General features: G+C 72.5%; 54 protein-coding genes (1 of these 54 only partly in view). 10 read left to right on the top strand and 44 right to left on the bottom strand.

The window, feature by feature from the left end; genetic code table 11:
• Both ABFY03_RS26960 and ABFY03_RS26955 read right to left on the bottom strand, forming a co-directional pair.
• On the bottom strand, window positions 1-204 hold the beginning of the coding sequence (locus ABFY03_RS26960; RefSeq protein ID WP_346172310.1) for a polyamine ABC transporter substrate-binding protein. It extends 909 nt beyond the left edge of the window; the window shows 204 of its 1113 coding nt (coding positions 1-204); the start codon lies at window positions 202-204; the stop codon falls past the left edge of the window.
• A gap of 195 nt (window positions 205-399) precedes the next feature.
• The gene (locus ABFY03_RS26955; RefSeq protein ID WP_319011272.1) at window positions 400-1836 is read right to left on the bottom strand and encodes a gamma-aminobutyraldehyde dehydrogenase; all 1437 of its coding nucleotides are present in this window, start codon (window positions 1834-1836) and stop codon (window positions 400-402) included.
• 205 nt (window positions 1837-2041) lie between these two features.
• Here ABFY03_RS26955 and ABFY03_RS26950 point away from each other — a divergent pair, with 205 nt between their 5' ends.
• The 4 genes from ABFY03_RS26950 to ABFY03_RS26935 all read left to right on the top strand — a co-directional run bounded on the left by ABFY03_RS26950 (window position 2042) and on the right by ABFY03_RS26935 (window position 5966).
• The gene (locus ABFY03_RS26950; RefSeq protein WP_234338256.1) at window positions 2042-2533 is read left to right on the top strand and encodes an Lrp/AsnC family transcriptional regulator; all 492 of its coding nucleotides are present in this window, start codon (window positions 2042-2044) and stop codon (window positions 2531-2533) included.
• Window positions 2518-3906, top strand: a complete 1389-nt coding sequence (locus tag ABFY03_RS26945) for an aspartate aminotransferase family protein (RefSeq protein WP_031008598.1) — start codon at window positions 2518-2520, stop codon at window positions 3904-3906. Before ABFY03_RS26950 ends, ABFY03_RS26945 begins: the two co-directional genes overlap by 16 nt.
• Window positions 3907-4107: 201 nt before the next feature.
• The gene (locus ABFY03_RS26940) at window positions 4108-4836 is read left to right on the top strand and encodes an ABC transporter ATP-binding protein (protein WP_319011273.1); all 729 of its coding nucleotides are present in this window, start codon (window positions 4108-4110) and stop codon (window positions 4834-4836) included.
• A complete protein-coding gene (locus ABFY03_RS26935; protein ID WP_319011274.1) occupies window positions 4818-5966 on the top strand; it encodes a hypothetical protein in 1149 nt (382 codons plus the stop codon). The genes ABFY03_RS26940 and ABFY03_RS26935 overlap by 19 nt, the downstream gene beginning before the upstream one ends.
• Before the next feature lie 100 nt (window positions 5967-6066).
• On the opposite strand, the gene ABFY03_RS26930 is transcribed toward ABFY03_RS26935, so the two are convergent.
• The 9 genes from ABFY03_RS26930 to rpsB all read right to left on the bottom strand — a co-directional run bounded on the left by ABFY03_RS26930 (window position 6067) and on the right by rpsB (window position 15872).
• Window positions 6067-7086, bottom strand: coding sequence for an ABC transporter ATP-binding protein (locus ABFY03_RS26930; protein ID WP_319011275.1), 1020 nt, complete (start codon window positions 7084-7086; stop codon window positions 6067-6069).
• Window positions 7086-8699, bottom strand: coding sequence for an ABC transporter permease (locus ABFY03_RS26925; protein WP_346172309.1), 1614 nt, complete (start codon window positions 8697-8699; stop codon window positions 7086-7088). The genes ABFY03_RS26930 and ABFY03_RS26925 overlap by 1 nt, the downstream gene beginning before the upstream one ends.
• Window positions 8700-8737: 38 nt before the next feature.
• Complete coding sequence (locus ABFY03_RS26920; RefSeq protein ID WP_319011276.1) at window positions 8738-9823, bottom strand: thiamine ABC transporter substrate-binding protein; 1086 nt, start codon at window positions 9821-9823, stop codon at window positions 8738-8740.
• 222 nt (window positions 9824-10045) lie between these two features.
• Window positions 10046-11158 carry a dual-specificity RNA methyltransferase RlmN gene (rlmN, locus tag ABFY03_RS26915; protein WP_319011277.1) on the bottom strand — a complete coding sequence of 371 codons (1113 nt, stop codon included), beginning with the start codon at window positions 11156-11158 and terminating at the stop codon, window positions 10046-10048.
• A gap of 201 nt (window positions 11159-11359) precedes the next feature.
• Complete coding sequence (locus ABFY03_RS26910; protein ID WP_319011278.1) at window positions 11360-12469, bottom strand: phosphatidate cytidylyltransferase; 1110 nt, start codon at window positions 12467-12469, stop codon at window positions 11360-11362.
• Window positions 12469-13026, bottom strand: a complete 558-nt coding sequence (frr, locus tag ABFY03_RS26905) for a ribosome recycling factor (protein ID WP_031008629.1) — start codon at window positions 13024-13026, stop codon at window positions 12469-12471. Before frr ends, ABFY03_RS26910 begins: the two co-directional genes overlap by 1 nt.
• A gap of 101 nt (window positions 13027-13127) precedes the next feature.
• Window positions 13128-13895: a UMP kinase gene (gene pyrH, locus ABFY03_RS26900; RefSeq protein ID WP_319011279.1), complete on the bottom strand. Its 768-nt coding sequence runs from the start codon at window positions 13893-13895 to the stop codon at window positions 13128-13130.
• Window positions 13896-14059: 164 nt separating this feature from the next.
• The gene (gene tsf, locus ABFY03_RS26895) at window positions 14060-14896 is read right to left on the bottom strand and encodes a translation elongation factor Ts (protein WP_031008633.1); all 837 of its coding nucleotides are present in this window, start codon (window positions 14894-14896) and stop codon (window positions 14060-14062) included.
• Window positions 14897-15008: 112 nt separating this feature from the next.
• Entirely contained in the window at window positions 15009-15872 is an 864-nt protein-coding gene (rpsB, locus tag ABFY03_RS26890) for a 30S ribosomal protein S2 (protein ID WP_031008636.1), read from the bottom strand.
• Between the two features lie 257 nt (window positions 15873-16129).
• Between rpsB and ABFY03_RS26885 the strand changes: the two genes are divergently transcribed.
• A complete protein-coding gene (locus tag ABFY03_RS26885) occupies window positions 16130-16591 on the top strand; it encodes a murein hydrolase activator EnvC family protein (protein WP_346171003.1) in 462 nt (153 codons plus the stop codon).
• Here ABFY03_RS26885 and ABFY03_RS26880 read toward each other — a convergent pair.
• The 17 genes from ABFY03_RS26880 to ABFY03_RS26800 form a co-directional block, all read right to left on the bottom strand.
• The gene (locus tag ABFY03_RS26880) at window positions 16572-17138 is read right to left on the bottom strand and encodes a TetR/AcrR family transcriptional regulator (RefSeq protein ID WP_346172308.1); all 567 of its coding nucleotides are present in this window, start codon (window positions 17136-17138) and stop codon (window positions 16572-16574) included. The two genes, ABFY03_RS26885 and ABFY03_RS26880, sit on opposite strands and share 20 nt — an antisense overlap.
• A 53-nt stretch (window positions 17139-17191) precedes the next feature.
• Complete coding sequence (gene whiG, locus ABFY03_RS26875) at window positions 17192-18025, bottom strand: RNA polymerase sigma factor WhiG (RefSeq protein WP_319011282.1); 834 nt, start codon at window positions 18023-18025, stop codon at window positions 17192-17194.
• 239 nt (window positions 18026-18264) lie between these two features.
• Window positions 18265-19425 carry a DNA-processing protein DprA gene (gene dprA, locus ABFY03_RS26870; RefSeq protein WP_346171002.1) on the bottom strand — a complete coding sequence of 387 codons (1161 nt, stop codon included), beginning with the start codon at window positions 19423-19425 and terminating at the stop codon, window positions 18265-18267.
• Window positions 19422-21035, bottom strand: coding sequence for a YifB family Mg chelatase-like AAA ATPase (locus ABFY03_RS26865; protein ID WP_346171001.1), 1614 nt, complete (start codon window positions 21033-21035; stop codon window positions 19422-19424). The genes dprA and ABFY03_RS26865 overlap by 4 nt, the downstream gene beginning before the upstream one ends.
• Window positions 21035-21400, bottom strand: coding sequence for a YraN family protein (locus tag ABFY03_RS26860; protein WP_319011285.1), 366 nt, complete (start codon window positions 21398-21400; stop codon window positions 21035-21037). Before ABFY03_RS26860 ends, ABFY03_RS26865 begins: the two co-directional genes overlap by 1 nt.
• A gap of 114 nt (window positions 21401-21514) precedes the next feature.
• Complete coding sequence (locus tag ABFY03_RS26855) at window positions 21515-21823, bottom strand: DUF2469 domain-containing protein (protein ID WP_005311352.1); 309 nt, start codon at window positions 21821-21823, stop codon at window positions 21515-21517.
• 29 nt (window positions 21824-21852) lie between these two features.
• Complete coding sequence (locus tag ABFY03_RS26850; protein WP_319011286.1) at window positions 21853-22380, bottom strand: NUDIX hydrolase; 528 nt, start codon at window positions 22378-22380, stop codon at window positions 21853-21855.
• Window positions 22377-23132 (bottom strand): signal peptidase I, encoded by a 756-nt coding sequence (gene lepB, locus ABFY03_RS26845; protein ID WP_346171000.1) that lies wholly within the window; start codon window positions 23130-23132, stop codon window positions 22377-22379. Before lepB (ABFY03_RS26845) ends, ABFY03_RS26850 begins: the two co-directional genes overlap by 4 nt.
• 53 nt (window positions 23133-23185) lie before the next feature.
• Entirely contained in the window at window positions 23186-24130 is a 945-nt protein-coding gene (lepB, locus tag ABFY03_RS26840) for a signal peptidase I (RefSeq protein WP_346172307.1), read from the bottom strand.
• Window positions 24066-25073, bottom strand: a complete 1008-nt coding sequence (lepB, locus tag ABFY03_RS26835) for a signal peptidase I (protein WP_319011288.1) — start codon at window positions 25071-25073, stop codon at window positions 24066-24068. The genes lepB (ABFY03_RS26840) and lepB (ABFY03_RS26835) overlap by 65 nt, the downstream gene beginning before the upstream one ends.
• Complete coding sequence (gene lepB, locus ABFY03_RS26830; RefSeq protein ID WP_319011289.1) at window positions 25066-25929, bottom strand: signal peptidase I; 864 nt, start codon at window positions 25927-25929, stop codon at window positions 25066-25068. Before lepB (ABFY03_RS26830) ends, lepB (ABFY03_RS26835) begins: the two co-directional genes overlap by 8 nt.
• Before the next feature lie 69 nt (window positions 25930-25998).
• The gene (gene rplS / locus ABFY03_RS26825) at window positions 25999-26349 is read right to left on the bottom strand and encodes a 50S ribosomal protein L19 (RefSeq protein WP_030496989.1); all 351 of its coding nucleotides are present in this window, start codon (window positions 26347-26349) and stop codon (window positions 25999-26001) included.
• A gap of 127 nt (window positions 26350-26476) precedes the next feature.
• Complete coding sequence (gene trmD / locus ABFY03_RS26820) at window positions 26477-27298, bottom strand: tRNA (guanosine(37)-N1)-methyltransferase TrmD (RefSeq protein ID WP_319011290.1); 822 nt, start codon at window positions 27296-27298, stop codon at window positions 26477-26479.
• Entirely contained in the window at window positions 27295-27897 is a 603-nt protein-coding gene (gene rimM / locus ABFY03_RS26815) for a ribosome maturation factor RimM (protein ID WP_319011291.1), read from the bottom strand. Before rimM ends, trmD begins: the two co-directional genes overlap by 4 nt.
• A 77-nt stretch (window positions 27898-27974) precedes the next feature.
• A complete protein-coding gene (locus tag ABFY03_RS26810) occupies window positions 27975-28214 on the bottom strand; it encodes an RNA-binding protein (protein WP_005311361.1) in 240 nt (79 codons plus the stop codon).
• A 2-nt stretch (window positions 28215-28216) separates the two neighbouring features.
• Window positions 28217-28648 (bottom strand): 30S ribosomal protein S16, encoded by a 432-nt coding sequence (gene rpsP / locus ABFY03_RS26805; RefSeq protein ID WP_030496986.1) that lies wholly within the window; start codon window positions 28646-28648, stop codon window positions 28217-28219.
• A 154-nt stretch (window positions 28649-28802) separates the two neighbouring features.
• Complete coding sequence (locus ABFY03_RS26800; protein WP_031013958.1) at window positions 28803-29396, bottom strand: hypothetical protein; 594 nt, start codon at window positions 29394-29396, stop codon at window positions 28803-28805.
• 341 nt (window positions 29397-29737) lie between these two features.
• Here ABFY03_RS26800 and ABFY03_RS26795 point away from each other — a divergent pair, with 341 nt between their 5' ends.
• The gene (locus ABFY03_RS26795; protein WP_346170999.1) at window positions 29738-30463 is read left to right on the top strand and encodes a methyltransferase type 11; all 726 of its coding nucleotides are present in this window, start codon (window positions 29738-29740) and stop codon (window positions 30461-30463) included.
• A 10-nt stretch (window positions 30464-30473) separates the two neighbouring features.
• Here ABFY03_RS26795 and ftsH read toward each other — a convergent pair whose 3' ends face one another.
• The 6 genes from ftsH to nsdA all read right to left on the bottom strand — a co-directional run bounded on the left by ftsH (window position 30474) and on the right by nsdA (window position 40396).
• Window positions 30474-32432: an ATP-dependent zinc metalloprotease FtsH gene (gene ftsH / locus ABFY03_RS26790; RefSeq protein WP_346170998.1), complete on the bottom strand. Its 1959-nt coding sequence runs from the start codon at window positions 32430-32432 to the stop codon at window positions 30474-30476.
• A gap of 143 nt (window positions 32433-32575) precedes the next feature.
• A complete protein-coding gene (ffh, locus tag ABFY03_RS26785; RefSeq protein WP_319011294.1) occupies window positions 32576-34129 on the bottom strand; it encodes a signal recognition particle protein in 1554 nt (517 codons plus the stop codon).
• 117 nt (window positions 34130-34246) lie between these two features.
• A complete protein-coding gene (locus ABFY03_RS26780) occupies window positions 34247-36700 on the bottom strand; it encodes a [protein-PII] uridylyltransferase (RefSeq protein WP_346170997.1) in 2454 nt (817 codons plus the stop codon).
• A gap of 183 nt (window positions 36701-36883) precedes the next feature.
• Window positions 36884-37222, bottom strand: coding sequence for a P-II family nitrogen regulator (locus ABFY03_RS26775; RefSeq protein ID WP_015036464.1), 339 nt, complete (start codon window positions 37220-37222; stop codon window positions 36884-36886).
• Entirely contained in the window at window positions 37219-38565 is a 1347-nt protein-coding gene (locus ABFY03_RS26770) for an ammonium transporter (protein ID WP_319007905.1), read from the bottom strand. Before ABFY03_RS26770 ends, ABFY03_RS26775 begins: the two co-directional genes overlap by 4 nt.
• Window positions 38566-38920: 355 nt before the next feature.
• On the bottom strand, window positions 38921-40396 hold the full coding sequence (gene nsdA, locus ABFY03_RS26765) for a transcriptional repressor NsdA (protein WP_319007906.1): 1476 nt from the start codon (window positions 40394-40396) through the stop codon (window positions 38921-38923).
• Window positions 40397-40834: 438 nt separating this feature from the next.
• Here nsdA and ABFY03_RS26760 point away from each other — a divergent pair, with 438 nt between their 5' ends.
• Window positions 40835-41488 carry a bifunctional DNA primase/polymerase gene (locus ABFY03_RS26760; protein ID WP_319007907.1) on the top strand — a complete coding sequence of 218 codons (654 nt, stop codon included), beginning with the start codon at window positions 40835-40837 and terminating at the stop codon, window positions 41486-41488.
• A gap of 61 nt (window positions 41489-41549) precedes the next feature.
• On the opposite strand, the gene ftsY is transcribed toward ABFY03_RS26760, so the two are convergent.
• The gene (ftsY, locus tag ABFY03_RS26755; protein WP_346170996.1) at window positions 41550-42776 is read right to left on the bottom strand and encodes a signal recognition particle-docking protein FtsY; all 1227 of its coding nucleotides are present in this window, start codon (window positions 42774-42776) and stop codon (window positions 41550-41552) included.
• Between the two features lie 149 nt (window positions 42777-42925).
• Between ftsY and ABFY03_RS26750 the strand changes: the two genes are divergently transcribed.
• Window positions 42926-43897: an LLM class flavin-dependent oxidoreductase gene (locus ABFY03_RS26750; RefSeq protein ID WP_319007909.1), complete on the top strand. Its 972-nt coding sequence runs from the start codon at window positions 42926-42928 to the stop codon at window positions 43895-43897.
• 44 nt (window positions 43898-43941) lie between these two features.
• On the opposite strand, the gene ABFY03_RS26745 is transcribed toward ABFY03_RS26750, so the two are convergent.
• From ABFY03_RS26745 to ABFY03_RS26730, 4 genes are all read right to left on the bottom strand, one after another.
• Entirely contained in the window at window positions 43942-45375 is a 1434-nt protein-coding gene (locus ABFY03_RS26745) for a sugar porter family MFS transporter (protein WP_319007910.1), read from the bottom strand.
• A gap of 203 nt (window positions 45376-45578) precedes the next feature.
• Window positions 45579-49145: a chromosome segregation protein SMC gene (smc, locus tag ABFY03_RS26740; RefSeq protein ID WP_346170995.1), complete on the bottom strand. Its 3567-nt coding sequence runs from the start codon at window positions 49143-49145 to the stop codon at window positions 45579-45581.
• 176 nt (window positions 49146-49321) lie between these two features.
• The gene (locus ABFY03_RS26735) at window positions 49322-49540 is read right to left on the bottom strand and encodes a hypothetical protein (RefSeq protein ID WP_031013946.1); all 219 of its coding nucleotides are present in this window, start codon (window positions 49538-49540) and stop codon (window positions 49322-49324) included.
• A 419-nt stretch (window positions 49541-49959) separates the two neighbouring features.
• Window positions 49960-50241 carry an acylphosphatase gene (locus ABFY03_RS26730; RefSeq protein ID WP_319007912.1) on the bottom strand — a complete coding sequence of 94 codons (282 nt, stop codon included), beginning with the start codon at window positions 50239-50241 and terminating at the stop codon, window positions 49960-49962.
• Window positions 50242-50443: 202 nt separating this feature from the next.
• Here ABFY03_RS26730 and ABFY03_RS26725 point away from each other — a divergent pair, with 202 nt between their 5' ends.
• Window positions 50444-51397 (top strand): CAP domain-containing protein, encoded by a 954-nt coding sequence (locus tag ABFY03_RS26725; RefSeq protein WP_346170994.1) that lies wholly within the window; start codon window positions 50444-50446, stop codon window positions 51395-51397.
• A 10-nt stretch (window positions 51398-51407) separates the two neighbouring features.
• Here ABFY03_RS26725 and ABFY03_RS26720 read toward each other — a convergent pair whose 3' ends face one another.
• A complete protein-coding gene (locus ABFY03_RS26720; RefSeq protein ID WP_346170993.1) occupies window positions 51408-52763 on the bottom strand; it encodes a TerD family protein in 1356 nt (451 codons plus the stop codon).
• A 161-nt stretch (window positions 52764-52924) separates the two neighbouring features.
• Here ABFY03_RS26720 and ABFY03_RS26715 point away from each other — a divergent pair, with 161 nt between their 5' ends.
• Window positions 52925-53308, top strand: a complete 384-nt coding sequence (locus ABFY03_RS26715) for a winged helix-turn-helix transcriptional regulator (protein ID WP_319007915.1) — start codon at window positions 52925-52927, stop codon at window positions 53306-53308.
• On the opposite strand, the gene mutM is transcribed toward ABFY03_RS26715, so the two are convergent.
• From mutM to ABFY03_RS26695, 4 genes are all read right to left on the bottom strand, one after another.
• The gene (mutM, locus tag ABFY03_RS26710; RefSeq protein WP_319007916.1) at window positions 53298-54167 is read right to left on the bottom strand and encodes a bifunctional DNA-formamidopyrimidine glycosylase/DNA-(apurinic or apyrimidinic site) lyase; all 870 of its coding nucleotides are present in this window, start codon (window positions 54165-54167) and stop codon (window positions 53298-53300) included. The genes ABFY03_RS26715 and mutM overlap by 11 nt on opposite strands.
• A 152-nt stretch (window positions 54168-54319) precedes the next feature.
• Entirely contained in the window at window positions 54320-55114 is a 795-nt protein-coding gene (gene rnc / locus ABFY03_RS26705; RefSeq protein WP_319007917.1) for a ribonuclease III, read from the bottom strand.
• Window positions 55115-55134: 20 nt separating this feature from the next.
• Window positions 55135-55308, bottom strand: a complete 174-nt coding sequence (gene rpmF / locus ABFY03_RS26700) for a 50S ribosomal protein L32 (protein ID WP_015036448.1) — start codon at window positions 55306-55308, stop codon at window positions 55135-55137.
• Between the two features lie 2 nt (window positions 55309-55310).
• Window positions 55311-55916 carry a YceD family protein gene (locus ABFY03_RS26695; protein WP_319007918.1) on the bottom strand — a complete coding sequence of 202 codons (606 nt, stop codon included), beginning with the start codon at window positions 55914-55916 and terminating at the stop codon, window positions 55311-55313.
• Window positions 55917-55972 lie beyond the last annotated feature (56 nt).

Genomic DNA, 55972 nt, shown 5'->3' with positions numbered 1-55972 from the left:
GATCTCCTCGGTGTAGCGGACGGAGATCCCGGTCCGCTTCCGGAAGGCGTCGAGGGTGGGCCGCCGCCCCGGATCGGCGTCGTCGGTGTCGATGTAGAGCGGCCAGTTGGCGAAGGTGAGGCTCGGCTCGCGGCCGGACAGGTCACGGCCGGACCGCTCGCCCTCGGGGACGTAGGCGGGCCGCACGCCGCAGGCGGCGAGCATGCCGCCGGCTCCTGCGGCGCCGAGGCCGCGGAGGAGGGACCGGCGAGGGAGGGGCTTCCTGGCGATGGCTCTCACCCGACGAAGCCTCCCGTCCGGCTCAGGGCCCCCGCAATGGACGCTCCGTCGAGCGACGGAGCGCGGCCCCGACACCTTGTCGATCAAGGTGTCGGGGCCGCGCGGGGGTCCGGGGAGGGATCAGCCCAGGGAGGTCATCACGTGCTTGATGCGGGTGTAGTCCTCGAAGCCGTACGCGGAGAGGTCCTTGCCGTAGCCGGACTTCTTGAAGCCGCCGTGCGGCATCTCGGCGACCAGCGGGATGTGGGTGTTGATCCACACGCAGCCGAAGTCGAGCGAGCGGGACATGCGCATGGCGCGCTGGTGGTCCTTGGTCCAGACGGAGGAGGCGAGGGCGTACTCGACGCCGTTGGCGAACTCCAGGGCCTGGGCCTCGTCCGTGAAGGACTGGACGGTGATGACCGGGCCGAAGACCTCGTTCTGGACGATCTCGTCGTCCTGCTTCAGGCCGGAGACGACGGTCGGGGCGTAGAAGTAGCCCTTGTCGCCGACGCGGTGGCCGCCGGCCTCGACCTTGGCGTGGGCCGGGAGGCGGTCGATGAAGCCGGCGACCTGCTTCAGCTGGTTGGCGTTGTTCAGCGGGCCGTAGAGCACGTCCTCGTCGTCCGGCTGCCCCGTCTTGGTGTCGGTGGCGGCCTTGGCGAGGGCGGCGACGAACTCGTCGTGGATGGACTCGTGGACGAGCACGCGGGTGGCGGCGGTGCAGTCCTGGCCGGCGTTGAAGAAGCCGGCGACGGAGATGTCCTCGACGGCCTTCTCGATGTCGGTGTCCTCGAAGACCACGACCGGGGCCTTGCCGCCCAGCTCCAGGTGGACGCGCTTGACGTCCTTGGCCGCCGACTCGGCGACCTGCATGCCGGCGCGGACGGAGCCGGTGATGGAGGCCATCGCCGGGGTCGGGTGCTCGACCATGGCGCGGCCGGTCTCGCGGTCGCCGCAGATGACGTTGAAGACGCCCTTGGGGACGATGGAACCGATGATCTCGGCCATCAGGACCGTGGAGGCCGGGGTGGTGTCCGAGGGCTTGAGGACGACCGTGTTGCCCGCGGCGAGGGCCGGGGCGAACTTCCACACGGCCATCATCATCGGGTAGTTCCACGGCGCGACCTGCGCGCAGACGCCGACCGGCTCGCGGCGGATGATGGAGGTCATGCCCTCCATGTACTCGCCGGCCGAACGGCCCTCGAGCAGCCGGGCGGCACCCGCGAAGAAGCGGATCTGGTCCACCATCGGCGGGATCTCCTCGCTCGCGGTGAGGGCGACCGGCTTGCCGGTGTTCTCGACCTCGGCGGCGATGAGCTCCTCTGCGCGCTCCTCGAAGGCGTCGGCGATCTTGAGGAGCACCTTCTGGCGCTCGGACGGCGTGGTGTCGCGCCAGGCGGGGAAGGCGGCCGCGGCGGCCTCCATGGCGGCGTCGACGTCGGCCTGGCCCGAGAGCGGGGAGGTCGCGTAGGCCTCGCCGGTGGCCGGGTTGATCACCTCGATGGTGCGGCCGTCGGCCGCGTCGCGGAACTCTCCGTCGATGTAGTTACGCAGCCGGCGCAGCTCGGTGGTCACTTGCCACCCCTCCTGTCACGTTCTGTCTTCGCACGACCTTGTGCGACGTCCCGATGGGTGAGACACCCCAGCCTACTTGTTCGGCTGACGCTTTCAACAGCCCCAGGCCCCCTCGACTTCGGATTCAGTGCCTTCAAGGGTTCACGACAACGAATTACATCGCTCCGGGGTTGCGCGACTGCGCATCTCGGTGCACAGTGAAGTCGTGGCCAGTCGAAGCACAGACTCCAGAACCGGAACCGGTTCGTCCCCGACGATCGACGCCGTCTCCCTGGCGATCATCGAGCAGCTGCAGGAGGACGGCCGCCGTCCCTACGCCGCGATCGGCAAGGCCGTCGGCCTCTCCGAAGCGGCCGTGCGGCAGCGCGTCCAGAAGCTCCTCGACCAGGGCGTCATGCAGATCGTCGCCGTCACCGACCCGCTCACCGTGGGCCTCCGGCGACAGGCGATGGTCGGCATCCACGTCGAGGGTGACCTGGATCCGGTCGCGGAAGCGCTGACGGACATGCCCGAGTGCGAGTACGTGGTGATGACCGCGGGCTCGTTCGACCTGATGGTGGAGATCGTCTGCGAGGACGACGACCACCTTCTGGAAGTGATCAACAAGCGGATCCGCACGCTCCCCGGCGTGCGCTCCACCGAGAGCTTCGTTTACCTGAAGCTCAAGAAGCAGACCTATATGTGGGGAACCCGATAACCGTGACCCAGTCCCGCAGCGACCTGTCAAAGTCCGCCTACGACCACCTGTGGATGCACTTCACCCGCATGTCGTCGTACGAGAACAGCCCCGTCCCCACCATCGTCCGCGGTGAGGGCACCTACATCTTCGACGACAAGGGCAAGCGCTACCTCGACGGTCTCGCGGGCCTCTTCGTGGTCAACGCCGGCCACGGCCGCCAGGAGCTGGCCGAGGTCGCGTACAAGCAGGCCCAGGAGCTCGCCTTCTTCCCGGTGTGGTCCTACGCCCACCCGAAGGCCGTCGAGCTCGCCGAGCGCCTCGCGGACTACGCCCCGGGCGACCTCAACAAGGTCTTCTTCACCACCGGTGGCGGCGAGGCCGTCGAGACCGCGTGGAAGCTCGCCAAGCAGTACTTCAAGCTGCAGGGCAAGCACACCAAGTACAAGGTCATCTCGCGTGCGGTCGCCTACCACGGCACCCCGCAGGGCGCCCTCTCCATCACCGGCCTGCCGGCCCTGAAGGCCCCCTTCGAGCCGCTGGTCCCCGGCGCGCACAAGGTGCCGAACACCAACATCTACCGCGCCCCGATCTTCGGCGACGACCCGGAGGCCTTCGGCCGCTGGGCCGCCGACCAGATCGAGGCCCAGATCCTCTTCGAGGGCCCCGACACCGTCGCGGCCGTCTTCCTGGAGCCGGTGCAGAACGCCGGTGGCTGCTTCCCGCCGCCGCCCGGGTACTTCCAGCGGGTCCGCGAGATCTGCGACCAGTACGACGTGCTCCTCGTCTCCGACGAGACGATCTGCGCCTTCGGCCGCCTCGGCACGATGTTCGCCTGTGACAAGTTCGGCTACGTGCCCGACATGATCACCTGCGCCAAGGGCATGACCTCGGGCTACTCCCCGATCGGCGCCTGCATCATCTCGGACCGCATCGCGGAGCCGTTCTACAAGGGCGACAACACCTTCCTGCACGGCTACACCTTCGGTGGCCACCCGGTGTCCTCGGCGGTCGCGCTCGCCAACCTGGACATCTTCGACAAGGAAGGCCTGAACCAGCACGTCCTCGACCAGGAGGGCAACTTCTTCGACACCCTGAAGAAGCTGCACGACCTCCCGATCGTCGGCGACGTCCGCGGCAACGGCTTCTTCTACGGCATCGAGCTCGTCAAGGACAAGGCCACCAAGGAGTCCTTCAACGACGAGGAGGTGGAGCGCGTCCTGTACGGCTTCCTCTCCAAGGCGCTGTACGACGCCGGCCTGTACTGCCGCGCCGACGACCGCGGCGACCCGGTCATCCAGCTGGCCCCGCCGCTCATCGCCGACCAGGGCACCTTCGACGAGATCGAGGGCATCCTGCGCAACGTGCTCACCGAGGCGTGGACCAAGCTCTGACCCCCCAGCGCCACGCCGCCCTCACGGCGTGACCCCCGCGGCCCGGGCATGCCGCCATCCGAGTGGATGGCGGCGGCCCGGGCCGTGTGCTGTCCGTACAAACGGATCCGAATACTTACGGTGCCCAGTGACCGACAGGCCCGCCCGTCGTTCCCCCGGACGGGGGACGCAAGAATCGGATCCGACATCGAGGTGTACGCGATGGCCCCACCGGACAACGACGTGCTCTGGGCGCGTTCCCTGCACTGCTCCCTCGGCGGCACGGAGGCCCTCAGCGGCGTCTCCGTCGGCGTCCGCGAGGGCGAGATCCTCGCCGTCACCGGCCCCCGCGGCAGCGGCAAGACCACCCTGCTGCGCTGCCTCTCCGGCGAGCTCCGGGCCCAGAAGGGCGAGGTCTGGTTCAACAGCTCCCCCGTCCACACCCTCTCCCCCGCCGGCCGCGAACGGCTCCGCCGCGAACGCTTCGGCTGGATCGGCCCCGAGCCCGGCCTCGTCCCCGAGCTGACCGCCTGGGAGAACACCGCCCTCCCGCTGCTGCTCCGCGGCGTCCCCCACAAGGCCGCGAAGACCGCCGCCGGCGAATGGCTGGACCGCCTCGACATCGGCGCCTGCGCCCGCACCCGCCCGCACGGCCTCACCCGCTCCCAGCGCCAGCGCACCGCCATCGCCCGGGCGCTCGCCGCCGGCCCCACCGTCCTCTTCGCCGACGAACCCACCGCCGCCCTGCACCGGGCCGACGGCGCGCAGGTGCTCCGCACCCTCACCGCCGCCGCCCGCTCGCACGGCATCACCGTGCTCCTCGCCACCCACGACGGCGAGGTCGCGGCGCTCGCCGACCGGGCGATCACCCTGCTCGACGGACGCCGGGCCGGCAGCGTGCCGCCCGCCTCGGGGGCGGAGGGCGTCACCGCGTGCTCGCTCTCCGTCTAGTCCGCGGCTCCCACCCGCTGGTCCAGCTGCGGCGGCTCCTCGTCGCCGCGGCCGCCGCCGGCGTGGGCTTCCTGCTGCTGTGCACGCTCGGCTACGCCGTCGGCCACCCCGAGCACTCCTCCGCCTCCGTGCTGCGGCTGCTCTGGTGCGCGCTGCCGGTCGCCGCCACCGTCCAGTTCGCCGTCGCCGTCGCCCGGACCGACCCGGCCACCCGGCCCCGCCCCGGACTCTCGTCGATCGGCCTCGGCCCGGCCCGGCTCACCGCCATCGCCGCCACCTCGACCGCCGTCGCCTGCACCCTCGGCTCCATGGTGGCCCTCCTGGTCTACCTCCACCTGCGCGGCGACATCACCGGCCTCCCCTTCGACGGGGCGGCCGCCGACCTGCTCGCCGCCGGGCAGCCGCTGCCGCTGGCCGCCGCCCTCACCCTCCTGGCGATCGTGCCGGTCGCCGGCGCCACCGCCGCCGGCCTCGCGCTCCGCCCCCGCACCGGCGCCCCCGCCGCCGAGGGCGCCGCCCGGCCGGTACCGGGCGGCCTCCCCTGGGGTGTCGCGCTGGTCGCCGTCGGCCTCGCCGTGGAGACCTACGCGGGGCGCGGCGGCGGCGCGGGCGTCGCGCTGCCCGGCCGCTTCGACGGCTCCCCCGCCGGCGTCCTGGCCGGCTGGATCCTCACCGCCGCCGGGCTCGCGCTCGCCGGCCCCGGCCTCACCCACCTGTGCGGCCGGCTGCTCCAGACCGCCCGGCCCGGAGCCGTACGCCTGCTCGCCGGCCGGGTCCTCATGGACGAGGCCACCCGCATCGGCCGCCCCCTCGGCGTGGTCTGCGCGGTGCTCTCCGGCACCCTCGCCGCCGCCACCGTGTACGGCGCCGGGGACGGCGGACCCGCGTTCGGACCGCTCACCGGACTCGGCGCCGGCGTCGTCCTGGCGTGCACCACGGCGACCCTGCTCACCGCCGCCCTGGAGTCCCGCCAGTGCCGGGCCCACACCGCCGAGGCGCTGGCCCGGCTCGGCGCCCCGCCGACCGTGCTCCGCACCGCCGCGCTGCTCCGGGCCGGGGCGCTGCTCGCCGTGTTCCTCCCGCTCACCTGGCTGATCGGCGAACTCGCGGCCCTGCCGCTGACCGCCTGACCGGCCCGCACCCCGAAGGGCCGGATCGCCACGGGCCGCCTGCGGTGGCCCCTGGCGACTGCCCCGCCTCCGCGCTCACGGCGGGGCCACCGGCGGGGTCCTACACGTCACCGTCCAGCACCACGACCTCCTCGGCGCGGAAGACCACCGCCACCTCCGCGCCCTCCTCGGGCACGTCCCGCAGCGGGAACTCCGCCTCCAGCGGCGGACCGTCCGCCGGCCGCAGCACGACCGTCACGTGATGGCCCCGGAAGGTGCGGGACTCGACCCGGCAGAGCAGGCCCTCGGCCGCCACCCGGACGCCCGCCGGGCGGACCAGCAGCCGCCGCTCCCCCCGCGGCGCGCCGGCCGGGACCGGGATCCGGCCCCACGGGGTCTCCGCCACCGCCCCGGACACGGTCGCCGGGACCACGTTCTCGAAGCCGAGGAAGCGGGCGGTGAACTCCGAGCCCGGCCGCTGCCACACCTCCACCGGCGTGCCCGACCGCACGATCCGCCCGTCCCGCATGACCACCACCCGGTCCGCCAGCGCGAACGCCTCCCCCTGGTCGTGGGTGACCGCGAGGACCGTCGTGCCGAGCCGCCCGAACAACGACCGCAGCTCCACCACGAGCCGCTCCCGCAGCCCGCGGTCCAGCTGCCCCAGCGGCTCGTCCAGCATCAGCAGCCGTGGCCGCGGGGCCAGCGCCCGCGCCAGCGCCACCCGCTGCTGCTCGCCGCCGGACAGCGCGGCCACCGACCGGCGCCCGGCCCCCGGCAGACCCACCAGGTCGAGCAGCTCCGCCACCCGCCCGGCCCGCTCGTCCTTCGCCACCCCGTGCATCCGGAGCCCGAACGCCACGTTCCCGGCGACATCCCGCTGCGGGAAGAGCTGGTGGTCCTGGAACATCAGCCCCACCCCGCGCCGGTGCACCGGCACCCCCGCCTGGTCGGCGCCGCCGAGCAGCACCCGGCCCGCGTCCAGCGCCTGGAGCCCGGCGACCGCCCGCAGCAGCGTCGACTTCCCGGAGCCGCTCGGCCCGAGCACGCACACGATCTCGTGCTCGGCGACCGCCAGGTCCACCGCGTCGAGGACCGCCCGCGCCCCGAACCGTACGGTCGCTCCCTCAAGGGTCAGCATCAGAACTCCCCGGTGGTCCCGTCGGTGCGCAGCCGCTCCAGCAGCAGCAGGGAGACCGCGCACACCACCATCAGAATCGTCGACAGGGCCATCGCCTGCCCGTAGTTGAGTGCGCCCGGCCGGCCGAGCAGCCGCGCCACCGCGACCGGCAGGGTCGGGCTGTCGGGCCGGGCGATGAAGACGGTCGCGCCGAACTCGCCGAGCGACACCGCGAAGGCGAACCCGGCGGCGATCAGCAGCGCCCGCCGCACCAGCGGGAGGTCGACCTCGCGCCAGGCCCGCCACGGCGAGGCGCCGAGCACCGCCGCCGCCTCCCGCAGCCGCTGGTCCACCGCCCGCAGCACCGGCAGCATGGTCCGCACCACGAACGGCACCCCGACCAGCGCCTGCGCGAGCGGGACGAGGATCCAACTGGCCCGCAGGTCGAACGGCGGCTCGTCGAGCGTGATGAGGAACCCGAAGCCGACGGTCACCGCCGACACCCCGAGCGGCAGCATCAGCAGCGCGTCGAAGCCCCGCACGAGCCGCCCGGCACGCCTGGTGAGCGCCGCCGCCGCGAGCCCGCCGATCACCACGGCGATGGCGGTGGCCGCGACCGCGTACCGCAGCGAGTTCCCGACCGCCTCCAGCGGCGGCACCAGGAACGTCCCGGCCTCGTCGAGCGAGCCGAGCGCCCGGTAGGAGCGGAGCCCGTACCCCTCCGGGGTGGCGAAGGAACGCTCCACCAGCACGCCCAGCGGCAGCAGGATCAGCACCGCCACCGAGGCCAGCACCCCGCCGAGCAGCGCCCACTGCCCGACGCCGCGCGGCCTGCGGGCGGTCAGCTCCGGGGAGACCAGCCGCAGCGCGGTCTCCCGCCGCCGCACCGTCCGCGCGTGCACGGCGAGGATCGCGCCCACCGCCACGAACTGCGCGAGCGTCAGGACGGCCGCCGTCCGCAGGTCGAGCAGCCGGGCCGTCTGCCGGTAGATCTCCGCCTCCAGCGTCGTGTACGCGTCCCCGCCGAGGATCTGCACGACGCCGAAGGAGGTGAAGGTGAAGAGGAAGACCATCAGCGCCGCCGCCGACACGGCCGGCACCAGGGCGGGCAGCGTCACCGTCCGCCAGGCCGTCCACCGGGACGCGCCGAGCACCCGGGCCGCCTCCTCCTGGCGCGGATCGAGCTGCGCCCACAGCCCGCCGACGGTCCGGACGACGACCGCGTAGTTGAAGAAGACGTGCGCGAGGAGGATCGCCCACACGCTGGTGTCGAGCCGCAGCCCCCACAGCTCGTCGGTGAACCCGCCCCGCCCGACCAAAGCCAGGAAGGCGGTGCCGACCAGCACCGTGGGCAGCACGAACGGCACGGTGACGACCGCCCGCAGCGCGTTCTTGCCGGGGAAGGCGAAGCGGGCGAAGACGTACGCCCCCGGCAGCGCCACGAGCAGCGTCAGCCCGGTGGAGGCGGCCGCCTGCCACACGGTGAAGCCGAGCACGTCGAGGATGTCGGACCGGCCCAGGGTCGTCCCGATCGCGCCGAGGTCCCAGGCACCGTCCGGCCGCAGCCCGCGCTCCACGATCGAGACGACGGGCCACGCGAAGAAGACCGCGAAGAACGCGACGGGCAGGGCCATCAGGCCCAGCCGCGCCGCGCTCCCCCGGCGGTCACGCCTCACTTGAGGAGCGACGACCACTGCTGGATCCACGCCTCGCGCTTCTCGGCGATCTTCTCCGGCGCCATCGTCTCGGGCTTCTCGATGACCACGCCGTGCCGGGTGAACAGCTCGGGCAGGGCGGCGTCCTTCGCCACCGGGTTCACGAACATCTGGAGCGGCATGTCGTCCTGGAACGTCTTCGAGACCAGGAAGTCGATCAGCGCCTTGCCGCCCTCGGGGTTCTTCGCCCCGTTCAGCAGGCCCGCGAACTCGATCTGCCGGAAGCAGGTGCCGGTGGACACCCCGGTGGGGGCCTCCTTCGGCTGCGGCTCCGCGTACAGCACCTCGACCGGCGGGCTGGAGGCGTAGGAGACGACCAGCGGGCGGTCGCCCTTGGCCTCCTTGCCGCCGGCCGAGCCGGAGAACTCCTGGTTGTAGGCGAGCTCCCAGCTGTCGACGGTCTTCACGCCGTTCGCCTTCAGCTTCGACCAGTAGTCCTGCCAGCCCTCGTCGCCGTACTTCGCGACGGTGCCGAGCAGGAAGCCGAGGCCCGGGGAGGACCGCTCCGGGTTCTCCACCACGAGCAGGTCCTTGTACTCCGGCTTCGCCAGGTCGTCGAAGGTCTGCGGCGGCGCCAGCTTCTTGTCCGCGAAGTACTTCTTGTCGTAGTTGACGCAGATGTCGCCGGTGTCGATCGGCGTGACCCGCTCGTCGAGCTTGAAGGTGTCCGGGATCCGGTCGGCGCCCTTCGCCTCGTACGCGACGAAGATGCCGTTGTCGACGGCGCGGGAGAGCAGGGTGTTGTCGACGCCGAAGAAGACGTCGCCCTGCGGGGAGCCCTTGGTCAGGATCTCCTTGTTGACGGCCTCGCCCGCGTCCCCGGCCTTCAGCACCTTCACGGTGAAGCCGGTCCGCTTCGTGAACTCCGCCAGCACCTCCTTGGAGGCGTTGAAGGAGTCGTGGCTGACGAGGGTCACGGTCTTCGGCGCCGGCGTCCCGGTCTTGCCCGCGGCCCCGCGGACGTCCTCGGTCGAGCAGGCGGCCAGGCTCGTGACGCCGAGCGCCGCGGCCAGCGCGACGGCGGCGGCCTTCTTGGTGTGCATCGTGGTTCTTCCTCCTGGGTGGGACCAGGAAGAGACGCGGCCCTGCCCGCGGCCGGGGACCGGACGCGGGCAGGGCGCAACAGCTCGAGTTACGACCGAACTTCCTACCCGGAATGACCCGGGCGAGGTTCAGAGGGTCTGCGGTCTACGGTTACCGCACTCTCAGCGCTGTGGCGCTCCCCTGTCGGAATATGCAGATGTGTTCGAGCACAGAGTACAAGGTCAGCGTTCGGCGGCCGCCAGCTGTCCACAGGCGCCGTCGATCTCCTGCCCCCGGGTGTCGCGGACGGTCACCGGCACGCCGTGCCGGGCGATGGCCTCGACGAAGGCCTTCTCGTCCTCCGGGCGGGACGCGGTCCACTTCGACCCCGGCGTCGGGTTCAGCGGGATCAGGTTGACGTGCACCCGCTTGCCCTTGAGCAGCCTGCCCAGCAGGTCGCCCCGCCAGGCCTGGTCGTTGATGTCCCGGATGAGGGCGTACTCGATGGAGATCCGGCGCCCGGACTTCTCGGCGTACTCCCAGGCCGCGTCCAGCACCTCCCGGACCTTCCAGCGGGTGTTCACCGGCACCAGGGTGTCCCGCAGCTCGTCGTCGGGCGCGTGCAGCGACACCGCGAGCCGGCACTTGAAGCCCTCGTCGGCGAAGCGCAGCATGGCCGGCACCAGGCCGACCGTGGACACGGTGATGCCGCGCTGGGAGAGGCCCAGGCCGTCCGGCTCCGGGTCGGTCAGCCGGCGGATGGCGCCGACGACCCGCTTGTAGTTGGCGAGCGGCTCGCCCATGCCCATGAAGACGATGTTCGACAGCCGCGCCGGGCCGCCGGGCACCTCGCCGTCACGCAGCGCGCGCATGCCGTCGACGATCTGGTGCACGATCTCGGCGGTCGACAGGTTCCGGTCCAGGCCGGCCTGCCCGGTCGCGCAGAACGGGCAGTTCATGCCGCAGCCCGCCTGCGAGGAGATGCACATGGTCACCCGGTCCGGGTAGCGCATGAGCACCGACTCGACGAGCGTGCCGTCGTGCAGCCGCCAGAGCGTCTTGCGGGTGGTGTCGTCGTCGCACGAGATGTGCCGCACCACCGACATCAGGTCGGGCAGCAGCTCCCCGGCGAGCTTCTCCCGCGCGGCGGCCGGGATGTCGGTCCACGCGGCGGGGTCGTGCGCGTACCGCGAGAAGTAGTGCGTCGACAGCTGCTTGGCGCGGAAGGGCTTCTCGCCGATCGCGGCGACGGCCTCCTTCCGCTCGGCGGGCGTCAGGTCGGCGAGGTGCCGCGGCGGCTTCTTGGCTCCGCGCGGGGCGACGAAAGTGAGTTCTCCGGGCAGCGGACGAGCCACGACGGCGTCTCTCCTCAAACAGGCACGAGGTCGGACGTCCCGCGACGGCGGGGAGCACGGCACTGCTGCCGGAGCGACCTCACTGGACCGTCCCCGCGGCGGCGAGGACGACGAAAGGGCCCGGACCGCACGGCCCGAGCCCTTCCAGAGTACCCGCTGTCCGTCAACCCGTTCCGACGAAGAGCGCGAGCGGCAACCCGCTCAGCCCGTTCCCACGAACAGCGCCAGCAGCAGCCACACCACCGGCGCCGTCGGCAGGAGCGAGTCCAGGCGGTCCATGATGCCGCCGTGACCGGGGAGCAGCGTCCCCATGTCCTTGATGCCGAGGTCCCGCTTGATCATCGACTCGCCGAGGTCGCCGAGCGTCGCGCTCGCCGCCACCGCCAGGCCGAGGATCAGGCCCTGCCACCAGGTGCCGTCGTCGATCAGGAACTGCATGCACAGCGCGCCGGCCGCCATCGCGAAGGCCACCGCGCCGAACAGTCCCTCACGGGTCTTGCCGGGGCTGATCCGCGGCGCCAGCTTGTGCTTCCCGAAGCGCCAGCCGACCGCGTACGCCCCGGTGTCGCTGACCACCGTGAGCAGCAGGAAGGTCAGCACCCGCCACGGCCCGTCGTCGGCGGTGAGCAGCAGCGCCACGAAGGTCGCCAGGAACGGCACGTAGAACGCGGCGAAGACGCCCGCCGTGACGTCCTTCAGATACCCCTCGGGGGGCTCCGTCATCCGCCAGACGAGCACCGCGAGCGCCGTCAGGGCCATCGCGACCCAGGCGCCCTCGGGGCCCCGTACGTACCCGGCGACGACCATGGCCGCGCCGCCGACCGCGAGCGGCACCAGCGGCGCCTTGATCGCCTTGCGCTCCTGGAGCCGGGAGGTCAGCTCCCACAGACCGACGACCACGGCGACCGCTATCACGCCGACGAACGCCGGCTTCCAGATGAACAGCGACGCGATGATCACGGCCCCGAGACCGACGCCGACCCCTATGGCCGCGCCCAGGTCGCGTCCCGCGCTCTTCTTCTGCCGCGGCGCGGGGGCCGTGGCCGGCGGAGGCGGCGGGACGGGGCTGGGCATGGGCTCCTGCGGGTGCTCGTGCGGTGTCTCGTCACGGAACAGGGGACCGCCCGGGTGAGCGGCCCCCCGTCCGTGTCCGTCCTGGAATCCGCCGGCGGGTACGTCGGGCACGATGGGCATGGGGCGAGTCTGCGCCGCCTGGTGCCGATCGTGGGCGGGACCCGCCGGGGCAGGCCCCTGGTCGGGTCCGCCGAGACCTGAACCGGCCGCCGGCGCCCCCCAGGATGAGTCGTTCATCAGACCTCGAGGAGCTCGGCTTCCTTGTGCTTCAGCAGCTCGTCCACCTGCGCGACGTACTTCGCGGTGGTGTCGTCGAGCTCCTTCTCCGCGCGGCGGCCCTCGTCCTCACCGACCTCGCCGTCCTTGACGAGCTTGTCGATGGTCTCCTTGGCCTTGCGGCGCACCGAGCGGATCGAGATCTTGGAGTCCTCGGCCTTGCCCTTGGCGACCTTGATGTAGTCGCGGCGGCGCTCCTCGGTGAGCTCGGGGAACGTCACCCGGATGATGTTGCCGTCGTTGCTCGGGTTGACGCCGAGGTCCGAGTCGCGGATGGCCTGCTCGATGTTGCGCAGCGCGCTCTTGTCGAACGGGGTCACCACGGCCATGCGCGGCTCCGGCACCGAGAACGAGGCCAGCTGGTTGATGGGGGTGAGGGCGCCGTAGTAGTCGGCCACGATCTTGTTGAACATCGCCGGGTGCGCACGGCCGGTGCGGATCGCGGCGAAGTCCTCCTTGGCGACCACGACGGCCTTCTCCATCTTCTCCTCGGCCTCGAGGAGGGTCTCTTCGATCACCACTTGCTCCTGCGTGTCGTCGCGTTGTGTCCTGCACGGTGTACGACCGGCAGGGCTGTCGTCCAGCCCCGTGCGGGGCGGTTCCCGGTTGCGGTCGGGCTTCAGGCCCGGGTGCCCTGGTCGCTCACGAGTGTGCCGATCTTCTCACCCGTCACGGCGCGCGCGATATTGCCCTCGGCGAGCAGTTCGAACACGAGGATCGGGAGCTTGTTGTCACGGCACAGGGTGATGGCGGTGGCATCGGCGACCTTGAGGTCGCGGGTGATGACCTCGCTGTACTCCAGGGCGTCGAACTTGACCGCGGCGGGGTTGGTCCTCGGGTCGGAGTCGTAGACGCCGTCCACGCCGTTCTTGCCCATGAGGAGGGCCTCGGCGTCGATCTCCAGGGCCCGCTGGGCGGCGGTCGTGTCGGTGGAGAAGTACGGCATGCCCATGCCGGCGCCGAAGATGACCACGCGGCCCTTCTCCAGGTGGCGCACGGCGCGCAGCGGGATGTACGGCTCGGCGACCTGGCCCATGGTGATGGCCGTCTGGACGCGCGAGTCGATGCCCTCCTTCTCCAGGAAGTCCTGGAGGGCGAGGCAGTTCATCACGGTGCCGAGCATGCCCATGTAGTCGGAGCGGGCCCGGTCCATGCCGCGCTGCTGGAGCTCGGCGCCGCGGAAGAAGTTGCCGCCGCCGATCACGATCGCGATCTGAGCGCCGTCTCGGACGACGGCCGCGATCTCACGCGCGATGGCGTGCACGACGTCGGGGTCGACACCGAGACCGGTACCGCCGGAGAAGGCCTCCCCGGACAGCTTCAGCATGTAGCGGCCGAGCTTCTTGCCGCTCTTGTCGTCGTCGCCCTGTACGGCGCCCTGATTCATGGAGATCTCCTCGTGCACATACGAAGAAGGCCATTGCCTTGGGTCCTCGTGGGTTTCCCGTACGGCAATGGCCTCCTCGTCACATCTGCGGTCGTCCCGCGCGGGGCGGTACGACTGTCTCAGACCCTACCCGGGTCCGGTGTCCGTCGCGTGGCGCGAAGGACTCAGATGCCGACCTTGATGCGGGTGAAGCGCTTCAGGGTGACACCGGCCTCGTCCAGGATCTGCTGGACGGACTTCTTGTTGTCCAGGGCGTACGGCTGGCCGAGCAGCGTGGCGTCCTTGAAGAAGCCGTTGACGCGACCCTCGACGATCTTGGCGATCGCGGCCTCGGGCTTGCCCTCGGCGCGGGTGGTCTCCTCGGCGATGCGACGCTCGGACTCGACGACCTCGGCCGGGACGTCCTCACGGGTGAGGTACTTCGGCGCGAAGGCGGCGATGTGCTGCGCGACACCCTTGGCGACCTCGGCGTTCTCCTTGTCGAACTCGACGAGGACACCGATCTGCGGCGGGAGGTCGGGCATGGTGCGGTGCATGTACGCGGAGACGTAGCCGTCGGCGTACGCGGCGAAGCGGTCGAGGACGATCTTCTCGCCGAGGTTGGCGTTGGCCTCGTCCACGAAGGCCTGCACGGTCTTGCCGGCCTCGATCTCGGAGGCGAGCAGGGCCTCGATGTCGGCCGGCTTGGTGGCGGCGACGTGGGCGGCGAGGGCGTCGGCGACGGCGAGGAACTTGTCACCCTTGGCGACGAAGTCCGTCTCGCACTTCAGCTCGACGAGGACGCCGGAGGTGTTGTCGTCGGCGATGAGGGAGACCACGGCGCCGTTCTCGGCGGAGCGGCCCTCGCGCTTGGCGACACCCTTCTGGCCCTTGATGCGCAGGGCCTCTACGGCCTTGTCGACGTCGCCGTCGGCCTCTTCGAGGGCCTTCTTGCAGTCCATCATGCCGGCGCCGGTGAGCTCACGGAGCTTCTTGACGTCAGCGGCGGTGTAGTTCGCCATGAGTCTGTTTCTCTCTCGAAGTCAGAAAGATCTACGAAGATCTACGGCGGGACGGCGGGGGCTTCTTGGGCCCCCGCCGTCACCTCCGTGGTGTTCCGGAGTGCGGAAGGGGTCAGGCCTGCTCGGCCGGAGCCTCGGCCTCGGCCTCGGGGGCCTTCTCGGCCTCGGCGGCCGGGGCCTCGGCGGCCTCGTCCTTCTTCTCGCCCTCGAGCAGGTCGCGCTCCCACTCGGCGAGCGGCTCGCCGGCGGCCTTCTCGCCCGGCTTCGAGTCGCCGGTCGCGGCGCCGGAGCGGGCGATGAGGCCCTCGGCGACGGCGTCGGCGATCACGCGGGTGAGCAGGGTGACGGAGCGGATCGCGTCGTCGTTGCCCGGGATCTTGTAGTCGACCTCGTCGGGGTCGCAGTTGGTGTCGAGGATCGCGACGACCGGGATGTTGAGCTTCCGAGCCTCGCCGACGGCGATGTGCTCCTTCTTGGTGTCGACGATCCAGACGGCGCTCGGCACCTTCTGCATCTCGCGGATACCACCGAGGGTCTTCTCCAGCTTGGCCTTCTCGCGCGAGAGGACCAGGAGCTCCTTCTTGGTGAGACCCGAGGCCGCGACGTCCTCGAAGTCGATCTGCTCGAGCTCCTTGAGGCGCTGCAGACGCTTGTAGACGGTCGAGAAGTTGGTGAGCATGCCACCGAGCCAACGCTGGTTGACGTACGGCATGCCGACACGCGTCGCCTGCTCGGCGATGGCCTCCTGGGCCTGCTTCTTCGTACCGACGAACATGACGGAACCGCCGTGGGCGACGGTCTCCTTGACGAACTCGTAGGCGCGGTCGATGTACGACAGCGACTGGAGCAGGTCGATGATGTAGATGCCGTTGCGCTCGGTGAAGATGAAGCGCTTCATCTTCGGGTTCCAGCGACGGGTCTGGTGACCGAAGTGGACGCCGCTCTCCAGCAGCTCCCGCATCGTGACGACGGCCATGGCCGTATCTCCTTGGATTTCTCGGTTGTGTTCCTGACGCCCCGGCGCGCCGTGCCACGAAGGACCGAAAGGCGCTGCCACCGCGCTCTGGGAGTCGAGTGGCGGGGCGTGCGAAGTCGACCCGGTGACCCGGGTCGCCATAGGAAGTGTACGGGACCCCGGGAGCGCCGGGTGACGGCGCTGTCCACAGGGCGCCGCCTGTCCACAGAAATCGGCTCCGCCCGCCGGGCGGAGCGCTGCCCGGGGAGGCTCTCCCCATGCAGCTCACGCCCGTCTTCCTCGTCCTCGCCCTGCTCTGGCCGGTGGGCCCGCCGGCGCCGGAGATCCTGCGCGGCTGGCGACCGCCGCCGGGGCCGTACGCCGCCGGTCACCGCGGTGTCGACCTCGCCGCCCCGCCGGGGGCGCCCGTCCGCGCGCCGGCCGCGGGGACGGTCACCTTCGCCGGTCCGGTGGGCGGCCGCGGGGTCGTCACGCTCACCCTCGCGGGGACGGGGAGTCCCCCGCTGCGGACCACCTTCTCCCCGGTGACCCCGCTCGTCGGCCGGGGCGCCCGGGTCACCGCGGGGACGCCGATCGCCGAGGTCGCCGCCGGCGGGCACTGCGCCGTGTCCTGCCTGCACTGGGGGCTGCTGCGCGGCCGGGTCTACCTGGATCCGCTGCTGCTGACGGCCCGGCCCCGGTCCCGCCTGCTGCCGCCGGTCAGGGACGGGGGCCGGTGACGCCGTGGAGGGCCAGCGCGACCGCGGCCTCGGCGATGCCGTCGGGGTCCTCGGCCGCGCCGAGCTCGATGCGCCGGACGGCGGCGTCGACGACGCCCTGGAGGAGCATGGCGCCGAGCCGGGGCTCGGTCATGCCGAGCTGGGCGAGGGCGTCGACGACCATGGCGACGAGGCCGCCGTGGGCGGCGCGGATCTTCTCGCGGGCGCCGTCGTCGAGCTCGCCGGCGGAGATGGCGACGACGGCGCGGTGGCGGCGGTCGCCGACGAGCTCGAGCTGCTTGCGGACGTAGGCGGCGACCTTGTCCTCGGGGGTGTCGGCGCCGGCCATGGCGAACTCGACCTCGGCGGCCCAGACGGGGAAGTCGACCGCGCACAGTTCCTCGACGACGGCGGCGCGGGAGCGGAAGTACTCGTAGACCGACGAGCGCGCCAGTCCGGTGCGCTCGGCGAGTGCGGGGAAGGTCAGCGCCTCCGTACCGCCCTCGGACAGCAGGGATCGCGCGGCGTCCAGCAGGGCGCCGCGCTGCATGGTCCGGTGCTCGGCCACGGAGGCCGCTCGAATCCTGGGCACGGCTCCACTGTACGACCGGCCGGGCGGGGTCAGCGCCCCACGTCGGCGAGCTTGGCGCGAAGCTGCAGGACCGACTTGGTGTGGATCTGGCTGACGCGGCTCTCGGTGACGCCGAGGACATGGCCGATCTCGGCGAGGGTCAGGCCCTCGTAGTAGTAGAGCGTGACGACCGTCTTCTCCCGCTCGGGGAGGGTGTTGATCGCGCGGGCGAGCAGCCGGCGCAGCTCGCGGTCCTCGGCGACCTCGACGGGGTCGTCCGCGGCCGTGTCCTCCAGGGTGTCCATGAGGGAGAGCCGGTCGCCCTCGCCGCCGACGTGCAGCAGCTCTTCGAGGGCGACGACGTTGGCCAGGGACAACTGGCTGAAGACGGCGTGGAGTTCCTCCAGCTGGATGCCGAGTTCGGCGGCGACCTCGCTCTCGCTGGGGGTGCGCCGGAGCTGGGCCTCCAGGGTGGCGTAGGCGCGCTCGACGTTGCGGGCCTTCTGGCGCACGGAGCGGGGGATCCAGTCGAGGGCGCGGAGCTCGTCGATCATGGCGCCGCGGATGCGGGTGATGGCGTAGGTCTCGAACTTGATGGCGCGCTCGACGTCGAACTTCTCGATGGCGTCGATGAGGCCGAACACCCCGGAGGAGACGAAGTCCGCCTGTTCGACGTTGGACGGCAGGCCCACGCTGACGCGTCCGGCGACGTACTTGACGAGGGGCGAGTAGTGCAGGATCAGCTGTTCCCGCAGCCGCTCGTCGCCGGTGGCCTTGTACGAGCGCCACAGCTCTTCGAGGGAGGTCGGCGCGGCCGGCCGCACGGTGCCCCGGGCTGCTGGGGGCACCGCAGCGCGGTCAGACCCGGAGGTGTGCTGGGGCATGCGTTGCCTTGAGCCGTTCTGCTGTCGGGTGCGTCGGTCTGGGTGTCCTGTGGGGAATCCTGGTGAGCGTAGCGTGAGTGCGGTGTCGCGGTGAGCGAACGGGAGCGGATCGCGCCGGTCCGGGTGGACGCGGTCGGCCACATCTTCGAACCGGGGCCGTGGCGCGCGTCGGCCCCGCGGGTGCCGCCGGGATGACTCGGTTCCTCATCGGCTTCACCTTTTCACCCGAATGCGCCAGGTCAAGGACCGCCTCGCCGCGCGTTCGACACCGGCTTGCCGCTGTTCGTCAACCTCCATCCGTCGCCGTCCCGCTCGGCGTGACCGAGCGCGTGGAGTTCATACAGCCGGGCGAGGGCGTCGTCCGGGGTGGTGCCCGCGCGGCGGGCGATCTCGGTGGCGGGCGCGGGCGGATGGGCGGGGAGGGCCTCCAGGACCTGGGCGGCGGCGGGGTGGAGCAGGTCGCGGGGCAGCACGGGGCCGCGGCGGGCGGGGGCGAGGTCGCCGATGGCGCCGACGAGTTCGACGATCTCGTCGGCGTCGGTGACGAGGGTGGCGCCGCCGCGGAGGAGTTCGTGGACGCCCGCGGAGAGGGCGCTGGTGACGGGCCCGGGGACGCCCATGGTGTGGCGGCCCAGGCGGGTGGCGGCGCGGGCGGTGACGAGGGAGCCGCTGCGGTGCTGGGCCTCGACGACGACGGTGCCGCGGGTGAGGGCGGCGATGACGCGGTTGCGGAGGATGAAGCGGCTGGGGGTGGGGTGGCTGCCGGGCGGGAGTTCGCCGATGAGGAGGCCCTGCTGGGCGATGCGGTCGAGGAGTCCGCTGTGGCCGCGCGGGTAGGGGGTGTCGACGCCGCTGGCGAGGACGGCGGCGGTGGCTCCGCCGGCGGCGAGGGCGCCGCGGTGGGCGGCGCCGTCGATGCCGTAGGCGGCTCCGGAGACGACGACCCAGCCGTGCCGGCTGAGTCCGGCGGCGAGGTCGGCGGCGGTGTGGGCGCCGTACGGGGTGCAGGCGCGGGCGCCGACGAGGGCGACGGAGCGCAGGGCCCAGGTGCGCAGGGCGGCGGGGCCCCGGGTCCAGAGGCCGAGGGGGCGGGCGTCGCCGAGGTCGTCGAGCTGGGTGGGCCAGTCGGGGTCGCCGGGGACGAGGAAGCGGCCGCCGAGCCGGGTGATGTGGTCGAGGTCGGCTTCGGGCGCGGTGGTGCGGGCGCGGTGGCGCCAGCCGGCGAGGCGGCGGGGCGTGGTGCCGGGGAGCGGGGCTTCGCGGGGGTCGCGGAGGAGGGTGAGGAGGCCGGTGGCGCCGTGGACGCGGAGGGCGCGTCCGGCCTGTTCGTCGCCGGGTTCGACGATGCGGGTGAGGGCGGCGCGGGCGAGGCGCTCCGCGTCCCGGGGGTCGTGGGTCACGGTCGGTCTCCGGTGGTGAGGGGGACGCCTCGGGTGATGCCGGTGCGCAGTTCGAGGGCGTGGGCGATGTCGTCGTGGCCGGGGCGGTCGTGTCCGGCGAGGTCGGCGATGGTCCAGGCGACGCGGAGGACGCGGTCGACGCCGCGGGCGGTGAGGAGTCCCCGCTCGATGTCGCGTTCGGCGTGGGCGAGGGCGCCGGGGGCGGCGAGGTAGCGGGTGCGGAGCTCGTGGCCGGGGATCTCGCTGTTGAGGGTCCAGGGGGTGCCGGTGAGGCGGGCGGTGGCGCGGGCGCGGGCCTCGCGGACGCGGTCGGCGACGGCCGTGGTGGGTTCGCCCCGTCCTCCCTGTCCGAGGAGGTCGCCGCGGGTGACGGGTTCGGCCTCGACGCGGAGGTCCACGCGGTCGAGGAGCGGGCCGGAGAGGCGGGCCTGGTAGCGGCGGATGACGGAGGGCGGGCATTCGCAGCCGGCGCCGTGGAGGGTGTGGCGGCCGCAGGGGCAGGGGTTGGCGGCGAGGGCGAGGAGGAAGCGGGCGGGGAGGCGGACGACTCCTGCGGTGCGGGCGATGACGACGTGCCCGGATTCGAGGGGCTGGCGGAGGGCGTCGAGGGATTTCGTGGAGAATTCGGGTGCTTCGTCCAGGAAGAGGACGCCGCGGTGGGCGAGGGAGACGGCGCCGGGCCGGGGGATGCCGTTCCCGCCGCCGACGAGGGACTGCATGGTGGCGGAGTGGTGGGGCGCGCAGTAGGGGGCGCGGCGGACGAGGGGTTCGCCGGGCGGCAGGATGCCGGCGACGGAGTGGACGGCGGTGACTTCGAGGGATTCCTGCCGGGTCAGGGGCGGGAGGATGCCGGGCAGCCGTTCGGCGAGCATCGTCTTCCCGGCGCCGGGCGGTCCGGTGAGGAGCAGGTGGTGGCCGCCGGCGGCGGCGATCTCCAGGGCGCGGCGGGCGGTGTGCTGGCCGGCGACGTCGGCGAGGTCGGGGCCCTCGCCGGGGTCGGGGGCGAGGCCGGTGCCGATGCCGGCGCCGGGGACGAGGAGGCCGGCGAGCAGCGCGTCGGGGCGGCCCTGTTCGGCGGGGTCCTCGTCGGGGACGGGTTCGTCGGCGAGGACGGCGATGAGCTGGCGGAGGGTGCGGACGCCGAGGACGGAGACGCCGGGGACGAGGGCCGCCTCTCCTGCGGTCTGTTCGGGGACGACGACCTGGTGGTAGCCGGCGTCGGCGGCGGCGAGGACGGCGGGGAGGATCCCGCGGACGGGCCGGACGCGCCCGTCGAGGCCGAGTTCGCCGATGAGGACGAGGTCGGCGATGGAGCGCGGGTCGATGCGCTCGGCCGCGCCGAGTACGGCGGCGGCGACGGCGAGGTCGAAGCCGGATCCGGACTTGGGGACGGACGCGGGGCTGAGGCCGACGGTGAGCTTCTTCTGGGGCCATTCGGCACCCGAGTTGACGACGGAGGCGCGGACGCGGTCGCGGCTCTCGCTGAGGCTCTTGTCGGGGAGGCCGACGAGGGTGAAGGCGGCGACGCCCGGTTCCAGGTCGGCCTGGACCTCGACGACGACGCCCTCGACGCCCACGAGGGCGACCGAGCAGGTGCGGGCGAACCCCATCAGGCCACCCCCTGGGCGTGGGTGAGGACGGGGGCGCCCCGCAGGGGCAGGACGATGCCGACGAGGTCGATGCGGACGCCGCCGGCGGGTGGCGCGGAGCCGGTGCGGTCGAGCCAGCAGTGGGCGAGGTGCCGGAGCCGTGCGGCCTTCTCGGCGGTGACGGCGGCCATGGGGTGCTCGAAGCGGCCGATGCGCCGGGTCTTGACCTCGCAGATGACGAGGGTGTCGCCGTGCAGGGCGACGATGTCGATCTCTCCGGTGCGGCCGCAGCGCCAGTTGCGGGCCAGGATCTGCAGGCCGGCGCGGGTGAGCCGGCGGGCCGCCAGTTCTTCTCCGTACCGTCCGAGTGCTCGGGTCGCGTTCATCGGGACCACCTCCGTCACCGACTGTGACGGAAGGGGTCCTGGGCGTGTGCGGGGCTGTGGACGAGTGGGCGGTCGCGGAGGACCGCGTCACTCACACGGGTGAGGGGGCGGGGGTCAGCTGCCGGGCAGTTCGAGGTCGCTCTTGTTGAGCTCCTCGATGTTGACGTCCTTGAAGGTGAGGACGCGGACCTGCTTGACGAACCGGGCCGGTCGGTACATGTCCCAGACCCAGGCGTCGGCCATGCTGACTTCGAAGAAGACCTCGCCCTGGACCGAGTGCACCTGCATCTCGTAGTCGTTGGTGAGGTAGAAGCGCCGCTCGGTCTCGATCACGTATTTGAACAGCCCGACGACGTCGCGGTACTCCCGGTAGAGCTTCAGCTCCATCTCGGTCTCGTACTTCTCGAGGTCCTCGGCGCTCATGGCATGTTCCCCTTCAGCCGTGCGTCCCCCTATTGTGCGCCAGTCGCGGGCGCCCCTTCGACGATTTCCGGGGCGAGTACGACGGGCGCGCTGGGGGGTCCCTCGTCGAGCAGCGTGCGCAGCAGCTCGGCGAGCCTGATGGGGTACACGGTCTCACGGGCCACCGACAGTTCGGCGGAGGTCCACCATCTCAGGCCGGAGAGGCTGCGGCTCTCCAGCTCGGTGAGGGCCTGCGGGCCGGGTACGGGGCCGGTGTGGCGGGTGCGGGCGAGGTAGTACCACTCGTCCTGGTCCCACCGGCGGCCGGCGAAGGGGAAGGAGCAGCGGCGCTGCCAGAGGACCGGCCCGAGTTCGACGTCGGTGAGGCCGGTCTCCTCGGCGAGTTCGCGGAGCGCGGCCTGTTCGCGGGTCTCGTCGCCCTCCAGGCCGCCGCCGGGGGTGAACCACCAGGTGTCGGTGGGGTCGTCGGGCTCGTGGCCGTGCATGAGGAGGACGCGGTCGTCGGGGTCGAGCAGGACGACCCGGGCGACCTGGCGTACCTCTGTCACGTCGGTCATGCCTTCACCTTCTCGCGCGGGGTCCGTGTCCGCGTCCGCAGGCGCCCGGCCACGGGCCCGTAGGCGGCTCCGCCGAGGATGAGGACGGCGCCGGCCGCGACGGCGGTGAGGAGGAGCGGGAGCGGGCCGGGGGTGGAGACGCCGCCGGGCAGGGCGGCGAAGGCGGCGGGGCGGTCCATGAGGTCACCGGGGAGGGGCCAGGCGACGGCGTCGACGCGGGCGACGACGGTGGACCGGGGCACCGAGCCCTGGGCGGCGTCCTCCAGGTGGGTGCGGGAGTCGAGCGAGGTGGCGCGGTCGTCGCCGAGGAGGAAGAGGCTGTCCGCGGGGACGGTGGCGGTGAAGTCCTCGCCGGAGGCGCGGACGGTGCCGTCGGGCCCGGGCCGCAGATACGGTTCCGCGACCGGGGTGCCGTTGACCGTGAGGCGGCCCTGGTCGCCGCAGCAGGCGACGGTGTCGCCGCCGACCCCGACGACCCGCTTGACCATGGTCGAGCCGCCCCAGAGCGGGTCCTCGAAGACCACGATGTCGCCGCGCCGGACCTCGTCGCCGTCGATGCGCTGGGCGAGGACCTTGGATCCCCCCTCGAAGGTGGGGGCCATGGAGCCGGTGGGCACGGTGTACGGCCGGTAGAGCAGCGCCCCGCCGGCGAAGCCGCCGAGGAAGAGCAGACAGCCGACGGCCACGGCCAGTCCCGACAGCACGCTGCCGAGCCGGCCGTGGCCGTCGCTCTTCTTGCCGGTTCCGCTCATGTGCACCCCAGAGGTCGGTCGACGATCTGGGACGGCACCCTACCCGCGGGAAGCTACTCGGCGGTATGCCGAGCGGCCCGCTTCTTCCGCCGCCAGAGCACCAGCGGGAGCGCCACGGCGAAGCCTGCCGCCGTCGCCTGGGTCGCCGCCGCGGGGAGCGCCGCCGCCGGGTTCAGGCCGGGCTGGTCGAAGACGTCCGGGACGGGCAGCGTCGCCCACCGGGTGACGGGCCAGGCGACGACCACGGCGCGGCCGACGACCTGGTCGTCGGCGATGGTGCCGCCGCCGGGCAGCTCCTGGTGGAAGCGGGAGTCGAGCGAGTTCTGCCGGTTGTCGCCCATGACCCAGATGCGGTCCTGGGGGACCTTGACCGGGCCGAAGGAGTCCTGGCAGGGAACGGAGCCGGGGTAGAGGTAGGCGGACTCGTCGAGCTCCTTGCCGTTGAGGACGACCTTGCCGCCCTCCTTGCAGGAGACGGTGTCGCCGCCGACCGCGATGACCCGCTTGATGAGGTCCTTCTCCTCGGCGGACGGCATGAGGCCGATGAAGCTGAGGAACTTCTGGACCGCGTTGGGCTTGGGCGTCTCCGCGGTCTCCAGCCAGCCGCCCGGGTCGTGGAAGACGACGACCTCGCCGCGCTCGGGCTCGGAGCCGAACCACGGGGTCAGCTTGTCGACGAGGACCCGGTCGCCCTTCTTCAGGGTGTTCATCATCGACTCCGACGGAATCGAGAACGCCTGCACCAGGAAGGTCTTGATCAGCAGCGCCAGGATCAGCGCGATGCCGATGAGGAGCGGCAGTTCCTTCCAGAAGGAACGCTGCTTCCTCGGCCGCGCGCCGTTCTCGCCGGTCGCGTCGGTCTCGTCCGTCCCGTCCGGCCGCTCGCCGGAGGACGACGTCCCGTCGCCGCTGGTGTTCTCTTCCGTCACGTTCTCACCTCTGGCCCCGTCGGCCCTGTCCTCGGGCCCGTCGTGTCCGGAACGTGCGCCGACGGCCACTTCCCCCACATCCACTCCTCACTCGGTGCGGCCGCCCGTCCCGGAACAGGGACAGGCCCGCCACTCCCATAACGAGCAGGAGTTCCGCAGGGGTCGGCGGCCAGGGCATTCCGTTCACGTTCCGCGAGGACACACTATGCGACGGACCGAGTGCGGTCTCGGTGGCCGTACGCGCGTCCGGCACGGCGGCGAAGGTCTCGCGCTCCTCCAGGCGCCGCCAGTGGCCGAACGGCCAGGCGATCACCACGGCGCGGCCCACCACCTGCTCCTCGGCGATGGTCCCGTGCCCGGGTTCGTCGAGGTGGTAGCGGGAGTCCGCGGAGTCCGAGCGGTGGTCGCCGAGCACGAAGATCCGGCCCTCGGGGACCTTCACCTCGAAGGGGATCGTCGACGGCTTGTCGCCCGGGTTGAGGTACGGCTCGTCCAGCGGCACGCCGTTGACGGTGATCCGGCCGTCCTTGCCGCAGCAGCGGACGGTGTCGCCGCCGACCGCCACGACCCGCTTGATGAGGTCCCGCTCGTCGGCGGAGGGCATCAGGCCGATGAAGGTCAGCGCCTGCTTGACCTGCTTGATCCCGACGGGGTCCTCGGCGGCCGGGGCGGCCTCCTGGTGGAGCCAGTCGCCGGGGTCCTCGAAGACGACGACGTCGCCGCGCTGCGGCTCCGAGCCGAACCACGGGGTGAGCTTGTCGACGAGCACGCGGTCGTCGATCCGGATCGTCTGCTCCATGGAGCCGGACGGGATGACGAACGCCTGCACGAGGAAGGTCTTGAGGACGAGCGCGATCAGCACCGCGACGCCGACCATGATCGGGATCTCGCGGAGCGCGGAGCGCTGCCGGCGCCGCTTGACCTTGCGGGCCAGCCGGCGCCGCTCGGCGCGGCCGGGCGGCGGCTGCGTCGGGCCGGGCTCGCTTCCGGCCCGGCGCCCGCGGCTACCCATGCCCGCTCCCCCGCGGCCCGACGGTGTGTCCTCCGGCCGGCGGCGCCGGTACGGAGTCGTACGCGTCGGTCTCGGTCACGGTGGTCCAGCGGGCGACCGGCCAGACGATCCAGTCGGCGCGGCCGACGACCTTGTCGACGGGGACCATGCCGCCGCCGGGGCTGCCGAGGTGGTCGCGGGAGTCGCTGGACTGGCTGCGGTGGTCGCCCATCACCCAGAGGGTGCCCGGCGGGACGACGATGTCGAAGGGCACGTCGGAGGGCCGGTCGCCGGGGGTGAGGTACGGCTCCCGGACGCGGACGCCGTTCACGCTGAGCCGACCCTTGGCGTCGCAGCAGACGACCCGGTCGCCGCCGACACCGACGACCCGCTTCACGAAGTCGGTCTCGTCCGGGGCGGCCAGACCGAGGGCGGCCGCGGCGTCCCGCACCAGACCGGTGACCGGGTCGCCGGCCCGCTCCTCCTGGACGAAGGATCCGGTGCCGTCGAAGACGACCACGTCGCCGCGGCGCGGCTCGCTGCCGAAACGGTACGCCAGTTTGTTGACCAGGATCCGGTCCCCGACCTGGAGGGTGGGCTCCATGGAGCCGCTGGGGATCAGGAACGGCTGGGCCACGAAGTGGCTGAGGAGCAGCAGGAAGACCACACAGGCCGCGCCGACGAGGCCCGTCCTGCGCCAGGAGGGGCCGCGCCCGGCACCACCCTCGTCGTCCTCGTCGTCCTCCGGGGTCTCGGGTGTGCCGGCGGACGTCCCGGAAACGCGCACGGAGCGCGACCCGTCGTCCGTGGCGGGATCCGGTTGGGGATCCGCCGGGGAAGAGGGGTCGCGCTCCGTGTGCTGTGCTTCGGTGTCCATCGGGGGGTGAGCCTATCCGGCCCGCCTGTACGAGGAGCGTGAAGCGTCGCGCGAGCGGTGAGCCGGAGCTCAGTTGTCGCGCTTCTCCTTGATCTTGGCAGCCTTGCCGCGCAGCTCACGGAGGTAGTAGAGCTTGGCGCGACGGACGTCACCGCGGGTGACGAGCTCGATCTTCTCGAAGATCGGGCTGTTCACCGGGAAGGTGCGCTCGACGCCGACGGAGAACGAGACCTTGCGGACGGTGAAGGTCTCGGAGACGCCGGAGCCCTGGCGGCGGATGACGACGCCCTTGAACTGCTGGATACGGGAGCGGTTGCCCTCGATGACGCGCACGTGGACGTTCACGGTGTCGCCGGGACGGAAGGCGGGCAGGTCGGAGCGGAGCGAAGCCGCGTTCACCTGGTCGAGCAGGGAGGCCATGGAGGTCTCTTTCCTCGCCGATGCCACAGGTCATCAGCGGTGACGTACGAATCATGGAGACGCCGTCCGGTCGATGGCGGGCGGCTCCCCCTGTGGCAGGGGCGCGCGCCGGACGGACGGCAGTCGCCTATTCTTCCACGTCCTCGACCCTGCGCCAAAATCGGCCGCCGGGCTCGGGGGCCCAGCCGAGGATCGAGAGGGTCTCGCGGTCCTTCTTGTCGAAGGCGGCCGGGTCGCAGCGCTCGATGAGGTCGGGCCGGTTGGCGGCGGTGCGGCGGAACGCCTCGTCGCGGCGCCAGCGGGCGATCTTGCCGTGGTGGCCGCTGAGCAGCACCTCGGGGATCTCGCGGCCGCGCCACTCGGGGGGCTTGGTGTAGACGGGGCCTTCGAGGAGGTTGGCCATGGCGCCGGGGGCGAAGGAGTCGTCGCGGTGCGACTCGGCGTTGCCGAGGACGCCGGGGAGGAGGCGGGCGACGGCCTCGGTGATCACCAGGACGGCGGCCTCGCCGCCGGCGAGCACGTAGTCGCCGATGGAGACCTCGTAGACCGGCATGCGGGTGGCGTACTCGTCCATGACCCGGCGGTCGATGCCCTCGTAGCGGGCCGGGGTGAAGATCAGCCAGGGCCGCTCGGAGAGCTCGACGGCGAGCTCCTGGGTGAAGGGGCGGCCGCTGGGGGTGGGGACGACGAGGACGGGGCCGTGGGCGCCGGTCTCGTAGCCGTCCGCGAGGGTCTGGTCGAGCGCGTCGCCCCAGGGCTCGGTCTTCATGACCATGCCGGGGCCGCCGCCGTACGGGGTGTCGTCGACGGTGTTGTGCCGGTCGTACGTCCACTGCCGCAGGTCGTGGACGTGGACGTCGAGCTGCCCCCGCGCGCGGGCCTTGCCGACGAGGGAGACGTTCAGCGGTTCGAGGTACTCGGGGAAGATCGTGACGACGTCGAGCCTCATGCCTGGTCGTCCTCTTCGGCACTGTCGGCGGACGCGGCGGAGTCCCCGTCGTCGTCGGATTCGGCGTCGCGGGCGGAGGCGATCTCGGCGCGGTCGTCGATCAGGCCGGGCGGCGGGTCGATGACGGCCCGCTGGTTCTCCAGGTCGATCTCGGTGACGATCTGCTCCACGAAGGGGATCATCAGCTCGGTGCCGTCGGGACGCTCCACGATGAGGAGGTCCTGCGAGGGCAGGTGCGAGATCTCGGTGATCACGCCGACCTCGGTGCCGTCGGCGAGGACCACGTCGAGGTCGACGAGCTGGTGGTCGTAGTACTCGTCCTCCTCCTCGGGCAGCTCCGCCGGGTCGACCTCGGCGATGAGGAGGGTGTTGCGGAGGGCCTCGGCGGCGTTGCGGTCGTGGACGCCCTCGAAGCGGAGCAGCAGCCGGCCGCTGTGCACCTTGCCGGACTCGACGGTCAGCGGACCGGCGGAGGGCGGGTCGGTGAGCAGGACGGCGCCCGGGCCGAGCCGCAGCTCGGGCTCGTCGGTGCGCACCTCCACGGTGACGTCGCCCCTGATGCCGTGGGCGCGGCCGATCCGCGCGACTACCAACTGCACTGATGAACTCTCCTGTCGTACGGCAACGGGCCGGGGTGGGCGGTCTGCCCTCCCCGGCCCGTGCCGGTGTCAAACTTTCAGCGGACCTGGTCCACGTCGACGAGGTCGACGCGGATGCCACGACCGCCGATGGCGCCCACGACGGTGCGCAGCGCACGCGCGGTGCGGCCGTTGCGGCCGATCACCTTGCCGAGGTCGTCGGGGTGGACCCGGACCTCGAGTACGCGGCCGCGACGCAGGTTGCGCGAGGCGACCTGCACGTCGTCGGGGTTGTCGACGATGCCCTTCACGAGGTGCTCGAGAGCCTCCTCGAGCATGATCAGGCCTCGGTGGTGGACTCGGCCTCGGCCTCGTCCGCCTTCGCCTTCTTGGCCTTCGGGGTGATGGCCTCACCCTTGTCCTCGGCACCCTCGAGCGCCTTGGCGAACTCGTCGAAGGAAGCGCGCTTCTCTTCCTTGGTCGCCGGGGCGAGCAGCGGCTTCTCCGGGGCGGGGAGGCCCTTGTGCTTCTGCCAGTCGCCGGTGAGCTTCAGGATGGCGAGGACGGGCTCGGTCGGCTGGGCGCCGACGGAGAGCCAGTACTGCGCACGCTCGGAGTCGACCTCGATACGCGACGGGTTGTACGTCGGGTGGTAGAGGCCGATCTCCTCGATCGCGCGGCCGTCACGGCGGGTGCGCGAGTCGGCGACGACGATGCGGTAGTGCGGCTGGCGAATCTTGCCGAGGCGCTTGAGCTTGATCTTGACTGCCACTGGAGTGGTGTCTCCTGGTCTTGACGTGGTTGGGCACTTGAGATGCCACGTGGGGTTGCGGTACTCGGGTGCCCGATGGACGCGTCAGCCGGAGGAGAGAGGGGTCCTGTGCGACTGTCGAGTACAGCTGACCATTGTGCCACACGCCGCCAGGTCAGCCGGCGGCGCCCACCGTCTCGGGGATCCGGAAGGGCTTTCCGCAGCCGCCGCAGACGATCGGGGCCTGGGCGAGCACCGACGGCACCACGCGCACGTTGCGCCCGCAGTCGCAGACGGCCTTGACCCGGACGCCGCCGCCCGAGGAGCCGTGCCGGGCGGCCGGTCCGCGGAAGGAGCGCTTGGTGTCGGCGGCCGTGGCCACGGTGTGGGCCTTGAGGGCGCGCTGCAGCCGCTCGATGGTGGGCCGGTAGCGCCGCTTCGCCTCGGGGTTGAGCGTGACCAGGGAGAAGCCGCTGCTGGCGTGCGGCTCCTCGGGATGGTCGAGGCCCATCTCCTCGGCGATCGCGAGGAATCTGCGGTTGTGGTAGCGGCCGGCGCGGGAGGTGTCGCGGACACCCCGGGCAGCGGCGATGCCGTGGACTGCCTCGTGGAGCAGTCGCTCGAAGGAGAGCTCGGCGCCGCAGGCGGACGAGGACTCTCCGATCAGGGACTCGGGCGCGGCGAGGTCCGGCAGCTCGGGGTGGTGCCGCTGAATGTCGGCCCACGCCTGCGCCAGCTCTGCGGCGAGGACAGGTGGTGTCGTGCTCACGTCGGGTACAACGAGCCGGATCCCCTCCGGGTTCCATTCCGGGGCAACTCAAATATTTTGCACGTACCCGTCAGTCGGTAGCGAGGCATCCACAGCTGGTGCACAGCGGCGCATACGCCCCGGCGCGCGGTGTCGTCACGCGCGCCGGAGCGGTGTGGGAGGGGACACTACCGGGCCGGTGCCCGACTTCGGGCACCGGCCCCCCTCTCCCGTCGGCGCCGTCCCCGGGGCGTGGCCCGAACTCGTCCCCGGTCGTCCGCCCCGAGCACTGGACGCCGGACGCGAAGCGCAGTTCCCTGGCTACGGGGGGCTGTCGTCCGGCACGGAATGGGGCCTGATCCATGACACCTACGCTCGTCCCGCACCACCCCGCGCGCGACTGGGCCGAGATCCAGGAGCGGATGCTCGTCCCGCTCTACGAGGCGGTCCACGAACGTCTCGGCGTGGGCCCTGGCACCCGGCTGCTCGGCCTGGACTGCGGCACCGGACTCGCGCTGCTGATGGCCGCCGCCCGGGGCGCCGCGGCCGCCGGGGCGGAGGCGGACCACGCGCGCGCGGAACTGGCCAGAACCCGCCTCCCCGACACCGTCCCGGTCACCTCCGACGTACCGGAGGACGGCCCGTACGACGTGGTCACCGCCTTCCACGCGGCCGACCGCACCTCCTTCGGCCCGGCCGACCTCACCCGGGCGGCCCAACGGGGCACGGCGGTCGTGCTGGCCGGCTGGGGGCCGCCGGAGCGGTGCGCGACGGAGCGGCTGCTGCGGCTCGCCGACCGGCTCGCGGACCGGCGCCCCTCCCCCCGTGCCGACCTGGGCGCGCTCGCGGTGCGGGCCGGGCTGCGGCCGGTCGGCGACGGCCGGGTCGCCTGTCCCTTCGGGTACGCGGACGAGGCCAGCGCGGTGCGCGGGCTGCTGTCGACCGGCGTCTTCGACGCGGCGGTGCGGGCCGGCGACCCCGCGCAGGTGGAGAAGGAGATCGAGGAGGCGCTGGCCCCGTACCGGCGCGCGGACGGCACGGTGTGGATGCCGAACGTCTTCCGGTACGTGGTCGCGCGCGTGCCGTAGGCGGTACGCCTCAGGCGGGCGTCTCCGGCCGGGGACCGACGCCCGGTTCGGGCGCGTTCGGGTCGGGGCGCTCGATGCCGGCCGCCCGGTAGGCCGCCTCCTCCTCCAGCGTCTCCTCGGCGAGCAGCGCGGCGCTCAGGGCGTCCAGCCGGTCGCGGTGCTCGCGCAGCAGCCGTACGGCGTCCTCGTAGCACTCGTCGACGATCCGGCGCATCTCGGCGTCGACGGTGTCGAGGGTCGAGGGGGCGGCGGAGAGTCCGTACGCCTGCTGGGCGTCGCTCGGGATGGCGGTGAGCCGGCCGACGGTCACGCTCATCCCCCAGCGGCCGACCATCCCCCGGGCGATGTTGGTGACCTGTTCCAGGTCGCTCTCGGCGCCGGTGGTGATGACGCCGAAGACGACCTGCTCGGCCGCCATGCCGCCGAGGGCGCCGATGATCCGGCCGCGCAGGTACTCCTCGGTGTAGGCGTACTTGTCGGCGTCGGGGGTGGAGAGGGTGACGCCGAGGGCGCGGCCGCGCGGCACGATGGTGATCTTGCGGACGGGGTCGGCACCGGGCTGGAGCATGCCCAGCAGGGCGTGGCCGCTCTCGTGGTAGGCGGTGCGGCGGCGCTCCTCCTCGGGCATGACGAGGGGCCGTTCGGCGCCGAGCTGGACCTTCTCCAGGGCGTCGGAGAGGTCCGACTGGGTGACGGCCTTCTGCTCGCGCTTGACGGCGAGCAGGGCGGCCTCGTTGGCGAGGTTGGCGAGTTCGGCGCCGGTCATGCCGGGGGTGGTGCGGGCGACCTGCTCCAGGTCGACGTCCTTGGCGAGCGGGATCTGCCGGGTGTGGATCCGGAGGATCGCCTCGCGGCCGCCGCGGTCGGGCGGGTTGACGTGGACGATCCGGTCGAAGCGACCGGGGCGGGTGAGGGCGGGGTCGAGGACGTCGGCGCGGTTGGTGGCGGCGAGCACGATGACGCCCTCGGAGCCGGTGAAGCCGTCCATCTCGGTGAGGATCTGGTTGAGCGTCTGCTCCCGCTCGTCGTGGCCGCCCATCCCTGAGCCGCCGCCGCGGGCCCGGCCGATGGTGTCGATCTCGTCGATGAAGATGATCGCGGGGGCGACCTTGCGGGCCTCCGCGAAGAGCTCGCGGACCCGGGAGGCGCCGACGCCGACGATCATCTCGATGAACTCGGAGGCGGAGGCGGAGAAGAACGGCACCCCGGCCTCGCCGGCGACGGCCCGGGCGAGGAGCGTCTTGCCGGTGCCGGGAGGGCCGGCGAGGAGGACACCGCGCGGCATCTTGGCGCCCATGTCCCGGTACGCCTGGGGGTTCTTGAGGAAGTCGACGACGTCGTTGAGCTCGCCCTCCACCTCGTCGATGCCGGCCACGTCGGCGAAGGTGGTGCGCCTGCCGCCCTCCAGCTCGACCGGTTTCGGCGGCTGCTTGCGGCCGAGCATGCCGCCGGCCCCGCCCATGCCGGCGCTCATCCGGCGGGCGATGAAGACCCAGAGGAGGACCAGCAGCAGCATCGGGGCGAGCGAGAGGAGGAGATTGGCGAGGAACGAACGTTCCTGCACCACGGGCTCGGCGGTGACGGTGACCTTCTGCCGGGTGAGCTGCGCCCACAGGTCGTCGTCGGCGAAGGCCGGGCGCTGGGTCTGGAACTTGGTGTAGTCGCCGTCGCCGTCGGGCACCGGCTGCTTCTCCTTCAGCTGGCCCTGGATGGCGTCGCCCTTGGAGTAGATCTTGGTGACGTTTCCGGCGGTGACCTGCTTGCTGAACTCGGTGTACGAGATCGTCGGCCCGTCGCCCTCGTTGAAGAAGGACAGCACGACGTTGGCGATCAGGTAGACGGCGAGCGCGGTGAGGACGAGGCTGCCCCAGCCTCCGGGCATCTTCCGCTTCGGCGGCGGGGGCGGCGGCGCCCCTTCCGAGCGCCAGGGCTGGTCGGTCCGGTCGCGCGGGGGTACGGGGTTGGCCACGTCTGCTCTCCTCGGGGCGGCAGTGGCCTCAGTATCGAAGATCCGGACAGAAGGGGCATGACGGGAGGGCCGGGCGGACGAAGAAGGGCCCGGGGCGGTTTCGGTGACTCGAAACCGCCCCGGGCCCTCCCGGCCGACGGGTGTCAGCCCATGAACTTCTTGAACTCGTCCGGCAGCTCGAAGTCCTGCGGGCCCTGGCCGGCGCCCGGCAGCCCGAAGGCGCCGCCCTGCTGGGCCTGCTCCCGCTTCGCCTGGGCGGCCTGCTCCTCGGCCTTCCGCTTCATCGGGTTGCCGCTCTTGCGCTTGCCCTTGGCCTGCTTGACCTGCTTCTTCTGCCGGCCGGGGCCGCCGCCCATGCCCGGGATGCCGGGCATGCCGGGCAGGCCGCCGCCCTGGGCCATCCGGGACATCATCTTGCGGGCCTCGAAGAACCGCTCGACCAGGCCCTTCACGGCGCTGACCTCGACGCCGGAACCCTTGGCGATACGGGCGCGGCGGGAGCCGTTGATGATCGTCGGGTCCTGGCGCTCGGCCGGGGTCATCGACTTGATGATGGCGGCGGTACGGTCCACGTCCCGCTCGTCGATGTTGGCGATCTGCTCCTTCATCTGCCCCATGCCGGGCAGCATGCCGAGGAGCTTGCTGATGGAGCCCATCTTGCGGACCTGCTCCATCTGGGCGAGGAAGTCGTCCAGGGTGAAGTCCTGGCCCTTCTTCGACGCGAGCTTCGAGGCCATCTTGGCGGCCTCTTCCTCGTCGAAGGTCTGCTGGGCCTTCTCGATGAGCGACAGCATGTCGCCCATGCCGAGGATGCGGGACGCCATGCGGTCCGGGTGGAACGCGTCGAAGTCGTCCAGCTTCTCGCCGTTGGAGGCGAACATGATCTGCTTGCCGGTGACGTGCGCGATGGAGAGCGCGGCACCACCGCGGGCGTCGCCGTCGAGCTTGGAGAGCACGACGCCGTCGAAGCCGACGCCGTCGCGGAAGGCCTCGGCGGTGTTGACCGCGTCCTGACCGATCATGGCGTCGACGACGAAGAGGATCTCGTCGGGGCTGACGGCGTCGCGGATGTCCGCGGCCTGCTGCATCAGCTCCTGGTCGATGCCGAGGCGGCCGGCGGTGTCGACGATGACGATGTCGTACATCTTCGACCGGGCGTACTCGATCGAGTCCTTGGCGACCTGGACCGGGTCGCCCACGCCGTTGCCCGGCTGCGGGCCGTAGAAGGCGACGCCGGCGCGGTCGGCGACGACCGAGAGCTGGTTGACCGCGTTGGGGCGCTGGAGGTCGCAGGCGACGAGCAGCGGCGAGTGGCCCTGCCCCTTCAGCCAGAGACCGAGCTTTCCGGCGAGGGTGGTCTTACCGGCGCCCTGGAGACCGGCGAGCATGATCACGGTCGGCGCGGTCTTGGCGAACCGCAGCCGGCGGGTCTCGCCGCCGAGGATGCCGATGAGCTCCTCGTTGACGATCTTGATGACCTGCTGGGCAGGGTTGAGGGCCTGCGAGACCTCGGCGCCGGTGGCGCGCTCCTTGACCTGCTTGATGAAGGAGCGGACGACCGGAAGGGCCACGTCCGCTTCGAGCAGGGCGATCCGGATCTCGCGTGCGGTGGCGTCGATGTCCGCCTCGGACAGACGGCCCTTGCCGCGGAGGTTCTTGAAGGTCGCTGCAAGGCGGTCGGAGAGGGTATCGAACACGGCGGTCGCGGATCCTCGGTGTCGTGGGCGGTCGGATTGCCCTCCAGGGTATCGGGCCGCCCGGAGAGTGTGGCCCCGCCCGCCCGATCCGGCGACCGGAGGCGGGGCCGGGGCCCCTCAGCCCAGCGCCTCCTCCAGCGCCCTGGCCAGGTCGATCGCCTCCTCGTCGGGGAGGAGGGAGCCGTCCGGACGCGTCACGTACAGGGTGTCCACCGCGTTGGCGCCGAGCGTGGAGACATGGGCGCTGCGCACCCGGACCGCCGCTCCCTCCAGGGCGCGGCCGATGCGGTGGAGGAGGCCGGGGGCGTCCTGGGCGCGGACCTCCAGGACGGTGGCGAGGCGGGAGTCGGCGGGGGCCACGGTGACGCGGGGCGGCGGGGCCTGGACGCCCCGGCGGCGCGGGTAGGCGGCCTCCCGCTCCGCGAGCCGGGCCGCGATGTCGAGGGAGCCGTCCAGGGCGCGCAGCAGGTCGGCGCGGAGCCGGTGCCCCTGGGGCAGGGAGCCGTACTCGGCCGCGACCCGCCAGTCGAGGACGAGGACGGAGCCGGGCGCGGAGCCCAGTTCCGTGGGGAGTTCCACGGCGCGCAGGTCGGCGGCGCGGACGGTGAGCCGGTGCAGGGCGAGGACGCCCGCGACGGCGGGCAGGACGCCCGGCTGGTCCGGGAGGGCGATGAGGAGTTCGACGCCGACGGGTTCGGGCTCGTCCGGGTCGAGGGGCTGTTCGTCGCGGGTGTGGAGGGCGAGGACGGGTTCGCCGGTGCGCAGCGCCTCGACGGCGAGCCGTTCCTGTTCGGCGCTGGGCGCGGCCGCCTCGGGGTCGGGCAGCGGCTCCCCCGCGAGCACGCCGGTGACGCGCTTGACGAGGTCGGCGACGAGGGAGGCGCGCCAGGCGGACCAGGCGGCGGGTCCGGTGGCGAGGGCGTCGGCCTCGGTGAGGGCGTGGAGGAGTTCGAGGGTGCCGACGGTGCCGACGGCGGCGGCGACGGCCTGGACGGTGGCGGGGTCGTCGAGGTCGCGGCGGGTGGCGGTGTCGACGAGGAGCAGGTGGTGGCGGACGACGGTGGCGACGGTGGCGGTGTCGGTGCGGTCGAAGCCGATGCGGGCGGCGAGGTCGCGGGCGATGGTCTCGCCGGCGACGGAGTGGTCGCCGGGCCAGCCCTTGCCGATGTCGTGGAGGAGGGCGGCGACGAGGAGGAGGTCGGGGCGGCCGACGCGGCGGGTGAGGGAGGCGGCGCGGACGGCGGTCTCGACGAGGTGCCGGTCGACGGTCCAGGTGTGGACGGGGTTCCGCTGCGGGCGGTGCCGGACGCGCTCCCAGTCGGGCAGCAGCCGGGTGACGAGCCCCTCGGCCTCCAGGGCCTCCCAGACCGGGACGGCTGAGGCGCCGGCGCCGAGGAGGGTGACGAGGTTCTCGCGGGCCTCGGCGGGCCACGGCACCGGCAGCGGTTTGGCGGTGGCGGCGAGCCGGCGGACGGCGTGCGGGGAGAGCGGCAGGCCGTGCTGGGCGGCCGCGGCGGCGGCGCGCAGCGGGAGGGCCGGGTCGCGTTCGGGTTTGGCGGAGAGCGCGAGGACGGCCTCGCCGTCCATCTCGACGACGCCCTCGGCGAGCGGGGTGCGCTCGGCGGGTGCCTTCGGGCCGGCCCGGCCGCCGAGGAGCGAGCGGAGCCGGGGGCGGGCGGAGCGGGCCTTGAGGACGCGGCCGACCTCGCGCCAGGTGACGTCGGAGGCGTACGTGACGACGCCGGCGGCCTCGTACACGCCGCGGAGCAGGGTGTCGGCGTCGAGCAGGCCGAGTTCCTCGGCGACGGCGTCCTGTTCCTGGAGGGCGAGCCGGTCGGTGGCGCGGCCGGTGGCCAGGTGGAGGGCGTCTCGGGCGTCGAGGAGGCGGCGGCGGGCGGTGTCGAGCCCGTCGCGGGGGGCGTCGGCGAGCCAGGAGGCGGCGACGGCGCGCAGTGCCTGGGCGTCGCGGAGGCCGCCGCGGGCCTCCTTGAGGTCGGGTTCCAGGAGGAAGCGGAGTTCGCCGGAGCGTTCGGCGCGGTCACGGCAGAGCTCGGCGAGTTCGGGGAGGCGGCGGACCGCCTGGTTGCGCCAGTCGGCGAGGACGGTGGAGCGCAGGGCGGCGGCGAGGGCGGCGTCGCCGGCCAGCGGCCGGGCGTCGAGGAGGCCGAGCTGGACCTTGAGGTCCTCGGCGGCGGTGGCGCGGGCCTGGGCGGGGGTGCGGACGGAGTGGTCGAGGGCGAGTCCGAGGTCCCAGACGGGGTACCAGATGCGGTCGGCGAGGGCGGCGACGGCCTCCTTGGGGGCGCTGCCGTCGTGGAGCAGGAGGAGGTCGAGGTCGCTGCGCGGGGAGAGTTCGGCGCGGCCGTAGCCGCCGACGGCGACGAGGGCGACCCCCCGGGGCGGCGCGGCGGCGGCGAAGAGTCCGGCGAGCCAGTCGTCGGTGAGACGGGCGAGGGCGGTACGGCGCTCGGGGCCGGTCCGCTCCTTCTCGTGGAGGAGTCGCAGCCGGTCCGCCGCGTAGCCCTCGGGTCCCTGCTCTTCGGTCGCGTCCTGCGGTTCGAGGGTGGTCACCGGCGGCTCCTTCGCTCGGGGGCGCTGTGCGGGGGCGGCGGGGGGTCGTGCCGAAGGGGTACGGCTCAGGGGTACGGCCTCCGGGGCCGGAGGCCGTACCCCTGGAAGCCGTACCCCTCGGGGTGCTGTTCCTGGGCCGTCTCTTTCGGATCATGCCGGGCTGCCTGATCCGAAGGAAACGACCTAGAGCGCGTCGGGCCCGCGCTCGCCCGTGCGGACGCGGACGGCGGTCTCGACCGGCACGCTCCAGACCTTTCCGTCACCGATCTTGCCGGTGCGGGCGGCCTTGACGACGACGTCGATGAGCTGTTCGGCGTCCTCGTCCTCGACCAGGACCTCGATGCGGATCTTGGGGACGAGGTCGACGGTGTACTCGGCGCCGCGGTAGACCTCGGTGTGGCCGCGCTGGCGGCCGTAGCCGCTGGCCTCGGTGACCGTCAGGCCGTGGACCCCGAACGCCTGCAGGGCCTCCTTGATCTCGTCGAGCCGGTGCGGCTTCACGACCGCGGTGATGAGCTTCATGCGTCCACCTTCTTGTTCTCCGTGACAACCGGGGCGGTGACGGCGGTGGTGCGCCCGGAGGTGCCGCCGCCGGCTCCGCTGAAGTCGTAGGCGGTCTCGGCGTGCTCGACCTGGTCGATGCCGGAGACCTCGTCGTCCTCGCTGACCCGCATGCCCATGGTCTTGTCGATGATCAGGGCGAGGATCGCGGAGACGACCAGAGAGTAGGCGAGGACGGCGAAGACGCCGACGGCCTGCTTGCCGAGCTGCTCCAGGCCGCCGCCGTAGAAGAGGCCCTTGGCGTCGGACTGGACGCCGCCGGTGGCGAAGAAGCCGACGAGGAGGGAGCCGAGGACACCGCCGACGAGGTGGACGCCGACGACGTCGAGGGAGTCGTCGTAGCCGAACTTGTACTTGAGGCCGACGGCCATGGCGCAGACGAGACCGGCGATGGCGCCGATGGCGATCGCGCCGAGCGGGGAGCAGGAGCCGCCGGCGGGGGTGATGGCGACGAGGCCGGCGACGGCGCCGGAGGCCGCGCCGAGGGTGGTGAAGGAGCCGTGGCGGAGCTTCTCGTAGGCGAGCCAGGCGAGCATGGCGGCGCCGGTGGCGACCTGGGTGTTGACGAACATCACGGCGCCGACGCCGTCGTCGTTGCCGAGCCACGAGCCGGCGTTGAAGCCGAACCAGCCGAACCAGAGGAGACCGGCGCCGAGCATGACCAGCGGGAGGCTGTGCGGGCGCATCGGGTCCTTCTTGAAGCCGACGCGCTTGCCGATGACGAGGATGACGCCGAGGGCCGCGGCACCGGCGTTGATGTGGACCGCCGTACCGCCCGCGAAGTCGATGACGCCCATCTCGAAGAGCCAGCCGCCCGCGCCCCAGACCCAGTGCGCGACGGGGAAGTAGACGACCGTGACCCACAGGGTGATGAAGAGGGCCCAGGCGGTGAACTTGACCCGGTCGGCGAGGGCGCCGCTGATCAGGGCGGGGGTGAGGATGGCGAACATGAGCTGGAAGACGGCGAAGACGTACACCGGGATGGTGTAGCCGTCCCACAGCTCGGTGACGCCGATGCCGCTGAGGCCGAGGTAGTCGGAGGACCAGCCGACGATGCCGCCGGTGTCGGTGCCGAAGGCGACGCTGAAGCCGTAGAGCACCCACAGGACCGTGACGATCCCGAGGCTGATGAAGCTCATCATCAGCATGTTGAGGGTGGACTTGACGCGGACCATGCCTCCGTAGAAGAAGGCCAGGGCCGGGGTCATCAGCATGACCAGGGCGGAGCAGATGAGCATGAACCCGGTGTTGGCGGCGGACAGCTCGGGGGCGTCTGCTGCCAGGGTCGTGATGGCAGGTGCCATCGGCGTCTCCTCGTCGTCGGATGCGGCCTGTGCGGGGCGGGGCCGGCGGTGAGCGGCGGCCTGAGGGATGGCCGGTTATGGGCCAGAGATTCGCGCAGCGCGGTTTCCGACGATGCCGCTCGATGTTTCGGGGCAGTGACGAAGGACGGGGGTGTGTTACGTGACCGTGAACGCCCGGGTCACGGGGAGGTAACGGGCGTACGCTCCCGGCCCGGCGGGCGCGGGGCGGACGGTCCGGGATGTGGACCGGCCGCGCCGGCGTCCGTGTGTCCTGTGCGGCGGGGGAGCCGAGTCGGGCAGTACGGGACGTCCGGCGCGGCCGGGGTGCGGGGGCTCGCGGGAGCGGCCGGGCCGGTCAGACGGCCTCGGCGGACTCGGGCAGCAGGAGGGTGAGCCGGTCGGTGAGGTCGACGACCTCCGCGACGTCGCCGAAGTCGCGGGCGGCGGTGTCGACGGTCTTGCGGAGCCGGTTGTTGACCCGCTCGGAGCGGATGGAGCGGGCGACCCCGAGGGCCTTCTGGGCGAGGACCACGGACTGCTCGGGCTCGCGCTTGAGCAGGTGAACCGTGGCCATGCCGATCAGGTTGAGGGCGTACGACCGCTGGTGGTCGGGGTCCTTCTCGAAGAGCTCCACGGCCCGCTCCATGACCGGCTCGGCCAGCGAGGCGTAGGTCGGGGAGCGTCCGGCGACATAGGCGAGGTCGCGGTAGGAGTGCGAGTTCTCGCCGTTGAGCTCGGCCTCGGTGAAGAAGCGGATCCAGTCGGGCTCCGGACCGCCTTCGAGGGTGGCGTCGGCGAAGGTGTCCTCGGCCATCCGCACGGCCCGCTTGCACTTGGAGGGCTGTCCCATGTTGGCGTAGGCGCGGGCCTCCATCGCATACAGCATGGCCTGGGTGCGGGGGGTGGCGCAGTCCCGGCTGCCGTACTGGGCGAGATGGATGAGTTCGAGGGCGTCGTCGGGGCGGCCGAGGTGGATCATCTGCCGGCTCATGGAGGAGAGGATGTACGAGCCGAGCGGCTTGTCACCGGCCTCCTTGGCGGCGTGCAGGGCGAGCACGAAGTACTTCTGGGCGGTGGGCTGGAGGCCCACGTCGTAGCTCATCCACCCGGCCAGTTCGGCGAGTTCGGCGGCGACGGTGAACAGACGCTTGGCGGTGGCGGCCGGCTGGGACTCCTGGAGCAGGTCGGTGACCTCGTGGAGCTGGCCGACGACGGCCTTGCGGCGCAGTCCGCCGCCGCACTGGGCGTCCCACTTGCGGAACATGGCGGTGGTGGACTCGAGCAGGTCCAGCTCGATCTCGGAGAGCCGGTGGGGGCGGCGCCCGTCGGGGGCGGGCTCGCCGGGCACGGGCTCGCCGGCCGGGGTGGGCACCAGCCAGCGCTGCATCGGCTCGATGAGGGCGGGTCCCGCGGCGAGCTGCAGCGAGGAGCCGAGGAAACCGCGCCGGGCGAGCATGAGGTCGCTGCGGGAGAAATCGCTGAGCAGGGAGACGGTCTGCGGTCCCGCCCAGGGGAGGTCGACGCCGGAGACGGAGGGCGTCTGGTGGGCGGTGCGGAGTCCGAGGTCCTCGATGGCGACGACGGAGCCGAAGCGCTCGGAGAACAGCTCGGAGAGGATTCTCGGGATCGGTTCGCGGGGCTGCTCGCCGTCGAGCCAGCGGCGGACCCGGGAGGTGTCGGTGGAGATGTGGTGGGCGCCCATCTGGCGGGCCCTGCGGTTCACCTGGCGGGCGAGCTCGCCCTTGGACCAGCCGCTGCGCACGAACCACGAGCCGAGCCGCTCGTTGGGGCGCTTGCCGGCAGTCGTACCGTCTGTGCCGTTGCCGCCCACTGGAACGCCCCCATCCACCTGATTGCCTGTCGTGCGAACCCCTATCAGAATGCCGCGTCCGGCGGCACTCCGCTCGGTGTTCCGACTCCTTCGAACGGGAAACCCGGTTGCCTCCGGCATACCCACCCGCGCACGCCCCTCCGGGGTTCGGGTACCGAAAGTAATCCTACGATCACCCCTGCGGTGAGGGCGTTTCAAGAAACGCCACCATTCGCCACCCCTTCGAATGAACTCGCCGGGCGCTCTTCACGATTCACTTGACATGCGACGACCCGGGGCCGGCGGACGGAAGCGCGAAGAGGCGCGCGCCACCGTGCGCACCACCCCTTTCACGACCGAGCGCCACCCTGGGCGACGAAGACCGGGTGAGGCGTGACCGTCCGTGATGACGGAGCTCCGGGTCGTAACCACCTGCGCGTCCGACCCGTTGGAGGGGGCATGGGCTTCACGATCGGCGGCATCCGTGAGATGCGGTCCGGCTCACGGCGCCGCGCACGCACCACCGAGTGCACAGCGGTGGCCGAGTACACCGGACTCTGGGGCTGGGACGTCCAGCCCGGTGCGCGGGCCGTCTCCGGCCAGTGCTCCTGCGGCGACCGGGCCTGCACGGCCCCGGGCGCGCATCCGCTCTCCTTCGCGCCGCCGGTCCCGGCCGGCGCGGGGCTCGACGACGCGGCCAAGGCGTGGTCGGAGTACCCGGGGGCGGCCCTGCTGCTGCCGGTGGGCCGGGCCTTCGACGTGATCGAGGTGGCCGAGGCGGCGGGCCGGCGGGCGCTGGTCCGGATGGAGCGGATGGGGCTGCCGCTGGGCCCGGTCTGCGCGACGCCGACCGGGCGGGCGCAGTTCTTCGTCGCGCCGGGCGCGGCGGCGGAGCTGCCGCGGCTGCTCTACCGGATGGGCTGGGACGACGCGGACCTGGACCTGCACTGTCTGGGGCCGGGCGCGCACATCACGGCTCCCCCGTCGAACCTGGGCGGTCTCGGACCGGTGCGCTGGCTGCGGCCGCCGACGCTGGACACGGCGGGGGCACCGCCGCAGGCCCGGCTGCTGCTCGGCACGCTGGCGTACATGTGCCACCGGACGCACGCGTAGGACACACGGCGAAGGGCCCCGCTCCTGGAGGAGCGGGGCCCTTCTGCGTACGCCGGGGTCGTCAGTCGCCGATGAGGGCGTCGACGAAGGCGGCGGGCTCGAAGGGGGCCAGGTCGTCCGGGCCCTCACCGAGGCCGACGAGCTTGACGGGAACGCCGAGCTCGCGCTGGACGGCGACGACGATGCCGCCCTTGGCGGTGCCGTCGAGCTTGGTGAGGACGATGCCGGTGATGTCGACGACCTCGGCGAAGACGCGGGCCTGGATGAGCCCGTTCTGGCCGGTGGTGGCGTCGAGGACGAGGAGGATCTCGTCCAGCGGGCCGTGCTTCTCCACGACGCGCTTGACCTTGCCGAGCTCGTCCATGAGGCCGGTCTTGGTGTGCAGGCGGCCGGCGGTGTCGACGAGGACGACGTCCGCCTTCTCGGCGATGCCCTCCTTGACCGCGTCGTAGGCGATCGAGGCCGGGTCGCCGCCCTCGGGGCCGCGGACGGTGCGGGCGCCGACCCGGTCGCCCCAGGTCTGGAGCTGGTCGGCGGCGGCGGCGCGGAAGGTGTCGGCGGCGCCGAGGACCACGGACTTGCCGTCGGCGACGAGGACCCGGGCGAGCTTGCCGGTGGTGGTGGTCTTGCCGGTGCCGTTGACGCCGACGACCATCACGACGCCGGGGACGTCCTGGGGGCTCTCGGTGTGGACGGTGCGGTCGTAGTCGCCGAGGAGGGTGATCAGCTCCTCGCGGAGCAGGCCGCGCAGCTCCTCGGGGGTGCGGGTGCCGAGCACCTTGACGCGCTCGCGCAGCCGCTCGACCAGTTCCTGGGTGGGGGCGACGCCGACGTCGGCGGTGAGGAGGGTCTCCTCGATCTCCTCCCAGGTGTCCTCGTCGAGGTGCTCGCGGGAGAGCAGGGTCAGCAGGCCCTTGCCCAGCGAGTTCTGGGAGCGGGCGAGCCGGGCCCGGAGGCGGACGAGGCGTCCGGCGGTGGGCTCGGGCACCTCGATCTCGGGCGCGGGGGGAGCCTCGGCGACGACCGGGTCCTCGACGGCGGCGGGGGTCTCGACCGCCTCCGCGGCGGTCGGGAGACCGACCTCCTCGACGGTGCGGCGTGGTTCTTCCCGCGGTGTCTCCGCCTCGTCGCCGACGTGCGGCTCGGCGGGCGGAGCGGTGATGGTCGGCGTGGTGGACGGCGGCTCGGCCGGCGGCAGCTGCTTCTTCTTGCGACCGCTGATCACGAGCCCGCTGGTCACGGCGACCGCGACGACCAGAGCGATGACTACAGCAAGGATGAGTTCCATAACCCGTCCAGTATCGGACACGAGCCGCCCGGTGACGCAGTACGTACGCAGCGTGGGTCGCGGTTCCGGGGGCGCCGGGACCGTTCTCATCTGACGCCACGTCAGCTATGGTCGCCCCTCGCCGCCAGCCACCCGCGGAGGGGACCCCCATGGCCTTCAGCGTCGTACGGTTCAACCTGGTCGACCCGCGCGCCACCCGTGCGTCGCTGGCGGAGCGGTACCGCGCCGCGCTGGAGATGGCCGCCTACGCCGACGGGCACGGGGTGGACACGGTCCAGACGGAGGAGCACCACGGGGTCGGGAACAACTGGCTGCCCTCCCCCTTCGTCTTCGCGGGCGCGGTCTTCGGCGCCACCCGCCGGATCGCCGTCACGGTCTCCGCGATCATCGGCCCGCTGCACGACCCGCTGCGGCTCGCCGAGGAGATCGCCGTGCTCGACCTGCTGAGCCGGGGCCGATTGGTGACGGTGGCGGGGATCGGCTACCGGCCGGAGGAGTACGAGGAGCGCGGGGTGGACTGGGGGCGGCGCGGGCGGCTCCAGGACGAGCTCCTGGAGACGCTGCTGGCCGCGTGGACGGGCGAGCCCTTCGCGTACCGCGGCCGTACGGTACGGGTCACGCCGCGGCCCTTCACCGACCCGCACCCGCTGCTGCTCGTCGGGGGTTCCTCGAAGGCGGCGGCGCGGCGGGCGGCCCGGCTGGGGCTGCCGTTCTTCCCGTCCGCGCACCTGCCGGAGCTGGAGGCGTACTACCAGGAGCGCTGCGCGGAGTACGGCACCGAGGGGTGGACGATGATGCCGGGCCCGGTGACGCCGCTGCTGCACGTGGCGGAGGATCCGGACCGGACCTGGGCGGAGTACGGGCAGCACTTCCTGCACGAGGCGCGGACGTACGCCTCCTGGCAGTCGAAGGACATCCGTTCGGCGGTGCGGTCGGCGGCCACGACCGTGGCGGAGCTGCGGGCGGAGGGGGTGTACCGGGTGGTGACGCCCGGGGAGTGCGCGGCGCTGGGGCTCGAGAGCCTGGTGCTGCATCCGCTGTGCGGGGGGATGCCGGTGGAGGAGGGGTGGCGGAGTCTGCGGCTGTTCTGCGACGAGGTGCTGCCCCGGCTCGGGGCGTGAGCCTCGGGCCGGGGCAGCCGTCGTGAGGAGAGGGGCAGCGGGGATTAGCCCATCTCCTCCAACGCCTTGCCCTTCGTCTCCTTGACGTACCGGAGCACGAAGGGGATCGAGAGCACGGCGAAGACCGTGTAGATGATGTAGGTGCCGGAGAGGTTCCAGTCCGCGAGGGACGGGAAGCTGGCGGTGATGGCCCAGTTGGCGATCCACTGGGCGGAGGCGGCGACGCCGAGGGCGGCGGCGCGGATCCGGTTGGGGAACATCTCGCCGAGGAAGACCCAGACCACCACGCCCCAGGAGAGGGCGAAGAAGAGCACGAAGACGTGGGCGGCGACGAGGGCGACGACGCCCTGGGTCTCGGGGAGCTTGCCGTCGACGAGGTCGGCGGAGAAGGCCCAGGCCTCGAAGGCGAGGGCGATCGCCATGCCGGCGGAGCCGACGAGGGCGAGCGGGCGGCGGCCGACCCGGTCGACCAGGACCATCGCGATCACGGTGCCGATGATGTTGATGATCGACGTGGTGAACGAGTAGAAGAACGAGCTGGAGGGGTCGATGCCGACCGACTGCCACAGGGTCGCGGAGTAGTAGAAGGCGACGTTGATGCCGACGAGCTGCTGGAAGACGGAGAGTCCGATGCCGACCCAGACGATGGGGAGGAGGCGGAACCGGCTGCCGGCGGCCAGCAGGTCCTTGAAGGTGGACTTGTGCTCGCTGCGCATGGCCCGGTCGATCTCGGCGACGCGGTGGTCGAGGTCGACGCCGTGGCCCTCGACCTCGGCGAGCACCTCCTTGGCCCGGGCGACCTTCCCGACGGAGATGAGGAAGCGGGGGGACTCGGGGATCGCGAAGGAGAGCATGCCGTAGAGGACGGCGGGGACGACCATCACGCCGAGCATCCACTGCCATGCCTCCAGGCCGCCGATCTCGCCGCGCTGGTCGCCGTCGGCGAGCTGGAGGATGCCGTAGTTGACCAGCTGGGAGATGGCGATGCCGATGACGATGGCGGCCTGCTGGAAGGAGCCGAGGCGGCCGCGGTAGGCGGCGGGGGCGACCTCGGCGATGTAGGCGGGGCCGATGACGGAGGCCATGCCGATGGCGAATCCGCCGATGATCCGCCAGAGGGCCAGGTCCCAGAGGGCGAAGGGCAGCGCGGAGCCCACGGCGCTGACGGCGAAGAGCACCGCGGAGATCTGCATGCAGCGGATGCGGCCGATGCGGTCGGCGATCCGGCCGGCGGTGGCGGCGCCGATGGCGCAGCCGATCAGGGCGATGGCGATGACCTGCGCGAGGGTGCCGGAGCCGATGTCGTAGCGGTCGCGGATGGCTTCGACGGCGCCGTTGATGACGGAGCTGTCGTAGCCGAAGAGGAAGCCGCCCATGGCCGCGGAGGCGGTGATGAAGATGACGTGGCCGAGGTGGTCCGGATGCGCCGCCCTTCCTTCGGAAGGCGGCGGCGTCGGGGCCTGCGCGGTGTCGGTCACATGGACTCCTCGGTACGGGAACAGCCCTTGCACGTGGCTTCCAGTGGCGCACACCTTCGCGCCGCCCACCACATGAAGGTAAAAGCAACGTTGCAGAGACTATGCCTTCAAGTTTTGAAGTCAATAGGCGATGTCATATGACTTTTACCCAGCATGAGACTCAGTGATCTTCATTGCTTGAAGAAGTGAAGCCGAGGGAGGACTCAGCGGAGCCGCTGGCTGATCACCTTGGAGACGCCGTCGCCCTGCATCGAGACCCCGTACAGCGCGTCCGCGACCTCCATCGTCCGCTTCTGGTGGGTGATCACGATCAGCTGCGAGGACTCCTGCAGCTCCCGCATGATCCGGATCAGGCGCTGGAGGTTGGTGTCGTCGAGCGCCGCCTCGACCTCGTCCATGACGTAGAAGGGGCTCGGCCGGGCCTTGAAGATCGAGACCAGCAGGGCCACGGCGGTCAGCGAGCGCTCGCCGCCGGAGAGCAGCGAGAGCCGTTTGACCTTCTTGCCGGGCGGGCGGGCCTCCACCTCGACGCCGGTGGTGAGCATGTTGTCGGGGTCGGTGAGCACCAGCCGGCCCTCGCCGCCGGGGAAGAGGCGGGAGAAGACGCCCTCGAACTCGCGGGCGGTGTCCCGGTACGCCTCGGTGAAGACCTGCTCGACCCGCTGGTCGACCTCCTTCACGACCTGAAGCAGGTCGGCGCGGGTCTTCTTCAGGTCCTCCAGCTGCTCGGAGAGGAAGCGGTGCCGCTCCTCCAGGGCCGCGAACTCCTCCAGGGCCAGCGGGTTGACCTTGCCGAGCTGCTGGAAGGCGCGCTCGGCCGCCTTCAGCCGCTTCTCCTGCTCCGAACGGATGAACGGGCGGGGCTGGTCGCGGGGGTCGGCGCCCGCGGCGGAGCCGCTGTCGGACGTAGTGTCCGGGAGGGTCTCGCCCTCGGCGGGGGGCGAGGGCGGGACGGGCTGGTCGGGGCCGTACTCGGCGGTGAGGGCGCCCGGCTCGACGCCGAACTCCTCCAGCGCCTTGGCCTCCAGCTGCTCGATCCGCAGCCGCTTCTCGGCGCCCAGGACCTCGCCGCGGTGGACGGAGTCGGTGAGCTTGTCGAGCTCGGTCTTGAGCTCGCGGCCGCGGGCGCGGGCGGCGGCGAGGCCCTGCTCGCGGTCGGCGCGGGCGGCGGTGGCCGCGGCGCGCTCGTGCGCGGCCCGGTCCAGCGAGACCTCGACGTGGGCGAGGAGGGTACGGGCCCCGGCGGCGACCGCACCCGCGACGCGGGCCTCGTGGCGGAGCCGGGCGCGGCGCTGCTCGGCACGCGCGCGTGCGTCCCGTTCGGCGCGGGCGGCCCGGTCGAGGGAGTCGGCCCGGCCGGCCAGGCCCTTGACCCGCTCCTCGTGGGTGCGGACCTGGAGGCGGGCCTCCATCTCGGTCTGGCGGGCGTTGGACCCGTCGATGGCGAGGCGGTCGCGGACGGAGGTGTCGGGTTCCTCCTCGGCCGGCGTCTCCTCGGCGGCGAGCAGCCGTTCGGCCAGCTCCTCGGCCTCGGCGCCGGCGCGCTCCAGGGCCTCCTGGGCGCGGGCGACGGCGGCGGCGGTCCGCTCGGCCTCGCCGGCCGCTCCCCTGGCCTGGCCGGCGAGCCGGCCGAGGGCCTGGGCGACGGACGCCTTCTCCTTCTCGGCGGTACGCCGGAGGGCGTCGAGCTCCTCGACGCGGGCGGCGCAGGCCCGGCGGTGCTCGGCGGCCTGCTCCTCGGCGCGGGCCGACTCCTCGCAGCGGACGCCGAGTTCGGCGAGTTCGGCGGCGGCCTCGTCGACCTGGGCCTGCACTTCGAGGAGGCTGGGCGCGCCGGCCGAGCCGCCCTGCGCCCAGTGGGCGCCGAGGAGGTCGCCGTCGGCGGTGACGGCGGTGAGTCCGGGGTGGGCGCGGACGAGGTCGCGGGCCTCGTCGAGGCCGTCGACGACGGCGATCCCGTCGAGCAGCCGCCGGACGGAGGCCAGCAGGCCGGCGGGGCCGGAGACGAGTCCGGCGGCGGGCACGGTGCCCGGGGGCAGCGGGGTCGTGGACGGCTCGGCCGTCGTCAGGAGCAGGGTGGCGCGGCCGGCGTCCTGCTTGCGGAGGAGGCGGAGGGCCTCGACGGCGGCGGTGGGCCCGTCGGCGGCGAGGGCGTCGGCGGCGGCGCCGAGCGCGGCGGCGACGGGGACCTCGTACCCGGGTGTGACGGTGAGGAGTTCGGCGGCGGGGCCGAGGATGCCGCCGAGGCCGGCGGCGAGGAGGGCGCCGGTGCCGTCCTTGCGGCGCAGTCCGAGCGCGAGGGTGTCGTGCCGGGCGCGGGTGGCGGCCCGGCGGCGCTCGGCGTCGGCGGCCGTCTCACGGGCGGAGCCGAGCGCGGCCTCCGCGTCGGCGAGGGCGCGGCGGGCCTCCTCGTACCGCTCGCCGTGCGCGGCGTCGGCGGCGTCGAGGTCGTCGACCTCGGCCTTGAGCTGCTCGTACTCCTCCTGGGCGGCGACGGCCCGGTCGGCTGCCTCGTCGCGGGCGGCGGTGAGCCGGTCGATCTCGGCCTGGGCGGAGGCGGCGCGGGAGCGGGCGGCGTTGGCCTGGCCGTGCAGCCGGGCGAGGCCCTCGCGGCGGTCGGCGAGGGCGCGGGCGGCGTCCTTGAGGCGCCGTTCCTCGGCGGTGAGGGCCCGTTCGAGCTCGGCGCGGTGGGTGACGGTGTCCTCCAGGGCCCGCTCGGCGGCCTCCAGGGCGGCCGCGAGTTCGGCCTCCTGTTCGCGGATGCGGGCGGCCTCGCGCTCCAGGTCCTCGGGGTCGCGGCCGCGGCGCTCCTCGGCGGGGGCGGCGGTGGCGCTCTTCACGCGCGCGTCGGCGAGGGAGATCGTGCCGCGGACCCGTTCGGCGAGCTGGGAGAGGGCGTACCAGTTCTGCTCGGCGCGTTCCAGGCGCGGCGCGAGGGCGCGGACCTCGGCCTCCAGCGCGGACTCGTGGGCGAGGGCGGCGCGCAGCTCCTCCTCGGTGGTCTCCTTGCGGGCCAGCAGGGCGGCCTCGTCGGCGAGTTCGGTGTGCAGGGCGCGCTGGAGGCGGACGAGGTCGTCGGCGAGGAGGCGGAGGCGGGCGTCGCGCAGGTCGGCCTGGATGACGACGGCGCGACGGGCGACGGCGGCCTGCCGGCCGAGCGGTTTGAGCTGGCGGCGCAGTTCGTCGTTGAGGTCCTGGACGCGGGCGAGGTTGGCTTGCATCGCGTCGAGCTTCCGCAGCGCCTTCTCCTTGCGCTTGCGGTGCTTGAGGACGCCGGCGGCCTCCTCGATGAAGGCGCGGCGGCCCATGGGATCGGCGTGCAGCACCGAGTCGAGCTGTCCCTGGCCGACGATGACGTGCATCTCGCGGCCGATGCCGGAGTCGGAGAGGAGGTCCTGGATGTCGAGGAGCCGGCAGGTGTCGCCGTTGATCTGGTACTCGCTGCTGCCGCCCCGGAACATGATCCGGGTGATCGTCACCTCGGCGTAGTCGATCGGCAGGGCGCCGTCGGAGTTGTCGATGGTGAGCGAGACCTCGGCGCGGCCGAGCGGCGGCCGCCCGGTGGTGCCGGCGAAGATGACGTCCTCCATCTTGCCGCCGCGCAGCGACTTGGCTCCCTGTTCGCCCATGACCCAGGAGAGCGCGTCGACGACGTTGGACTTGCCGGAGCCGTTGGGGCCGACGACACAGGTGATTCCGGGTTCGAACCTCAGCGTGGTGGCGGAGGCGAACGACTTGAATCCGCGGAGCGTCAGGGCCTTGAGGTGCACCCCCGGGACTCTACCCGGGGTGTCGCGTTTCGCCCGTGATCGCGCAGGGCAGACCCTCGGGTGAGGAGGGGTGGGACACGGGGGGAAGAGACGATGACGTGGGGAAGAAAAGAAGGGACGCCGAAGCGCCCCTTGCCTATTCAGCTGTTCTCACCTGAAGCCCTCGGGGCCGGGTGTCAGGTGAGCGCGGGCTCTGCCTGGGGTACGTCGAGGTCGATGCGGTCGAGCAGCGTCTCGCCCTGGTGCTGAGCGGCGGCAGCGCTGAGCGCGTCGTTCTCGGTCTGGATCCGTACGAGCTCGGATTCCAGGTCCTGGACGCGCTGCTGGAGCCGTCGCATCTCGGCGAGGAGTCGCGGGTCGGAGCCGCCGACGTAACCGAGAAGCGCCTTTGCCATGATGAGTGGTCCTCCACACTGAGTGACCGACCGATTGCGGTGTGGGTCGTGAGGGATGGATTCGCACCCGCGGTGCTCGGCAGTACCTGAGTCGTGCCGGTGTTCTACTGCCACACAGCTAAGGTGCGCGGGGCTTCCAGAGTCTCACCAAAAAGTTTGACGGTCAACACGATCACGCGCCGGACGGCCCGGCAGACGGGGAGTTCGCGGCCGCGTCGCAGGCGGCGGCGCCTCTCGACCCGTTGCCCCGGGGCGTGGCGATCATCCTTACCCGGGAAGCCTTGCACGCCTGTCGAAACTTGGCAACCACCAGGCGCTTCCCCTGATCACCGCCGTTCATCCACGCGAAACCGGCCCTCGCTCCGGTGCCCGCGAGGGGTGTCGGGAGGGAGGGCCGGCGGAGGCTCCGGGGACGGGGGTCAGCGGATGGCGAAGCCGTCGTAGCCGCCGCGGGGGGTGCCCCATATCTCGGTGACGCCGTCCACGCGGCCGGGCGTGTCATCGGACCGCAGCCAGTCGAGAAGACGGTGGCAATTGTCACTCGGGCCCTCGGCGACCACCTGTACCCGGCCGTCGTCGAGGTTCAGGGCGAAGCCCCTGAGGTCACCGATCTCCAGGGCGTTTGCCCTGGTGAACCAGCGGAAGCCCACTCCCTGTACTCGCCCGCGCACCCAGGCGGTCATCCGTACGTCGTCGCTCATGGCTGCACGCTAGCGGGCGGATTGCCCGAAGAGCACGTCGCGGCGGCTTCCCATGGCGTACAGTCCGACGGAATGCGCCTCACCCACACGGGTGCACCCCTTTCGGCCATCCGTACGCAGCGTCACGCTCCGTACCGATCCATGCCGAAAGCAAAGGCCGCAAAGATCCAGCAAAGACAGCCAGCTCAGGGAGGCAGGGCAGATGGGACGCCACCGTCGCTCCGGCGCCGCGCCCGCCGAGGCAGACTACGCGACCGGCACCGACCGCGGTCAGGGGGGGCCGCGCCGCCGGCGGCGCCACCCCGTCCGCAACGGACTGATCGGCGCCTCGGCGGCGGTCGCCGTCGGCGCCGCCGTGGTCGCCACCGGCCTCCTCCCCGGCGGGGAGACCCTCACCGCCGGCAGCGTCGGCAGCAGCCGGCCGACCACCGCGGAGACCCGGCAGAACCCGGAGCTGACCACCCAGGGCGGGGCGACCCGCACCCCGGCGGACACGTCGGCCGGACCGCGCACGAGCGCGCCGGCGCCCCGGAAGACCACGGCCACCCCGAAGCCGGAGCCCACGCCGACCGCCACGAAGACCGCGAGCCCCTCCCCCACGCCGTCGAAGACGCGCACCGCGGCCCCCGCGCCCGCCACCACCCAGGCGAAGCCGAAGCCGAAGCCGGAGCCGTCGAAGACCCCGGCCACCACGCGGGCCGCGACCCCGAAGCCCGCCCCCACCACGGAGGCCCCGGTCGAGGAGACGGCGACGGCGGCGGGCTCCACCGCCGACCGCGCGGACGCGGCCGAGGCCGAGGTGCTGCGCCTGGTGAACGTCGAGCGCGGCAAGGTCGGCTGCTCCCCGCTCCAGCCGTCGGACGGTCTCGCCCGGCTGGCCGGCGCGTTCAGCGCCGACATGGCGAACCGCGGCTTCTTCGACCACACCGACCCCGACGGCGCCACCCCGTGGTCCCGCGCCCAGGCGGCCGGCATCACGAACCTCGGCGGCGAGAACATCGCGCGCGGCCAGGTCGACGCGACCGCGGCGATGGTCTCCTGGATGAACAGCGACGGCCACCGCGCCAACATCCTGAACTGCGACTTCACCACCCTCGGCGTGGGCGTCCACTTCGCCGACGGCGGTCCGTGGTGGACCCAGGACTTCGGCTACTGATCCCCGGGGCTCACAGGGTCTTGAACTCGGTCCTCCCGGCGCCCATCTTGAAGGTGCCGTCGGAGTAGAGGGCCGGGCGGGCCTCCTCGTGCTCCTCGGAGTACTGCTCGACGTGCCGGATCAGCGCGCCTTCCGGGACGGTGAAGTCGATCAGGGCGATGGCGACCCAGTAGGACAACTCGCAGTCGTGGAAGAGCGGCACCTCCACGGTCGAGCCCCGGCCGTCGGTGACCACCGCCCGCGCGCCGAAGGACCGGAAGGAGCCGGTGCCGTTCTCCACCGCGCTGTAGGCGCAGACGAGGACGTACCCCTGCTGGTCGGGACGGTGGATCGTCACGGTCTCGCGTCCCGGGGCGCGGGCATCGCCGTCCAGGGCGATGTACGGCGGGCCGGAGACCGAGCCGAGACCCCGGTAGTAGACGGCGTCGTCCGACTTCTTCGCCCGCGTGCCGGGCGGGGTGACGCGGGGCCCGGGGACGTAGAGGGCGTACAGGTCGAGGTCCGCGCCGGCCTCCTGGCGCTCCTCGCTCCCGCCGTTCCACTCGAGCGTGGCGGTCACGACGAGTCCCGGCTCGTCCTTGCGCATGTCGATCGTCGCGTGCCCGTCCTTGGTCAGCGTCACCTTCCCCAGCGGAGCCTTGCTCAGGGGGACGGCGGGAGCCGCCGGTGGCGCGAAGGCCACGGCGCCTGCGGGAGCAGGCGGAGGCGCGAACGAGACCGACCCGGTCGGCGCCGGCGGCGGCGCGAAGGACACCGACCCGGTCGGCGCCGGCGGCGGCGCGAAGGCCGGCGGGGGTACGGGCACGGATGCCGGCGGGGGTACGGGCACGGGTGCCGGCGGCTCCGGCGGCGACGCGGCGTCCTCCCCCACCTCGATGCCGAAGTCCGTGGCCAGGCCCGCGAGCCCGGTGTCCCAGCCCTGCCCCACCGCCCGCGCCTTCCAGCCGCCCGCCCGCCGGTAGAGCTCGACCAGGACGGCCACCGTCTCCCCGCGCTCGAAGGGCGGCGGCGCGAAGGAGAACCGGTCGTTCCCGCACTCCACCAGCGCGTGCGGGGTCGACCCCCCGTCGAAGCGGGCCGTCGGCGCCTCCGGGTCGACGCTGGCGACGATCGCGACGCGGTCGACACCGGCCGGGACCGCCGCCAGGTCCACGGTGATCGTCCGCTCCGACAGCGTCACCCCGTCCTGCGACGGGTGGTTGTAGAAGACGAGGTCGTCGTCGCTGCGCACCCGGCCGTCCGCGCCGAGCAGCACGGCGGAGACGTCGATGGCGGTCCCGGCCGAGGTCAGCGTGGTGCGGCAGTGGGTGCCGGTCAGCGGGGCGTTGCCGCCCTTGGCGAGCGTGGCGGTGGCGGTGGTCGTCATGGTGGGCCTCTCAGGATGTGCGTACATCGTGAAGGACCCGGCCCCTCCCCGTACGGCGAACACCGATTTCCTGTTCGACCCGAGCACCCCCTCCCCCCGCTCGCTCACTTTTCGAAAGCGCGGTCTGGTGGTGAGTGGGCGGCGCGCGTACCGTGAGAGGCATGACCGACGATCTCGCCTTCGACGTGTTCGCGCGGGGCTGTGCCTCGCGGGTGACGCTGGAGCACATCACGGGCCGGTGGGGCGGCCTCACCCTCGGCGCCCTGTACGAGGGGTCCTTCCGCTTCAACGAACTGCGGCGGCGGGTCGACGGCGTCAGCGAGAAGATGCTGGCCCAGACGCTGCACGCGCTGGAGCGGGACGGCCTGGTGCACCGGGAGGCGCAGCCGGTCAACCCGCCCCGGGTCGACTACCGGCTCACCCCGCTCGGGCGCGATGTCGCCGAGCGGCTCGTCGGGCTGATCAGCCTGGTCGAGAGCCGGATGCCGGAGGTCGTCGCGGCCCGCGAGGCGTACGACTCCGGGCGCGCCGCCGTCACGGACTGACGCGGGGCGGGCGCTGGCAGCGCGGGCAGAAGTAGCTGGAGCGGTTCATCCAGGCGCGGCGGCGCATCGGCGTGCCGCAGCGGCGGCAGGGCTCGTCCTCCCGCCCGTACGCGTCGAGCGAGCGGTCGAAGTAGCCGGACTCGCCGTTGACGTTCACGTAGAGGCTGTCGAAGCTGGTGCCGCCGGCGGCCAGCGCCGCGTTCATCACGTCGCGGACGTGGCCGAGGAGTTCGGCCGAGCGCGGGCGGGTGAGGGTGGCGGTCGGCCGGTCGTAGTGCAGCCTCGCCCGCCACAGCGCCTCGTCGGCGTAGATGTTGCCGACGCCGCTGATCAGCGACTGGTCGAGGAGCGCCCGCTTGATCGTGGTGCGGCGCAGCCGGAGCGCGGCCTGGAAGGCGGCGTCGTCGAAGGCGGGGTCCAGCGGGTCGCGGGCGATGTGCCCGATGACGTCGGGCAGCCCGTCGGCGCTGTCGGGGGCCGTGTCGTGCAGCGAGAGTCCGCCGAAGGTGCGCTGGTCGACGAAGCGGAGCTCCGTGCCGGCGGCATCGTCGAAACGGATCCGGATGCGCAGGTGCTTCTCGTCCGGGGCGGTCTCCGGCTGCACCAGCAGCTGGCCGCTCATCCCGAGGTGGCCGAGGACGGAGGTGCCGGTGCCGGCGAGCGGCACCCACAGGTACTTGCCCCGGCGCCGGGCCGGTGCGAAGCGCTGTCCGGTGAGCCGGGCGGCGAAGTCGGCGCCGCCGGCCGGATGGCGCCGTACGGCCCGGGGGTGCAGCACCTCGACGCCGGCCACGGTCCGGCCGGCGACCCAGCGCTCCAGTCCGCGCCGGACGACCTCGACCTCGGGCAGCTCGGGCACGGGACTCCTCCGGAGGGGTACGGGTGGTGGTCCTCGCAGCCTACCGCCAGGGACGGACAGGCCCGGCGGCCTCCGGAAACGGCTCCGCCCGCCCCTGGCGGGGGCGGGCGGGAAGACTCCGCTGAAGGGTGCGGGCGGTCGCGGGACGACGGTCAGGCGGTGGCCGGTGCGGCCCCGTCCTTCCGCTCCTGCTCGCCGGTCGTGCCGGCCTCGGCCGCGGCCTTGGCCGCCGCCACCCGCTCGTCCGCGGCCGCGCGGATCGCGCGCCACGCGGACTCGGCGGCCTGCTGCTCCGCCTCCTTCTTGCTGCGGCCGGTGCCGGTGCCGTACGAGACACCACCGACGCGGGCGGCAGCAGTGAAGGTCTTCTCGTGGTCGGGGCCCTCCTCGGAGACGAGGTACTCCGGCACGCCGAGACCCTCGGCCGCGGTGAGCTCCTGGAGGCTGGTCTTCCAGTCCAGTCCGGCACCGAGGTTGGAGGACTTCTCGATCAGCGGGTCGAAGAGCCGGTGCACCAGCTCGGAGGCCGCGTCGAGACCCTGGTCGAGATAGACCGCGCCGATCACCGCTTCGAGGGTGTCGGCGAGGATGGATGCCTTGTCCCGGCCGCCCGTGCCCTCTTCGCCCCGGCCGAGCCGGATGAAGGAGCCCAGGTCGAGACCGCGCCCGACGTCCGCCAGCGCACGCGAGTTGACCACCGCGGCCCGGAGCTTGGCCAGCTGGCCCTCGGGCAGATCGGGGTGCGTGCGGTAGAGGGTGTCGGTGACCACCAGGCCGAGCACGGAGTCCCCGAGGAACTCCAGCCGCTCGTTGGTGGGCAGACCGCCGTTCTCGTACGCGTACGAGCGGTGGGTCAGCGCACGCACCAGAAGGGCGGACTCGAGGTGATACCCGAGCCGCCCTTCCAGAAGCGTGTGGGACGAGGCGTTGTTGATGTTGTCAGACATCGTGCCTCTCACCAGCCCGCTCAGACCGAGAGGACCTGGCGCTTGTTGTAGGTGCCGCAGCTCGGGCACGCGATGTGCTGCAGCTTCGGCTCCTGGCAACGCTCACACGAAACCAGGGTGGGGACCGCAGCCTTCCACTGCGACCGGCGGTGGCGCGTGTTGCTGCGCGACATCTTCCGCTTCGGAACAGCCACGGCTACTTCTCCTGCTTCTCGTCGACACCGGTAGCGGCGTCGCTCATGTTGTCCTTCTCGTCGGCTCCCAGCGAACCGGCGAGTTCCTGCAGTGCCGCCCAACGGATGTCGGTGGCGTCGTGGTGGTGGTCCGGGTCGTCGTTCAGGTTGATTCCGCATTCGGAACACAGACCCGCACAGTCCTCCCGGCACACCGGCTGCATGGGCAGCGCGAGTACCACTGCGTCACGCAGCACGGGTTCGAGGTCGAACATGCCGTCCTCGAGGGGGATCATGTCCTCGTCTTCGTCGTCCTCGTCGTCCGAGGCCGCCTTGGCGCGGCCCCGGTCGTCGGAGTCGGGGTACGAGAACATCTCCTGGAAGTCCGCGTCGAGCTCCAGCTCGACGGGCTCCAGACACCTTACGCACTCCCCCTCGGCCGATGCACGGGCGGTGCCTGTGACAAGCACCCCTTCCATGACCGACTCGAGTCGGAGCTCGATCTCCACCGGAGCGCCCTCGGGCACTCCGACGACTCCCGCGACGCCGAGGTCGGCGGGCGCGTCGACCGTGCGGGAGATCCGCTGGAGGGCACCGGGACGCCGCCCCAGCTCGTGCGTGTCGAACACGAGGGGGTTGCGGTGGTCGAGGCGCGTGCTCAGGGCTCTTCCTGCTTTCGGATCGT

This window comes from Streptomyces roseofulvus (assembly GCF_039534915.1).
Taxonomy (GTDB): Bacteria; Actinomycetota; Actinomycetes; order Streptomycetales; family Streptomycetaceae; genus Streptomyces; species Streptomyces roseofulvus.
The sequence above is the reverse complement of the archived record's forward strand: the minus strand, read 5'-3'. Positions and strand labels throughout refer to the sequence as shown.

Bases quoted from the DNA above. Each gene is read 5' to 3' on its own strand.
- ftsY (WP_346170996.1), bottom strand. From the start codon at position 42,776: ATGGAACTCATCCTTGCTGTAGTCATCGCTCTGGTCGTCGCGGTCGCC.
- lepB (WP_346171000.1), bottom strand. From the start codon at position 23,132: ATGAGCGGAACCGGCAAGAAGAGCGACGGCCACGGCCGGCTCGGCAGC.
- ABFY03_RS26865 (WP_346171001.1), bottom strand. From the start codon at position 21,035: ATGGGGTTCGCCCGCACCTGCTCGGTCGCCCTCGTGGGCGTCGAGGGC.
- ABFY03_RS26760 (WP_319007907.1), top strand. From the start codon at position 40,835: ATGGGCTTCACGATCGGCGGCATCCGTGAGATGCGGTCCGGCTCACGG.
- ABFY03_RS26725 (WP_346170994.1), top strand. From the start codon at position 50,444: ATGGGACGCCACCGTCGCTCCGGCGCCGCGCCCGCCGAGGCAGACTAC.
- ABFY03_RS26795 (WP_346170999.1), top strand. From the start codon at position 29,738: ATGACACCTACGCTCGTCCCGCACCACCCCGCGCGCGACTGGGCCGAG.
- ABFY03_RS26715 (WP_319007915.1), top strand. From the start codon at position 52,925: ATGACCGACGATCTCGCCTTCGACGTGTTCGCGCGGGGCTGTGCCTCG.
- lepB (WP_319011289.1), bottom strand. From the start codon at position 25,929: ATGGACACCGAAGCACAGCACACGGAGCGCGACCCCTCTTCCCCGGCG.
- ABFY03_RS26775 (WP_015036464.1), bottom strand. From the start codon at position 37,222: ATGAAGCTCATCACCGCGGTCGTGAAGCCGCACCGGCTCGACGAGATC.
- ABFY03_RS26930 (WP_319011275.1), bottom strand. From the start codon at position 7,086: ATGCTGACCCTTGAGGGAGCGACCGTACGGTTCGGGGCGCGGGCGGTC.
- ABFY03_RS26720 (WP_346170993.1), bottom strand. From the start codon at position 52,763: ATGACGACCACCGCCACCGCCACGCTCGCCAAGGGCGGCAACGCCCCG.
- ABFY03_RS26750 (WP_319007909.1), top strand. From the start codon at position 42,926: ATGGCCTTCAGCGTCGTACGGTTCAACCTGGTCGACCCGCGCGCCACC.
- ABFY03_RS26885 (WP_346171003.1), top strand. From the start codon at position 16,130: ATGCAGCTCACGCCCGTCTTCCTCGTCCTCGCCCTGCTCTGGCCGGTG.
- ABFY03_RS26925 (WP_346172309.1), bottom strand. From the start codon at position 8,699: ATGGCCCTGCCCGTCGCGTTCTTCGCGGTCTTCTTCGCGTGGCCCGTC.
- ABFY03_RS26735 (WP_031013946.1), bottom strand. From the start codon at position 49,540: ATGGCAAAGGCGCTTCTCGGTTACGTCGGCGGCTCCGACCCGCGACTC.
- ABFY03_RS26855 (WP_005311352.1), bottom strand. From the start codon at position 21,823: ATGAGCGCCGAGGACCTCGAGAAGTACGAGACCGAGATGGAGCTGAAG.
- trmD (WP_319011290.1), bottom strand. From the start codon at position 27,298: ATGAGGCTCGACGTCGTCACGATCTTCCCCGAGTACCTCGAACCGCTG.
- ABFY03_RS26860 (WP_319011285.1), bottom strand. From the start codon at position 21,400: ATGAACGCGACCCGAGCACTCGGACGGTACGGAGAAGAACTGGCGGCC.
- ABFY03_RS26940 (WP_319011273.1), top strand. From the start codon at position 4,108: ATGGCCCCACCGGACAACGACGTGCTCTGGGCGCGTTCCCTGCACTGC.
- ABFY03_RS26910 (WP_319011278.1), bottom strand. From the start codon at position 12,469: ATGAACGACTCATCCTGGGGGGCGCCGGCGGCCGGTTCAGGTCTCGGC.
- ABFY03_RS26850 (WP_319011286.1), bottom strand. From the start codon at position 22,380: ATGACCGACGTGACAGAGGTACGCCAGGTCGCCCGGGTCGTCCTGCTC.
- rpsB (WP_031008636.1), bottom strand. From the start codon at position 15,872: ATGGCCGTCGTCACGATGCGGGAGCTGCTGGAGAGCGGCGTCCACTTC.
- rnc (WP_319007917.1), bottom strand. From the start codon at position 55,114: ATGTCTGACAACATCAACAACGCCTCGTCCCACACGCTTCTGGAAGGG.
- lepB (WP_319011288.1), bottom strand. From the start codon at position 25,073: ATGGGTAGCCGCGGGCGCCGGGCCGGAAGCGAGCCCGGCCCGACGCAG.
- rplS (WP_030496989.1), bottom strand. From the start codon at position 26,349: ATGGCCTCCCTGCTCGACCAGGTGAACGCGGCTTCGCTCCGCTCCGAC.
- tsf (WP_031008633.1), bottom strand. From the start codon at position 14,896: ATGGCGAACTACACCGCCGCTGACGTCAAGAAGCTCCGTGAGCTCACC.
- pyrH (WP_319011279.1), bottom strand. From the start codon at position 13,895: ATGAATCAGGGCGCCGTACAGGGCGACGACGACAAGAGCGGCAAGAAG.
- ABFY03_RS26920 (WP_319011276.1), bottom strand. From the start codon at position 9,823: ATGCACACCAAGAAGGCCGCCGCCGTCGCGCTGGCCGCGGCGCTCGGC.
- whiG (WP_319011282.1), bottom strand. From the start codon at position 18,025: ATGCCCCAGCACACCTCCGGGTCTGACCGCGCTGCGGTGCCCCCAGCA.
- ABFY03_RS26730 (WP_319007912.1), bottom strand. From the start codon at position 50,241: ATGAGCGACGACGTACGGATGACCGCCTGGGTGCGCGGGCGAGTACAG.
- ABFY03_RS26810 (WP_005311361.1), bottom strand. From the start codon at position 28,214: ATGCTCGAGGAGGCTCTCGAGCACCTCGTGAAGGGCATCGTCGACAAC.
- ABFY03_RS26770 (WP_319007905.1), bottom strand. From the start codon at position 38,565: ATGGCACCTGCCATCACGACCCTGGCAGCAGACGCCCCCGAGCTGTCC.